This is a genomic window from Tsuneonella sp. CC-YZS046 (assembly GCF_035581365.1).
In the GTDB taxonomy this organism is placed as follows: Bacteria; Pseudomonadota; Alphaproteobacteria; order Sphingomonadales; family Sphingomonadaceae; genus JAWKXU01.
The window spans coordinates 3,280,752-3,335,858 of the sequence record NZ_CP141590.1 but is presented as its reverse complement, the minus strand read 5'-3'; the positions used below and the strand labels follow the sequence as shown (position 1 = coordinate 3,335,858).

The 55,107-nt window shown below is 65.7% G+C and carries 58 protein-coding genes (2 of these 58 running past the window's edge); 26 read left to right on the top strand and 32 right to left on the bottom strand.

The features are described from left to right. On the bottom strand, positions 1-598 hold the start of the coding sequence (locus U8326_RS16280; protein ID WP_324741571.1) for a L,D-transpeptidase family protein. It extends 806 nt beyond the left edge of the window; 598 of the gene's 1,404 nt are visible here — the first part of the coding sequence; it begins with the start codon at positions 596-598; its stop codon lies beyond the left edge, outside the window. A gap of 123 nt (positions 599-721) precedes the next feature. Here U8326_RS16280 and U8326_RS16275 point away from each other — a divergent pair, with 123 nt between their 5' ends. The 3 genes from U8326_RS16275 (at position 722) to U8326_RS16265 (ending at position 5,649) form a co-directional block, all read left to right on the top strand. Next, positions 722-1,645, top strand: a complete 924-nt coding sequence (locus U8326_RS16275; RefSeq protein WP_324741570.1) for a DMT family transporter — start codon at positions 722-724, stop codon at positions 1,643-1,645. A gap of 213 nt (positions 1,646-1,858) precedes the next feature. Continuing rightward, a complete protein-coding gene (gene acnA, locus U8326_RS16270) occupies positions 1,859-4,534 on the top strand; it encodes an aconitate hydratase AcnA (protein ID WP_324741568.1) in 2,676 nt (891 codons plus the stop codon). Positions 4,535-4,725: 191 nt separating this feature from the next. Next, positions 4,726-5,649, top strand: a complete 924-nt coding sequence (locus tag U8326_RS16265) for a hypothetical protein (RefSeq protein ID WP_324741567.1) — start codon at positions 4,726-4,728, stop codon at positions 5,647-5,649. Between the two features lie 463 nt (positions 5,650-6,112). On the opposite strand, the gene ruvB is transcribed toward U8326_RS16265, so the two are convergent. Both ruvB and ruvA read right to left on the bottom strand, forming a co-directional pair. Continuing rightward, positions 6,113-7,141: a Holliday junction branch migration DNA helicase RuvB gene (ruvB, locus tag U8326_RS16260; protein WP_324741566.1), complete on the bottom strand. Its 1,029-nt coding sequence runs from the start codon at positions 7,139-7,141 to the stop codon at positions 6,113-6,115. Continuing rightward, positions 7,138-7,740, bottom strand: coding sequence for a Holliday junction branch migration protein RuvA (gene ruvA, locus U8326_RS16255; RefSeq protein ID WP_324741565.1), 603 nt, complete (start codon positions 7,738-7,740; stop codon positions 7,138-7,140). The genes ruvB and ruvA overlap by 4 nt, the downstream gene beginning before the upstream one ends. Positions 7,741-7,938: 198 nt before the next feature. On the opposite strand from ruvA, the gene aroC reads away from it, so the two are divergent. The 3 genes from aroC to ahpF all read left to right on the top strand — a co-directional run bounded on the left by aroC (position 7,939) and on the right by ahpF (position 11,449). After that, positions 7,939-9,024 carry a chorismate synthase gene (gene aroC, locus U8326_RS16250; RefSeq protein WP_324741564.1) on the top strand — a complete coding sequence of 362 codons (1,086 nt, stop codon included), beginning with the start codon at positions 7,939-7,941 and terminating at the stop codon, positions 9,022-9,024. 183 nt (positions 9,025-9,207) lie between these two features. Further along, positions 9,208-9,771 (top strand): alkyl hydroperoxide reductase subunit C, encoded by a 564-nt coding sequence (ahpC, locus tag U8326_RS16245; protein ID WP_324741563.1) that lies wholly within the window; start codon positions 9,208-9,210, stop codon positions 9,769-9,771. An 88-nt stretch (positions 9,772-9,859) separates the two neighbouring features. Continuing rightward, positions 9,860-11,449, top strand: coding sequence for an alkyl hydroperoxide reductase subunit F (ahpF, locus tag U8326_RS16240; protein ID WP_324741562.1), 1,590 nt, complete (start codon positions 9,860-9,862; stop codon positions 11,447-11,449). A gap of 169 nt (positions 11,450-11,618) precedes the next feature. Here ahpF and U8326_RS16235 read toward each other — a convergent pair whose 3' ends face one another. From U8326_RS16235 to U8326_RS16225, 3 genes are read right to left on the bottom strand one after another with little or no spacing between them, the layout of a single operon-like run. Beyond that, positions 11,619-12,200 carry a Smr/MutS family protein gene (locus tag U8326_RS16235; RefSeq protein WP_324741561.1) on the bottom strand — a complete coding sequence of 194 codons (582 nt, stop codon included), beginning with the start codon at positions 12,198-12,200 and terminating at the stop codon, positions 11,619-11,621. Next, on the bottom strand, positions 12,197-13,420 hold the full coding sequence (locus U8326_RS16230) for a murein transglycosylase A (protein ID WP_324741560.1): 1,224 nt from the start codon (positions 13,418-13,420) through the stop codon (positions 12,197-12,199). The genes U8326_RS16235 and U8326_RS16230 overlap by 4 nt, the downstream gene beginning before the upstream one ends. A 19-nt stretch (positions 13,421-13,439) precedes the next feature. After that, the gene (locus U8326_RS16225; RefSeq protein WP_416385496.1) at positions 13,440-14,114 is read right to left on the bottom strand and encodes a Tim44/TimA family putative adaptor protein; all 675 of its coding nucleotides are present in this window, start codon (positions 14,112-14,114) and stop codon (positions 13,440-13,442) included. Between the two features lie 209 nt (positions 14,115-14,323). Between U8326_RS16225 and secB the strand changes: the two genes are divergently transcribed. The 4 genes from secB (at position 14,324) to U8326_RS16205 (ending at position 18,613) form a co-directional block, all read left to right on the top strand. Beyond that, entirely contained in the window at positions 14,324-14,854 is a 531-nt protein-coding gene (gene secB / locus U8326_RS16220) for a protein-export chaperone SecB (RefSeq protein WP_324741559.1), read from the top strand. 115 nt (positions 14,855-14,969) lie between these two features. Continuing rightward, positions 14,970-16,562 (top strand): murein biosynthesis integral membrane protein MurJ, encoded by a 1,593-nt coding sequence (gene murJ, locus U8326_RS16215; RefSeq protein WP_324741558.1) that lies wholly within the window; start codon positions 14,970-14,972, stop codon positions 16,560-16,562. Between the two features lie 212 nt (positions 16,563-16,774). Further along, the gene (gene trpS / locus U8326_RS16210) at positions 16,775-17,788 is read left to right on the top strand and encodes a tryptophan--tRNA ligase (RefSeq protein WP_324743645.1); all 1,014 of its coding nucleotides are present in this window, start codon (positions 16,775-16,777) and stop codon (positions 17,786-17,788) included. A 174-nt stretch (positions 17,789-17,962) separates the two neighbouring features. Further along, a complete protein-coding gene (locus U8326_RS16205) occupies positions 17,963-18,613 on the top strand; it encodes a DUF4136 domain-containing protein (protein WP_324741557.1) in 651 nt (216 codons plus the stop codon). A 70-nt stretch (positions 18,614-18,683) separates the two neighbouring features. Here U8326_RS16205 and dut read toward each other — a convergent pair whose 3' ends face one another. Further along, positions 18,684-19,148: a dUTP diphosphatase gene (gene dut / locus U8326_RS16200; RefSeq protein WP_324741556.1), complete on the bottom strand. Its 465-nt coding sequence runs from the start codon at positions 19,146-19,148 to the stop codon at positions 18,684-18,686. Continuing rightward, complete coding sequence (locus U8326_RS16195) at positions 19,135-20,721, bottom strand: bifunctional phosphopantothenoylcysteine decarboxylase/phosphopantothenate synthase (RefSeq protein WP_324741555.1); 1,587 nt, start codon at positions 20,719-20,721, stop codon at positions 19,135-19,137. The genes dut and U8326_RS16195 overlap by 14 nt, the downstream gene beginning before the upstream one ends. A 96-nt stretch (positions 20,722-20,817) precedes the next feature. On the opposite strand from U8326_RS16195, the gene U8326_RS16190 reads away from it, so the two are divergent. Further along, on the top strand, positions 20,818-21,216 hold the full coding sequence (locus tag U8326_RS16190) for a DUF4345 family protein (RefSeq protein WP_324741554.1): 399 nt from the start codon (positions 20,818-20,820) through the stop codon (positions 21,214-21,216). Positions 21,217-21,248: 32 nt separating this feature from the next. On the opposite strand, the gene ubiB is transcribed toward U8326_RS16190, so the two are convergent. Next, entirely contained in the window at positions 21,249-22,787 is a 1,539-nt protein-coding gene (gene ubiB, locus U8326_RS16185) for a 2-polyprenylphenol 6-hydroxylase (RefSeq protein ID WP_416385495.1), read from the bottom strand. Between the two features lie 19 nt (positions 22,788-22,806). Beyond that, complete coding sequence (locus tag U8326_RS16180; RefSeq protein WP_324741552.1) at positions 22,807-23,538, bottom strand: class I SAM-dependent methyltransferase; 732 nt, start codon at positions 23,536-23,538, stop codon at positions 22,807-22,809. 139 nt (positions 23,539-23,677) lie between these two features. On the opposite strand from U8326_RS16180, the gene mutM reads away from it, so the two are divergent. The 4 genes from mutM (at position 23,678) to U8326_RS16160 (ending at position 27,839) form a co-directional block, all read left to right on the top strand. Continuing rightward, positions 23,678-24,490, top strand: coding sequence for a bifunctional DNA-formamidopyrimidine glycosylase/DNA-(apurinic or apyrimidinic site) lyase (mutM, locus tag U8326_RS16175; RefSeq protein WP_324741551.1), 813 nt, complete (start codon positions 23,678-23,680; stop codon positions 24,488-24,490). A gap of 172 nt (positions 24,491-24,662) precedes the next feature. Beyond that, entirely contained in the window at positions 24,663-24,923 is a 261-nt protein-coding gene (gene rpsT, locus U8326_RS16170; protein ID WP_324741550.1) for a 30S ribosomal protein S20, read from the top strand. A 443-nt stretch (positions 24,924-25,366) separates the two neighbouring features. After that, complete coding sequence (gene dnaA, locus U8326_RS16165) at positions 25,367-26,863, top strand: chromosomal replication initiator protein DnaA (protein WP_324741549.1); 1,497 nt, start codon at positions 25,367-25,369, stop codon at positions 26,861-26,863. 208 nt (positions 26,864-27,071) lie between these two features. Continuing rightward, the gene (locus U8326_RS16160) at positions 27,072-27,839 is read left to right on the top strand and encodes a HesA/MoeB/ThiF family protein (protein WP_324741548.1); all 768 of its coding nucleotides are present in this window, start codon (positions 27,072-27,074) and stop codon (positions 27,837-27,839) included. Here U8326_RS16160 and U8326_RS16155 read toward each other — a convergent pair. After that, positions 27,828-28,529 carry an NAD-dependent deacylase gene (locus tag U8326_RS16155; RefSeq protein ID WP_324741547.1) on the bottom strand — a complete coding sequence of 234 codons (702 nt, stop codon included), beginning with the start codon at positions 28,527-28,529 and terminating at the stop codon, positions 27,828-27,830. The two genes, U8326_RS16160 and U8326_RS16155, sit on opposite strands and share 12 nt — an antisense overlap. A 35-nt stretch (positions 28,530-28,564) precedes the next feature. Between U8326_RS16155 and dapB the strand changes: the two genes are divergently transcribed. From dapB to U8326_RS16140, 3 genes are read left to right on the top strand one after another with little or no spacing between them, the layout of a single operon-like run. Continuing rightward, complete coding sequence (gene dapB / locus U8326_RS16150) at positions 28,565-29,293, top strand: 4-hydroxy-tetrahydrodipicolinate reductase (protein WP_324741546.1); 729 nt, start codon at positions 28,565-28,567, stop codon at positions 29,291-29,293. Positions 29,294-29,305: 12 nt separating this feature from the next. Beyond that, a complete protein-coding gene (gene nth, locus U8326_RS16145) occupies positions 29,306-29,965 on the top strand; it encodes an endonuclease III (protein WP_324741544.1) in 660 nt (219 codons plus the stop codon). 49 nt (positions 29,966-30,014) lie between these two features. Further along, complete coding sequence (locus tag U8326_RS16140) at positions 30,015-30,416, top strand: hypothetical protein (RefSeq protein ID WP_324741543.1); 402 nt, start codon at positions 30,015-30,017, stop codon at positions 30,414-30,416. On the opposite strand, the gene U8326_RS16135 is transcribed toward U8326_RS16140, so the two are convergent. From U8326_RS16135 to U8326_RS16125, 3 genes are read right to left on the bottom strand one after another with little or no spacing between them, the layout of a single operon-like run. Continuing rightward, a complete protein-coding gene (locus U8326_RS16135) occupies positions 30,413-31,717 on the bottom strand; it encodes a dicarboxylate/amino acid:cation symporter (protein ID WP_324741542.1) in 1,305 nt (434 codons plus the stop codon). The genes U8326_RS16140 and U8326_RS16135 overlap by 4 nt on opposite strands. Positions 31,718-31,754: 37 nt before the next feature. Then, positions 31,755-32,891, bottom strand: a complete 1,137-nt coding sequence (dapE, locus tag U8326_RS16130) for a succinyl-diaminopimelate desuccinylase (protein ID WP_324741541.1) — start codon at positions 32,889-32,891, stop codon at positions 31,755-31,757. Then, positions 32,888-33,556, bottom strand: coding sequence for a glutathione S-transferase family protein (locus U8326_RS16125; RefSeq protein WP_324741540.1), 669 nt, complete (start codon positions 33,554-33,556; stop codon positions 32,888-32,890). Before U8326_RS16125 ends, dapE begins: the two co-directional genes overlap by 4 nt. Before the next feature lie 240 nt (positions 33,557-33,796). Between U8326_RS16125 and U8326_RS16120 the strand changes: the two genes are divergently transcribed. Beyond that, positions 33,797-34,246: a globin domain-containing protein gene (locus U8326_RS16120; RefSeq protein ID WP_324741539.1), complete on the top strand. Its 450-nt coding sequence runs from the start codon at positions 33,797-33,799 to the stop codon at positions 34,244-34,246. A 75-nt stretch (positions 34,247-34,321) separates the two neighbouring features. On the opposite strand, the gene U8326_RS16115 is transcribed toward U8326_RS16120, so the two are convergent. The 7 genes from U8326_RS16115 to U8326_RS16085 form a co-directional block, all read right to left on the bottom strand. Further along, positions 34,322-34,492: a CsbD family protein gene (locus U8326_RS16115; protein ID WP_324741538.1), complete on the bottom strand. Its 171-nt coding sequence runs from the start codon at positions 34,490-34,492 to the stop codon at positions 34,322-34,324. A 129-nt stretch (positions 34,493-34,621) separates the two neighbouring features. After that, positions 34,622-35,263 (bottom strand): ribosome biogenesis GTP-binding protein YihA/YsxC, encoded by a 642-nt coding sequence (gene yihA / locus U8326_RS16110; protein ID WP_324741537.1) that lies wholly within the window; start codon positions 35,261-35,263, stop codon positions 34,622-34,624. Between the two features lie 10 nt (positions 35,264-35,273). After that, complete coding sequence (gene yidC / locus U8326_RS16105; RefSeq protein WP_324741536.1) at positions 35,274-37,058, bottom strand: membrane protein insertase YidC; 1,785 nt, start codon at positions 37,056-37,058, stop codon at positions 35,274-35,276. Positions 37,059-37,096: 38 nt separating this feature from the next. Then, on the bottom strand, positions 37,097-37,306 hold the full coding sequence (gene yidD / locus U8326_RS16100) for a membrane protein insertion efficiency factor YidD (RefSeq protein ID WP_324741535.1): 210 nt from the start codon (positions 37,304-37,306) through the stop codon (positions 37,097-37,099). Beyond that, on the bottom strand, positions 37,303-37,689 hold the full coding sequence (rnpA, locus tag U8326_RS16095) for a ribonuclease P protein component (RefSeq protein ID WP_324741534.1): 387 nt from the start codon (positions 37,687-37,689) through the stop codon (positions 37,303-37,305). The genes yidD and rnpA overlap by 4 nt, the downstream gene beginning before the upstream one ends. Before the next feature lie 166 nt (positions 37,690-37,855). Then, complete coding sequence (gene rpmH, locus U8326_RS16090) at positions 37,856-37,990, bottom strand: 50S ribosomal protein L34 (RefSeq protein ID WP_324741533.1); 135 nt, start codon at positions 37,988-37,990, stop codon at positions 37,856-37,858. A gap of 100 nt (positions 37,991-38,090) precedes the next feature. Then, positions 38,091-38,786, bottom strand: a complete 696-nt coding sequence (locus U8326_RS16085) for an alpha/beta hydrolase (RefSeq protein ID WP_324741532.1) — start codon at positions 38,784-38,786, stop codon at positions 38,091-38,093. 211 nt (positions 38,787-38,997) lie between these two features. Between U8326_RS16085 and U8326_RS16080 the strand changes: the two genes are divergently transcribed. After that, positions 38,998-40,506 carry a YifB family Mg chelatase-like AAA ATPase gene (locus tag U8326_RS16080; RefSeq protein WP_324741531.1) on the top strand — a complete coding sequence of 503 codons (1,509 nt, stop codon included), beginning with the start codon at positions 38,998-39,000 and terminating at the stop codon, positions 40,504-40,506. Positions 40,507-40,515: 9 nt separating this feature from the next. Here U8326_RS16080 and U8326_RS16075 read toward each other — a convergent pair whose 3' ends face one another. The 4 genes from U8326_RS16075 to galE form a co-directional block, all read right to left on the bottom strand. Next, positions 40,516-40,923, bottom strand: coding sequence for a UrcA family protein (locus U8326_RS16075; protein ID WP_324741530.1), 408 nt, complete (start codon positions 40,921-40,923; stop codon positions 40,516-40,518). Positions 40,924-41,080: 157 nt separating this feature from the next. Then, positions 41,081-41,686: an HAD-IA family hydrolase gene (locus U8326_RS16070; RefSeq protein ID WP_324743644.1), complete on the bottom strand. Its 606-nt coding sequence runs from the start codon at positions 41,684-41,686 to the stop codon at positions 41,081-41,083. 141 nt (positions 41,687-41,827) lie between these two features. After that, the gene (gene ykgO / locus U8326_RS16065; protein WP_003046794.1) at positions 41,828-41,953 is read right to left on the bottom strand and encodes a type B 50S ribosomal protein L36; all 126 of its coding nucleotides are present in this window, start codon (positions 41,951-41,953) and stop codon (positions 41,828-41,830) included. 126 nt (positions 41,954-42,079) lie between these two features. Next, positions 42,080-43,102 (bottom strand): UDP-glucose 4-epimerase GalE, encoded by a 1,023-nt coding sequence (gene galE, locus U8326_RS16060; RefSeq protein WP_324741528.1) that lies wholly within the window; start codon positions 43,100-43,102, stop codon positions 42,080-42,082. Between the two features lie 107 nt (positions 43,103-43,209). Here galE and U8326_RS16055 point away from each other — a divergent pair, with 107 nt between their 5' ends. The 3 genes from U8326_RS16055 to U8326_RS16045 all read left to right on the top strand — a co-directional run bounded on the left by U8326_RS16055 (position 43,210) and on the right by U8326_RS16045 (position 46,822). Beyond that, the gene (locus U8326_RS16055) at positions 43,210-43,803 is read left to right on the top strand and encodes a DUF4136 domain-containing protein (protein ID WP_324741527.1); all 594 of its coding nucleotides are present in this window, start codon (positions 43,210-43,212) and stop codon (positions 43,801-43,803) included. Next, entirely contained in the window at positions 43,800-44,942 is a 1,143-nt protein-coding gene (locus U8326_RS16050) for a M14 family metallopeptidase (protein ID WP_324741526.1), read from the top strand. The genes U8326_RS16055 and U8326_RS16050 overlap by 4 nt, the downstream gene beginning before the upstream one ends. 665 nt (positions 44,943-45,607) lie before the next feature. Further along, positions 45,608-46,822, top strand: coding sequence for a serpin family protein (locus tag U8326_RS16045; protein ID WP_324741525.1), 1,215 nt, complete (start codon positions 45,608-45,610; stop codon positions 46,820-46,822). A gap of 101 nt (positions 46,823-46,923) precedes the next feature. On the opposite strand, the gene U8326_RS16040 is transcribed toward U8326_RS16045, so the two are convergent. From U8326_RS16040 to U8326_RS16025, 4 genes are all read right to left on the bottom strand, one after another. Continuing rightward, positions 46,924-47,934: an NADP-dependent oxidoreductase gene (locus tag U8326_RS16040; RefSeq protein ID WP_324741524.1), complete on the bottom strand. Its 1,011-nt coding sequence runs from the start codon at positions 47,932-47,934 to the stop codon at positions 46,924-46,926. Positions 47,935-47,960: 26 nt separating this feature from the next. Beyond that, positions 47,961-48,395 (bottom strand): cytidine deaminase, encoded by a 435-nt coding sequence (locus U8326_RS16035; protein ID WP_324741523.1) that lies wholly within the window; start codon positions 48,393-48,395, stop codon positions 47,961-47,963. Continuing rightward, entirely contained in the window at positions 48,392-49,090 is a 699-nt protein-coding gene (locus U8326_RS16030) for a glycoside hydrolase family 25 protein (RefSeq protein ID WP_324741522.1), read from the bottom strand. Before U8326_RS16030 ends, U8326_RS16035 begins: the two co-directional genes overlap by 4 nt. Positions 49,091-49,228: 138 nt before the next feature. Further along, positions 49,229-49,711, bottom strand: a complete 483-nt coding sequence (locus U8326_RS16025) for a UPF0262 family protein (RefSeq protein ID WP_324741521.1) — start codon at positions 49,709-49,711, stop codon at positions 49,229-49,231. Between the two features lie 124 nt (positions 49,712-49,835). Here U8326_RS16025 and U8326_RS16020 point away from each other — a divergent pair, with 124 nt between their 5' ends. Beyond that, positions 49,836-51,344, top strand: a complete 1,509-nt coding sequence (locus tag U8326_RS16020) for a replicative DNA helicase (RefSeq protein WP_324741519.1) — start codon at positions 49,836-49,838, stop codon at positions 51,342-51,344. A 24-nt stretch (positions 51,345-51,368) separates the two neighbouring features. Here the strand turns inward: U8326_RS16020 and U8326_RS16015 are convergent, their stop codons facing one another. Both U8326_RS16015 and U8326_RS16010 read right to left on the bottom strand, forming a co-directional pair. Continuing rightward, the gene (locus U8326_RS16015; RefSeq protein WP_324741518.1) at positions 51,369-52,556 is read right to left on the bottom strand and encodes a phosphatidylserine/phosphatidylglycerophosphate/cardiolipin synthase family protein; all 1,188 of its coding nucleotides are present in this window, start codon (positions 52,554-52,556) and stop codon (positions 51,369-51,371) included. An 83-nt stretch (positions 52,557-52,639) separates the two neighbouring features. Beyond that, positions 52,640-53,404: a TorF family putative porin gene (locus tag U8326_RS16010; protein ID WP_324741516.1), complete on the bottom strand. Its 765-nt coding sequence runs from the start codon at positions 53,402-53,404 to the stop codon at positions 52,640-52,642. Between the two features lie 156 nt (positions 53,405-53,560). Between U8326_RS16010 and rpoZ the strand changes: the two genes are divergently transcribed. Beyond that, complete coding sequence (gene rpoZ, locus U8326_RS16005; protein ID WP_324741514.1) at positions 53,561-53,905, top strand: DNA-directed RNA polymerase subunit omega; 345 nt, start codon at positions 53,561-53,563, stop codon at positions 53,903-53,905. Between the two features lie 149 nt (positions 53,906-54,054). Next, positions 54,055-54,792, top strand: a complete 738-nt coding sequence (locus U8326_RS16000) for a ParA family protein (RefSeq protein ID WP_324741512.1) — start codon at positions 54,055-54,057, stop codon at positions 54,790-54,792. A gap of 57 nt (positions 54,793-54,849) precedes the next feature. Here U8326_RS16000 and ftsH read toward each other — a convergent pair whose 3' ends face one another. Continuing rightward, positions 54,850-55,107, bottom strand: partial view of an ATP-dependent zinc metalloprotease FtsH gene (gene ftsH, locus U8326_RS15995; RefSeq protein ID WP_324741510.1) — the 3' end only. Its footprint extends 1,686 nt past the window's final position; the window shows 258 of its 1,944 coding nt (coding positions 1,687-1,944); the start codon falls outside the window, past its right edge; the stop codon is at positions 54,850-54,852.

Below are 55,107 nucleotides of genomic sequence, written 5' to 3'. Positions count from 1 at the left end.
CGGCAAGCATCCGCTTGAGCACGGCGTAATCGGGATGGGTCGGGGCGAGCGAGGCCAGCACGCCCGGCACGTCGTGAATGGCCAGGGCCCGCTCCAGCAGAGTGGCGGTGGGCATCAATTCCACATCCGGATCGACCACGAACCACTGCTTGCGCGATTCCATAGGAGTGCGGCCATCGCGCAGGTCTTCCGCCAGCCAGGCGAAGCTGCGGCTCGCGGCCCGGTCCAGCTCCGGCCCCTTGCCCTGCTCGATCGCCCTGCGCAGATCGTTCGGCAGATAATCCGCGGGGGCAAGGCCTTCGGCGCCTATGCCCTCGATCGTCTCCAGCAGCGCCCTGGCGTCCTTCACTTCCCATTCCCGCACCGGGATCGGTTCGGGCGCCTCCGTCCCGGGCAAGGGCTGAATCACGGGCGCGACGGCGGGCGAAGCCTGCGGCGCGGGAACCGGCAACACCGGCTGCGGGGCGATGGTGGGAGCGGGGGAAGGCGCGGAGGCGGGAGCCGTATCCTGCGCCTGCAGCGGCGAGACGAACGCCGCCAGGGACCCGATCATGGCCGGAATCGTGGCTTTCAACCGCTGGCGGAGGAAATTCGTCATAACGCTAAACCCTGTTTGCCCACACCGTTAATCTTGCGGGACCCGGAGATGACAGCCCAACGCGACCTGAACGCCGCCGGATCACGAGTTGACCATTCCCTATTGCCTATGACGGCAGGATGAATGGAAGCAAGAGATGACGTAACGTTGCAGGCCGCTTATGCGCAGGAAATGGAACACCGCCTGCTCCCCTTCCTGGCCACGGCGCTGGCGGTCGCCCTGTTTTCGCTGATGGATGCGCTGATGAAGGGCGCCTCGATCCTGATCGGCGCCTACAGCGCCCTGCTGTTCCGCTCGATCATCGGAACGGCGCTGGTATTCCCGATATGGAAGCTGCGCGGCGGGCGCATCCCCTCGCCCCCGAACCTGCGGATGCATGCCCTGCGCGGCGCGGTGAACTGCGGCATGGCGCTGCTGTTCTTTCATGGCCTGATCCGGCTGCCGATCGCGGAGGCCATCGCGCTGTCCTTCATCGCCCCGCTGATCGCGCTCTATCTCGCGGCGATCCTGCTGGGCGAGCGGATCGGGCAGCGGGCGGTGATCGCCTCGATCCTGGGTTTCGCCGGGGTCCTGCTGATAGGCCTTGCCCGGTTCGACCGGGGCGCGTTCGGCCCGGAGGAGGCCGAGGGCGTCGCGGCGGTGCTGGCATCCGCCTGCCTCTATGCCTGGAACCTGGTGCTGCAGCGCCGGATCGCACAGCTTGCCCGGCCCGCCGAAATCGCGCTGGCGCAGCAGATGGTGGTCGCCGCGATCCTGCTGCTGCCCGCGCCCTGGCTCGCGAGCCTGCCCGACTGGCGCATCCTGGCTCCGGTGGCCGGTTCGGCCGTCCTGGCGACCCTGTCGCTGCTGCTGCTGAGCTGGGCCTATGCCCGCGCGGAAACGCAGGCGCTGGTCCCCGTGGAATATACCGGCTTTCTCTGGGCCGCGCTGTTCGGCTGGCTGTTCTTCGCGGAGCGGATCGACCAGGCCACGCTGTCGGGCACGCTGCTTATCGTCGCCGGGTGCTGGATCGCGGCGCCGCGCCGGACGGAACAGACCGCGATCTGAAACCGGCCTTTCCCGCCCCGGCCGATCCGCCGCGCGCCACGCGGCGGCAATGAAGCCGAAAGAACGTCGAGTCCCCGCGAGGCGGTTTTAAGGGCCAGACCCCTTGATTTTCGCGGGCAGAACGCGCAAGCGCCTCGCGGCAATTGGCTCCCCGCGCACCCTGCAGGGTCCGGCGCGAGTCCCTGGGCAATTCTAGGTAAGGTGACGACACATATGACTCAGGTCGGCAAGGACACGCTTGGCACCCGCAGTTCCCTCAAGGTTGGCAATCGCGAGGTGGCTTACTACTCGCTCGCGAAGGCGGCCGAAAGGTTCGGCGATATTTCCCGCCTGCCCTTCTCGATGAAAGTCCTGCTGGAAAACCTGCTCCGCTTCGAAGACGGCGGCTTCACCGTTTCCACCGAAGATGTCCAGGCGATCGTCGACTGGCAGAAGGACCCCAGCTCCAGCCGCGAAATCCAGTATCGCCCGGCCCGCGTGCTGCTGCAGGATTTCACCGGCGTCCCCTGCGTGGTCGATCTGGCCGCGATGCGCGACGCGATCGCCAAGCTCGGCGGCGACACCAGCAAGATCAACCCGCTGGTGCCGGTCCATCTCGTCATCGACCACTCCGTGATGGTGGACGAGTTCGGCCACCCCAAGGCCTTCGAGCAGAATGTGGAGATCGAATATTACCGCAATGGGGAGCGTTACGACTTCCTCAAATGGGGTTCCAAGTCGCTGGCGAACTTCAAGGCCGTTCCTCCGGGCACCGGCATCTGCCACCAGGTGAACCTCGAGCATATCGCGCAGACGGTGTGGACCAGCACCGACCAGAACGGGGTCGAGGTCGCTTATCCCGACACCTGCGTCGGCACCGACAGCCACACCACCATGATAAACGGCCTGGGTGTGCTGGGCTGGGGCGTGGGCGGGATCGAGGCCGAGGCCGCGATGCTGGGCCAGCCGGTTTCCATGCTCATCCCCGAAGTGGTCGGCTTCAAGCTCACCGGCAGGCTGCCGGAAGGCGTCACCGCCACCGATCTCGTGCTGACCTGCACCCAGATGCTGCGCGCGCATGGCGTGGTCGGCCGCTTCGTCGAATATTTCGGCCCGGGCCTCGCCGCCCTCACCCTGGCCGATCGCGCGACTCTGGCCAATATGGCGCCTGAATATGGCGCGACCTGCGGCTTCTTCGGCATCGACGAGAAGACGCTGGACTATCTGCGCCTCACCGGCCGCGACGAAGACCAGATCGCCCTCGTCGAAGCCTATGCCCGGGAACAGGGCTTCTGGCTTGATCCGCATGGCGCGGACCCGATCTTCACCAGCGTGCTCGAACTCGACATGAGCACCGTCCGGCCCTCGCTGGCCGGGCCGAAGCGCCCGCAGGACAAGGTCGTCCTCGAAAATGTCGACGACGTGTTCAACGGCGATCTCGCCAAGGTCTACAAGCACGACAGCTTCAAGCGCGTGCCGGTGGACGGCAAGGATCACGACATCGGCGATGGCGACGTGGTGATCGCGGCCATCACCAGCTGCACCAACACCTCCAATCCGGGCGTGCTGGTCGCTGCCGGGCTGGTCGCCAAGAAGGCGAACGAGAAGGGCCTGAAGCCCAAGCCCTGGGTCAAGACCTCGCTTGCCCCCGGCTCGCAGGTCGTGACCGACTATCTGACCAAGGCCGGCCTGCAGCCCCATCTGGACGCGATCGGCTTCAATCTGGTCGGCTATGGCTGCACCACCTGCATCGGCAATTCCGGCCCGCTGGCCGAACCGATCAGCAAGGCGATCAACGGCAACGACATCGTCGCCGCCTCGGTGCTGTCGGGCAACCGCAACTTCGAGGGCCGCGTATCGCCCGACGTGCGCGCCAACTTCCTGGCCAGCCCGCCGCTGGTGGTCGCCTATGCGCTCAAGGGCACGGTGACGGAAGATTTCACCACCACCCCGATCGGGCAGGACAAGGACGGCAACGACGTCTTCCTGAAGGACATCTGGCCCACCAATGACGAAGTCGCCTCCACCATCGCCGGATGCGTCGACCGCGACATGTTCCGGGCGCGCTATGCCGACGTCTACAAGGGCGATGCGCATTGGCAGGCAATCGACGTGACCGGCTCGGAAACCTACCAGTGGCGCGCCGGTTCGACCTATGTCGCCAACCCGCCCTATTTCGAAGGCATGACCATGACCCCGGCCCCGGTCGGCGACATCGTGGATGCCCGGCCGCTGGCGATCCTGGGCGATTCGATCACCACCGACCACATCTCGCCCGCCGGCTCGATCAAGGAAGACAGCCCGGCCGGCCAGTGGCTGATGGAGCATCAGGTCGCGAAGTCCGATTTCAACAGCTACGGTGCGCGCCGCGGCCACCACGAAGTGATGATGCGCGGCACCTTCGCCAATATCCGCATCCGCAATGAAATGGTGCCCGGCATCGAAGGCGGGATGAGCCGCTATGGCGAGGATGTCGGCGCGATCTACGACGTGGCGATGAAGCACAAGGCCGACGGCACGCCGATGGTGGTCGTCGCCGGCAAGGAATACGGCACCGGCTCCAGCCGCGACTGGGCCGCCAAGGGCACCAACCTGCTCGGCGTGCGCGCGGTGATCGTGGAGAGCTTCGAGCGCATCCACCGCTCCAACCTGGTCGGCATGGGCGTGCTGCCGCTGCAGTTCGTCAATGGCGAAACCCGCGAGACGCTGGGCCTGACCGGGGACGACAGCTTCACCATTCGCGGCATCGCCACGATCCAGCCGCGCCAGACCGTGGATGTGGAAGTCACCCGCAAGGATGGCTCGACCTTCACTTTCCAGACGCTGTGCCGGATCGATACCGCCAACGAGCTGGAATATTACCTCAACGGCGGCATCCTGCACTACGTGCTGCGCAAGCTGGCCGCCTAAGCGCCAGCCCTCCCACATACCGCAACGCGGCCCCGCTCCTCCCTGCCGGGAGGGGCGGGGTTTTTCCTGTGCGCCGTAGCGGGTTTAGCTGAAGCGGCCCGTGGGCCGCCCGGAGAACGGGGCGCAAAGGAAAAGGGCGGCCACGGGGAGGCCGCCCTTCTCGCTACGGGTAGTCTACGGGAAAATTCGCGGTGGTTCAGGCCGCCTTCTTCAACGCCAGCTTGCGCCGGCCGAACACCGCCGCGGCGGCCATGCCGAACAGGATCACCATCGGCGGCGCCGGAACCGGAGTGCCGCTCGTGCTGCTGTTGGTGGTGGTGCCGCTGGTCGAGCTGGAGGACGAGGTCGAACTGCTGCTGCTCGACGAGCTGCTGGAGCTGGAGGAACTCGAACCGCTGCTCGACGAAGAGGTGCTGGTCGTCATGTTGCCGGAAGTGCTGGTGCTGGACGAGCCGCCAGAACTTGAGGAACTGCTGCTGCTCGAGCTGCCCGAGCTGGAAGATCCGCCGCTCGAACCGCCGCAATGCTTCTTGCAGGGATGGCCGCCGGACGAGCTGCCGCTGCCGCCGCTACTACTCGAACTGGAGCTGCTGCTCGAGCTGGAGGACGAACTGCTGGAGCTGGACGAACTCGAAGACGAGGTGCTGGTCGTCACATTGCCGGAGGTGGTGGTCGTGCTGGTGATCCCGCCGGTGGAGGTGGTGACGCTGCCGGTGGAAGTGGTCACGCCGCCTGTCGATGTCGTCACGCCGCCAGTAGTGGTCGAGGTCGAGCTGGACCCGCCGGTGGTGGTCGAAGTGAATCCGCCGGTGGTGCTGGTGGTGGTCAGCCCGCCGGTCGACGTGGAAGTCGAACCGCCCGTGGAGGTGAACCCGCCGGTGGAGGTGGAGGTCGAGCCACCGGTGGAAGTGAAGCCGCCGGTCGAGCTGGAGGTCGAGCCGCCCGACGAGGTCGAGGTGATGACGATATTGCCGCCGCCGCCGGAGCTGCCCCCGAAGAAACCGCCGAAGAAGCCGCCGCCGAAGCCCCAGCCGCCGACCGGCCCCCCGCCGATCACGACCGGGCCGCCACCGCCGCCGCCGCTCACGGGCTGGGGCGGCAAGGGCGGCAGGTAAGGCACCGGCACCATCGCCATTTCATACTGCTCCTCGCAGCATTCCGGTTTCTCGATGACGCGGCGGATGCGCTTCACCTGGCGCGGCTTCGGCTGCTGCTTGACCAGCTTGACGCGCTTGTCCTGCTTCACCGACTTGATCGACTTGAACTGCAGCTGATCGGTCGATTGCGGCTCGGCGACATGCACCGCGCCACCGACAAGCGCTCCGCCCGCTGCGATCGCGGACAATTTCGCCAAGGCCATACGAACCGACATGGGCAACTCTCTTTCCTGTTCGAAAGTACCGCCCGCTGTTTCGGACCTGGCACTTCCCCCACCGCCAAGAACGCAGAGTGCCGTGCGCACGGCAATCGCGTTAACCGTATTTGAAAGGGGCGATTGCCACTTTTTGGGAGAGAAAGCCTCTGCTCTGATCAAGCTGTCCCGATATGGAACCGAACGCGAAATGATTCCGAATGAAATCAGCCTTCGGCCCCGAACAATCCGCCCTGCGGGCCGGCCGGGGGACTCAGGCCGAGGTGCGCCCAGCCCCGCTCGTTGAGGCAGCGCCCGCGCGCGGTGCGGGCCAGCAGACCGAGCTGGATGAGGTAGGGTTCCACCACTTCCTCTATGGTGTCGCGCGGCTCCGCGAGGCCCGCCGCCAGCGTTTCCACGCCCACCGGGCCGCCCTTGTAGATGTCGGCGATCATGCTGAGATAGCGCCGGTCCATCGCATCCAGCCCGAGCGAATCGACCTCCAGCCGCGTCAGCGCCTCATCCGCGATCCGCGCGTTAACCACGTCCGCCCCGGCCACATGCGCGAAATCCCGCACCCGCCGCAGCAGCCGCCCGGCCACGCGCGGCGTGCCCCGCGCCCTGCGCGCGATCTCGCGCCCACCGGCCGGGTCCATCGCCATGCCCAATAGCCGCGCCCCGCGCGCAACCACGCTTTCCAGCTCCTCCACCATATAGAAATTGAGCCGCACGGGGATGCCGAAGCGGTCGCGCAGCGGCGTGGTCAGCAGCCCCTGCCGCGTGGTCGCCCCGATCAGGGTGAAGGGCGGCAGGTCGATTCGCACCGACCGCGCCGACGGCCCTTCCCCGATGATCAGGTCGAGCGCCCGATCCTCCATCGCGGGATAGAGCACCTCCTCGACCACCGGATTGAGGCGATGGATCTCGTCGATGAACAGCACGTCGTGCGGCTCGAGATTGGTGAGCAGCGCGGCCAGATCGCCCGCCTTGGCGATCACCGGGCCGGAAGTGGCGCGAAAGCCGACGCCCAGCTCCTTCGCCACGATCTGCGCCAGCGTGGTCTTGCCGAGGCCGGGCGGGCCGAAGAACAGCACATGGTCCATCGCCTCCCCGCGCGAGCGCGCGCTTTCGATGAACACGCGCAGATTCTCCCGCGCGGCCTTCTGCCCCACGAATTCCGTGAGGGACTGGGGCCGCAGCGCCGCATCCTGATCTTCCGGCTGCCGCCGGGCCGAGAGCGTGGGGTTGTCGCTCACCCCGCCGCCCTTTTCAGCGCCACGCGGACCAGATCATTCAGCCCGGCCTCCTCGCCCAGTTCGGCCTGGGCATGGGCGACGGCGGCGGCGGCGACGCCCGGCTTGAAGCCGAGGTTCTCCAGCGCCGAGACGGCATCGGCGCTGGCCGAACCGGCCTGATGGACCACGGCCGCCCCGGCCCCGGGCACGCCCGGCAAGCCGCCAGCCTTGTCCTTCAATTCGTTGACGATCCGGCTGGCCAGCTTGGGGCCGACCCCGTTGGCCCGCGCCACCATCGCGGCGTCGCCCTTGGCACACGCCGCCTGCAATTCCTGCGCGGAGAGCGCCGAAAGGATCGCCAGCGCGACTTTGCTGCCCACGCCCTGCACCTGCGTCAGCAGGCGGAACCAGTCCCGCTCCGCCGAAGTGGCGAAGCCGAGCAGGCGCAAGTCGTTCTCGCTGACCTGCAGGTCGGTGAACACCGTCACCGCTTCCCCCACCTCGCCCAGCGCGGAAAGCGTCCGCGCGGAACAATGGACGAGATAACCGACGCCGGAAACGTCGATCACCGCCCAGTCGGCGCCAGTCTCGTCGAGCAGCCCTTTCAGCTTGGCAATCATGTTTTGTTCCTGCCCGATGATGCGCGATTTGGCTAGGATAAGTTTCCCATATGGACGGAGCGGCATGCTCTGTTTTATCCCAACAGGACAATTGAAGTGCCCGATATTGCGCAGTGGGGACTGCGCGACACGATAATCTGTCCATATTGGAAAATCGGCGCATGGACAGTTTTGGCGTATTACGCCAATAGCCACCCCATGAGCGTCAACACTTTCGGCCGCGTGCTGCGTTTCACGAGTTGGGGGGAAAGCCACGGGCCAGCCCTGGGCGCGGTGGTGGACGGCTGCCCGCCCGGCCTGGAATTGAGCGAGCGGCAGATCCAGCCTTTCCTCGATGCCCGGCGACCGGGCCAGTCGCGCTTCACCACCCAGCGGCGCGAGCCGGATCAGGTGAAGATCCTGTCCGGCACGTTCGAAGGCAAGACCACGGGCACCCCGATCAGCCTGATGATCGAGAATGTCGATCAGCGCTCCAAGGATTATTCGGACGTCGCCCAGGCCTATCGCCCCGGCCATGCCGATTATGCCTATGACGCGAAATACGGCTTCCGCGATTATCGCGGCGGCGGGCGCAGCAGCGCGCGCGAGACGGCCGCGCGCGTGGCGGCGGGGGCCGTGGCCCGGCTGGTGATCCCGGAAGTGACGATCACCGCCTGGGTCAGCGAAATCGGCGGCGACGAGATCGACCGCGCCGCGTTCGACAAGGAGGAGATCGGCAGGAACCCGTTCTTCTGCCCGGATGCCTGGGCGGCGAAGCGGTGGGAAGACCTGCTGGACGAGGCGCGCAAGGCCGGTTCATCGCTGGGCGCGGTGGTGGAATGCGTGGCGGAAGGCGTGCCCGCGGGCTGGGGCGCCCCGCTCTATGGCAAGCTCGACGCCGATCTCGCCGCCGCCATGATGGGCATCAATGCGGTGAAGGGGGTGGAGATCGGCGACGGTTTCGCCGCAGCCCGGCTGCGCGGCGAGGAGAATGCCGACCGGATGCGGCCCGCCGGGGAAGGAAACGGCGGGAACGGCCAGCCCGAATTCCTCGACAACCATGCCGGCGGGATTGCGGGCGGGATTTCCACCGGCCAGCCGATCGCGATGCGGATCGCCTTCAAGCCCACCAGTTCCATCCTGATCCCGGTCGAAACGGTGACGCGGGAAGGAGCGGCCTCGACCATCGCCACCAAGGGCCGGCACGATCCGTGCGTGGGAATACGCGGCGCGCCGGTGGTGGAGGCGATGATGGCGCTGGTGCTGGCCGATCACAAGATGCTGCACCGCGCCCAATGCGGCTGAGGATTTCACCAGGCGAGTCCTGGACAGGCTAATCGTTGATTCCGATCAAAAAGGGCTGATTGATTTACTCAATCTTCAAAATCGGTTTTATGCGTTTCACCCGAACGCAATTCCACCCTATCTCGCATCTGCGAATTTTCTCGCATTTGCGAAATGAAATTCACCCAACCAACAGGAGCATACATGTCCATTATCGGTAAAGAACTGCAGCCCTTCGTCGCCCAGTCCTTCAAGGACGGCAAGTTCGTGGAAGTTACCGACGGCGACGTGCGCGGCAACTGGGCCGTGTTCTTCTTCTATCCGGCGGATTTCACCTTCGTCTGTCCGACGGAGCTTGAGGATCTGGCCGACCAGTATGCCGAACTCCAGTCGCTGGGCGTCGAAGTCTATGCCGTGTCGACCGACACGCATTTCAGCCACAAGGCCTGGCACGACACCTCGCCGGCCATCGGCAAGATCAAGTATCACATGCTGGGCGACCAGAATCATGTGATCTCCAACAATTTCGGCGTGCTGCGCGAAGGCCAGGGCCTTGCCGACCGCGCGACCTTCGTGGTCGATCCCGATGGCGTGATCCAGATCACCGAGATCACCTGCGAAGGCGTGGGCCGCAATGCCGCCGAACTCGTCCGCAAGATCAAGGCCGCGCAATATGTCCGCGCCCATCCGGGCCAGGTCTGCCCGGCGAAGTGGGAAGAAGGCGCCGAAACGCTGGCTCCTTCGCTCGACCTCGTCGGCAAGATCTGAACTGAACTGCCCGCATGGGCCGATTGCGGCCCGGGGCGGTCCCCCCACCGCCCCGGGCCGTTTTCATGGGAACTATCAGGAATCGAAGATGCTCGACGCCAATCTGAAGCAGCAGCTCCAAACCTATCTCGGCAATCTGCGCGAACCGATCGAACTCGTGGCCTCGCTCGGCGACGATGCGAAGTCGGGCGAGATGCGCGACCTGCTGGGTGAAATCGCGGCGCTATCCGACAAGGTAAGCGCCACATTCGATGGCGAAGATGCCCGCAAGCCTTCCTTCCTTATCCGCCGCGCCGGCAATCCTTCGGTCGCGACCCGCTTCGCCGGCTTGCCGATGGGCCATGAATTCACCTCGCTGGTGCTGGCCCTGCTGTGGGCGGGCGGCCACCCGCCCAAGGTCCCGGACGAGGTGATCTCCCAGATCAAGGCGCTGGAAGGCCCGCTGAATTTCGAGGTCTATTTCTCGCTGTCCTGCCAGAATTGCCCGGATGTGGTGCAGGCGGCCAGCCTGATGGCGATCCTCAATCCCAATATCACGGCCACGTCCATCGACGGCGCGCTGTTCAAGGCCGAAGTCGACGAGCGCAAGGTGATGGCGGTGCCCGCAGTCTATCTCAACGGGGAGCCTTTCGCCAACGGCCGCATGAGCGTGGAGGAAATCCTCGCCAAGGTCGATACCGGCGCGGCCGCCAGGGCCGCCGAGAAGATCAAGGGCAAGAAGCCGTTCGACGTGCTTGTCGTGGGCGGCGGCCCCGCCGGCGCGGCCGCGGCGATCTACACCGCGCGCAAGGGCTTCAACACCGGAATCGCGGCGGAGCGCTTCGGCGGCCAGGTGCTGGACACCATGGGGATCGAGAACTTCATTTCCGTGCCCCATACCGAAGGCCCCAGGCTGGCGGCGCAGCTGGAACAGCATGTCGGGGAATACGACATCGACGTGATGAACCTGCAGCACGCCGAGAAGCTCATCCCGGCGAGCAGGAAGGGCGGCTATCACGAAGTGGTGCTGGCCAATGGCGCATCGCTGAAGGCACGGGCGGTGATCCTGTCCACCGGAGCGCGCTGGCGCAATCTCGGCGTGCCGGGGGAAGCGGAATACAAGAACAAGGGCGTGGCCTATTGCCCGCATTGCGATGGCCCGCTGTTCAAGGGCAAGCGCGTGGCCGTGATCGGCGGCGGCAATTCGGGCGTGGAAGCGGCGATCGACCTCGCCAACATCGTCGCCCATGTGACGCTGATCGAATTCGATCACCAGCTGCGCGCCGATCAGGTGCTGCAGGACAAGCTGCAGAGCATGGACAACGTCCAGATCCTGACCTCGTCCCAGACCATCGCAATCCATGGCAATGGCGAGAAGGTGAACGGGCTGACCTACAAGGACCGCGAGAGCGGCTCCGAACATACGGTCGACCTCGAAGGCGTGTTCGTGCAGATCGGCCTCGTCCCCAATGCTGAATGGCTCAAGGATTCGGGCGTGGAGCTTTCGGCGCGGGGCGAGATCGTGATCGACGAGAAGGCCGCCACTTCTCTGCCCGGCATCTTCGCGGCGGGCGACGTCACCACGGTGCCCTACAAGCAGATCGTGATCGCCATGGGCGAAGGCTCCAAGGCGGCGCTTTCCGCCTTCGACTATATCATCCGCAATGCCCCGGCGGAGGATGTGGCCGAGGCGGCCTGAAGCGCTGGCTTACCGGACAAAGGGCGGGCGGGGGTCGAAAGGCTTCCGCCCGTTTCGTTTGACGCCCGTTCGTTGGGCGCTCTTCAGGCATGTCTGGAATGGGATCGCTCCTCGTCATTTCCGCGGAAGCAGGAACCCAGCAGCGAGGTAAAACAGACGAACGGTTTGCCTACCGCGCGCGCCTCAGCACGATATAGAGCGCGCCCGCGCCGCCATGCCGCCGATGCGCGGGCCGGATCGCGGCAATCACCCCGGAATGCGGGCCTGCCGCCAGCCAGTCGAGAATCTTCGCGCGGATCACCCCGCGCGAACCGGCCCGGTCCGCGGCCTCGGTGGGGCGGGGCTTGCCCGTAATCACCAGCACCAGCCGCGCGCCCATCGCGCGGGCCTGCGCCAAACCATGATCGAGCCGCGAATGCGCGGCGTCGAGCGATGCGCCATGCAGATCCAGCGTGAAGTCCGGCGCGACGGCGGCCCGCCCAAGTTTGCGCTCCCATGAGGAATTGAGCGTCTGCCGGTCCAGCGGGGGCGGAGCGGGCTTGCGCACCGGCGCATGATCGGGCTGTGGCCGAAGCGGTGTTGCAGTGGGGTTCGCGAGGGCCTTGGACAGGCTGGCGTCCGAAGCCTTGGGAGGCGTTGCGATGGGCCGGGCGGCGGCAGGAGCCTTGCGTCCGGCCAGCGGCGTCACCGTTCGCGCCACGCGCGCCCAGAGTTCCGCTTCGTCGGCGCTCAGCCCCCGTGGGGGCTTCATTCCACGCCTAGGCGCGACAAGGTTCCGCGCGGCAGGAAGAGCAGCGCCTGCCCGCGTCCGCTCATTCCGCCGGCGACCTCCCTTGCATCGGCGCCCGCGCCCCAGAACGTGTCAAAGCGGTTGGCGCCCTTGATCGCCCCGCCGGTATCCTGCGCAATCCACAGACCACTGGCTTGGGTCCGATCCAGCTCCAGCCAGACCGGCGCGCCGAGCGGCACGAAGGCGGGATCGGCCGCGACTGAGGATTCGCGCCGCACCGGAACGCCCAGCGCCCCCAGCGGCCCATCGCCCGGCACCTCGCGGAAGAACACCCAGCTCTTGTTGAGCCGCATCATTTCGCGGCCTTCCTCGGGATGCTCGCGCAGATATTGCATGATGCCCTGCATCGAGCCGGAATACTGCCCCGACCCGCTGCCGATCAGCCCGCGTTCGCGCATGACCGAGCCGACCCCGACATATTCGCGGCCGTTCTGGCCCGCATAGCCGATCCGCATGATCGAGCCATCCGGGCCGCGCAGCCTGCCGGAGCCTTGAATCTGCAGGAAGAAGAATTCGACCGGGTCCCTTGCCCAGGCGATTTCCAGCCCCTTGCCCGCCAGCGCGCCATTCTCGATCTCGGCGCGGTCGTAATAGAGCACGAACCTGCCGCTGTCGTCATAACGGCCGAGCGGCTGCCTGCCGGTCCGTTCCTTCTCCGGCATGTCGTCGGGCCAGCCGCGCACCAGATCGTCGGGCATCCTGTAGACGGGGACGTCATAGCCCGGAATACGGGTGCGGCTGCCTTCGATTTCCGGTTCGTAATAGCCGGTGGCGAAGGCGCTGCCGTCGCCGACCCGGGCCGCCTCGAAATGGGTCTCGAAGAAGGCGGGCGCATTGTCGTAGCGCCAAGTGGTGGCCGCGACGCAAGCCGGCCGCCAATCCTCCGTCCGGGTCAGGCCGCTCTGGTCGTTTCGCGCCAGCAGCTTCGGGCAGCTTTCGATGAAAGAGGACAGCGCCGCCCCGGCCCGGGATTGGCCCAGCTTGAGGGACGACAGCTTCGGGCCGGGCTTGATGCCCGCCAGCAGGGCATTGCCCGGCGTGCTGACCGCGGGCGGCGGTGCGGTGGGCGGAACCTGGGTTTGGGTCTGGGGTATCAGCCGAACGCAGCCGGCCAGCATGACCAGCGCCGCGACAGCGATAAACGAGCGTATCGAGCCGTAAGCCAAAGGCCTGCCCCTCATCCGTCAGGCGCCCTCGCCGTCAAGCCACGTCGGTTTCTTCGAGCACCCAATCCGGCCCGGCGGAGCCCACGTCGCGCGAGAAGGTCCAGATGTCGCGGCTTTCGATCGCATCGTCGAGCGAGCCGGCGATCACATTGCCGTCACGGTCGCGCGTGACCGCGGCGATATCGGCCGTGAACTGCACGGCGATCCGGGCCGTGCGCCGGTCAAGCGCGGCCGCATGGATCACGGCTTCCTCGATTCGGACGAGACGATTGTCGAGCTGCTCCCCGGCCTGCTCGCGCGCGTCGATCGCACCGGCGAAGCTGGCATAGACTTCCGGCGAGCACAGCGTCTTCAGCTCGTCGCGGTCCCCGCGCCAGAACGCCTCGAGAATCATCGCATAGGCAGCCTTCGCCCCATCGAGGAAGGCGGACAGATTGAAGCTGCGGTCGGCGGCGGAGATTTCCTGCAATCCGCGCTCGGTCGCGGGGCTGGCTCCCGCCAGCTCGCGCGGACGGAACGGCACGGGCGATGGCTGCACCGGCTGGGGCGCGCGGGCCGCGCCGGAGGCATTGCCGCTTTTCTCGAAACGAGTCGGCACAGGCTCTTCCTCGTGCTCGGCGCGGCGGCCGAGAACGGAATAAAGACGCAAGCCCAGGAAAGCTGCGATCATAGCCAGAATGACGATTTCGACGATCACGACATTATCCATTGCAGTTCTCGGCGGCAAAATGCCACACCGCTTTCCCTAACCTGCCTCAAATAGGCACGGATTACAAATGAACAACCCGTGCATGGCCCAGATCATCCATATCCAGCCTGCATTCCACGGCGTTGCGATGCCCGTCGGGGGATGCTAGGCGCGCGGCTGATGCAAGGACGGCGACCTGCCGCCCCACCTGACAGAAAGCGCATTCCGTTATGGCCGAAGAAGGCGACATCCTGACCGATCTCGACACCGAAAACACCGGCAATGGCGCGGACAACGGCCCCGCGGCGGGCCTGATCTCGCAATATGTGAAGGATCTTTCGGTAGAAAATCCCAACGCCCCCGCCTGCTTCCAATGGCAGGAACAGCCCAATCTCGACATCCAGTTCAATATCGGCGCAACCGCGGTGAACGAGGAGATTCACGAGGTCGAGCTGAAGATCACGGCGACCAACAAGGTCGACAGCGGCACCGTATATGTGGTCGATCTCGCCTATTGCGGCCTGGTCGGCATGCGCAACCTGCCCGACGAGCAGGCCCATGCCTTTCTTTACGCGGAAGCGCCGCGCATCCTGTTCCCCTTCGCCCGCCGGGTGATCGCGGATGCGGTGCGCGACGCCGGTTTCCCGCCGCTGCTGCTGGACCCGATCGACTTCAACGGCCTGTATGTGCAGCAGCTGCAGCAGCGCTATGCCGAGCAGCAGGAAACCGAAGCCGCGCTTCCGCCTGGCGGCGACGCCTGACGAAAAGAGCGGCGCAAGCCGTGCGCGATTTGCCTGCCTGCCCTGAGCTTGCCGAAGGGAGGGTGATAGTTTCCGTCATGCTTCGATACGCAGGGCACGAACGGAGCGCGGAATCGTGAGCCTGGTTCGCAATGTCGGGACGATCGGCGGCCTGACCGCGATCAGCCGGGTGTTCGGCTTCGCGCGCGACATGCTGATGGCGCGGGTGCTCGGCGCGGGGATGGCGGCGGACGCGTTCCAGCTCGCCTTCATCCTGCCCAACACGTTCCGGCGGCTGTTCGCGGAAGGCGCATTCTCCGTCGCCTTCGTCCCGCTCTACAGCCGGGCGTTGCACGGAGACGGCGGGGAGGAAGCGGCCGCGCGCTTCGCCAATGACGTGCTGGCGGTGTTCGTCTGGGTGCTGCTGGGTTTCAGCGCCCTGGCGATGATCGCGATGCCGGGCATCGTCTGGCTCCTGGCCAGCGATTTCCAGCAGGTTCCGGGCAAGTTCGAGCTGTCCGTGCTGCTCAGCCGGATCACCTTCCCCTATCTGATGCTGGTGAGCCTCGTGGCGATGCTTTCCGGCCTGCTCAACGCCCGCTCCCGATTCGGGCCGGGCGCCTTCGCGCCGGTCCTGCTCAATATCGTGCTGATCAGCGGCATCATTGCCGGCTGGCATCTGCGCGGCGATAGCGGGGATGACCGGATCGTCGCGCTGGCGCTCGCCATTTCCGTCGCTCTCGCCGGAGTCGCCCAGCTCGGCTATCTGTGGTGGGCCGCGCGCGAAACCGGCGTCCGCCTGCATCTCCGGATGCCGCGCCTCACCCCGGAAGTGAAACGCCTCGGCCTGCTGATCCTGCCGGCGACATTCGGCGCGGGCATCTACCAGATCAGCCAGTTCGTCGACACTTTCTTCGCCACCTCCCTGCCCCAGGGATCGCTGACGCTGCTCAAATATGCCGACCGGCTGAACCAGATGCCGCTGGGTATCGTCGGCATCGCGCTGGGCACCGCCATACTGCCGATGCTCGCCCGCCATATCCAGACCGACAATAACGCCGAGGCGCACCGGCTGCAGACCAATGCGGTGGAGATGGCGCTGCTGCTGACCCTGCCCGCCGCCGCCGCGCTGGCGGTCTGCGCCCCGGCCTTCGTCACGGCCTTCTTCGTCGGCGGCAAGATGACCCATGCGGATGGCGCGATCATGTCCAACATCGTGATCGCTCTCGTCGCGGGCCTGCCTTCCTATGTGCTGGTGAAGGTATTCCAGCCCGCTTTCTTCAGCCGCGAAGACACGCGCACCCCGGTCTGGGTCGCCGCCTTCGCGCTGATCGTGAATATCGGCATCAATTTCATCGTGGTGCCGCGCTTCGGCATCGTCGGGCTTGCGGGCGCCACGGCCTTCACCGCGACGCTGAACGTGCTGCTGCTCTACAGCCTGCTCCACTGGCGCGGCTGGTATCACGCGACAGGCAAGCTGGGTGGCCGCGTTCTGCGGCAAATCATTGCAACCGGGGCCATGGCCGGCGCGCTCGCGCTCGTGATGCCGCTGATGACGCCCTATTACGGCAGCCATGTGATCCACCGCATCTGGTCGCTCGGCGCGCTGGTTGCGACCGGGCTTGTCACCTTCTTCGCAGTGGCCTGGATGATTGGGGCGCTCGACAAGGATCTGATCGCCCAGCTTCGCCGCCGCCGCAATGCCAGGCCGGCCGGCACGGCCGAGTAAGGCTTCCACGCGGCGCGATTTATGGTATGCGCCCGCCATGGAACGCTCGTCACTCCATATCGGCTTTCCGAACCGCCCCTGCCGGTGCGCCCATGGCGGCACCTGGCGATGGCGCGCGGCATCGCGCCTCGCGCGCTGATCTTTTCCGCCATGTCCGGGCGTGACGGACATCCATAGACATAGACATCGCTCTCATCATGAAGGTTCAATCCATGCGCGTCGTTTCCGGCATCCAGCCCACGGGCAATCTCCACCTCGGCAATTATCTGGGGGCGATCCGCAACTGGGCTCGGATGCAGGACGATATGGCCGGTGACGGGCAGTGCCTGTTCTTCCTGGCCGACCTGCACGCCATTTCCATGCCGCATGTGCCGGCCGAGCTGCATGCCGCCACGCTGGAGATGGCGGGGGCGCTGGTCGCCTGCGGGATCGACCCGGATCGGTCGATCCTGTTCAACCAGGCGCAGGTTCCCGCCCATGCCGAACTGCAATGGCTGCTCAACGGCACCGCGCGGCTCGGCTGGCTGAACCGGATGACCCAGTTCAAGGACAAGTCCGGCAAGAACCGCGAAGGCGCCAGCGCCGCGCTTTACACCTATCCGGTGCTGCAGGCGGCCGACGTGCTGCTGTATCAGGCGACCCATGTGCCGGTCGGCGAGGACCAGAAGCAGCACCTCGAGCTGGCGCGCGACATCGCGCAGAAATTCAACAATGATTTCGGCGCCGGGGAGGAGATATTCACCCTGCCCGATCCGATCACTCCGCCAGAGGCGGCGCGCATCATGAGCCTGCGCGACGGAACGGCGAAGATGAGCAAGTCCGATCCATCGGACATGAGCCGCATCAACCTGACCGACGATGCCGATGAGATCATGAAGAAGGTCAAGAAGGCGAAGACCGACCCCGAACCGCTGCCTTCCGAAAAGGCGGGGCTGGAAGGCAGGCCGGAAGCGCTCAACCTCGTGACGATCTATGCCGCTGTCGCCGGCAGCGCGGTAGACGATGTGCTGGCCGAATTCGGCGGGCAGGGTTTCGGCTCCTTCAAGCCCGCGCTTGGCGAATTGCTGGTCGAAACGCTTGGACCGATTTCCGCCCGCTTCCGGGAACTGAAGGATGATCGGGAGGAACTGGGCGCGATTCTTGCGCGCGGCGCCGCAAAAGCGCGCGAAATCGCTTCGCCGACCCTGGCCGAAGCCTATCGCGCATTGGGCTTGGTTCGCGGATAGGCAATTGACTTGAAATGGTTTTTTATCGAACCTCGTTCAAGCTCTATTCAGCCGGTCTTGTTTATTGCACTCTTCGACCATGGCGATATTGCGCCTTGTTTCAGGCGAAAGGCCATGCTTGATGTTCGTTCGGAGATTGCCATGACTACAAGATACAAGAGGCCGGTTCGCCGCATGGCAATGGCAGCGGTCCCTCTGCTGCTTGCCAGCCTCGCCGCGGCCTGCACCACTCCGTTCAAGGCGGATGTATCGCGCTTCGAAAGCCAGTTGCCTGCCCCGCAAGGGCAGACCTTCGCGGTGGTCGCCGATGATCCGGCGCTGGCCGGTGGGCTGGAATTTTCCCAATATGCAGAGTTGGTGGACCAGCAGTTGCTTCGGCTCGGATACACGGAAACCACGCCCGACAAGGCGAGCTTGCTGGTGCGCTTCGACTATGGCGTCGATAACGGCCGCGAAAAGGTGCAGAGCACCGGCTTCTATCGTGATCCGTTCTACTCGCCCTGGTATGGCTATCGTTCCTATGGCTACTGGCCGGGCTATTATTCCCGCCCGTGGGGATACGGCTTTCATGATCCCTGGTTCGGCGGTTCCGATGTGCGCAGCTACACCGTCTACACCAGCGGAATCGACCTGAAGATCGACCGCGCGGCGGACGGCAAGCGCCTGTTCGAAGGCAAGGCCCAGGCGCTCTCGACCTCGAACCGGCTTCAGTATCTGGTGCCGAATCTGGTCGAGGCGATGTTCACCGACTTCCCCGGCAATTCCGGCGAGACGGTGCGCATCAGCATCGCTCCGGAAAAGACCACGGTGAAGCGGGTGAACTGATCCCGCGATAATTCCACGGATCGGGGCGGGGCCGGCAACGGCTCCGCCCTCTTGCATTGCGGGCTGGGAATTACAGCTTCTCGTGCCCGCCGGTGGAACCGAACCCGCCCGCGCCGCGCGCGGTTTGGTCGAGATCCTCGACCTCCAGCCAGCCCGCCCGCACCACCGGCGCCAGAACGAGCTGGGCGATCCGGTCGCCCCGGCGGATCGCGAATTCTTCCGCGCCGTGGTTGATCATGATGATCTTCAATTCGCCGCGATAATCGGAATCGATAGTGCCGGGGGTATTGGGCAAGCTGATCCCGTGCTTCAGGGCGAGGCCGGAACGGGGCCGCACCTGGATCTCGAATCCGTCGGGAATGGCCACGGCAATCCCCGTGGCGACCGCGTGCCGTCCGCCGGAAGGCAGGGTCACATCCTCCGCCGCCAGCACGTCCATTCCCGCCGCGCCATCGGTGGCATAACCGGGCAATGCCAGCCCCTCCCCATGCGGAAGCCGGCGCAGCTTGACCGGGACAGGATCAGGCCAGCGCATCGGCGATCCTCTCCACCAGCTTGCGCGCCACATCTTCCTTGGGCAGGTCGTCCCAGCTTTCGACATCATGCTCGGTGACGATATGCACCCGGTTGCGCGTTCCGCCCATCACATCTCCCGACACATCGTTGGCGACGATCCAATCCGCCCCCTTGCGCTTGCGCTTGGATTTGGCGTTCTCGATCACATCGTCGGTTTCGGCGGCAAACCCCACGACCAGCTTCGGCCGTTTCATGGCGGTGGCGACATTGGCGAGAATATCCGGATTCTCCGTCAGCCGCAGCGCGGGCGGGGCCGATTCCCGCTTCTTCATCTTGGTCTGCGATATTTCCATCGTCCGCCAGTCCGCCACCGCGGCGACCATGACCGCCACGTCCGCCGGCAAGCTGCGCTTCACGGCATCGGCCATTTCACGGGCGGTTTCGACGTCCACCCGGTCCACGCCGGGCGGGGTCGGCAGAATTACCGGACCCGACACCAGCGTGACGCGCGCGCCGGCCGCCGCTGCGGCCTCGGCGATGGCGAAACCCTGCCTGCCGGAAGAACGATTCGCTATGTAGCGCACCGGATCGATCGGCTCGTGGGTCGGGCCAGCCGTAACCAGCACATGCTTGCCGAACAGCGGGCGATGCTCCGGCTCTGTGATGAAATCGGGCTGCCCGTCCAGCGGATCGGGGAGCGGGGGCGCGGCATCGCCTTCCACGATCTCCGGCGCGGCCCGATCTGGGTCGATCTCATGACCGATCGCCTGCGGATCTGTCGGAGGAGCGGCCTTGGCGGCCCCCTTCTGCGCCAGCAATGGCGCGGATGGCGCATCCTGCGGGAGCAGGGGCGGCAGTTCCTCCGGGCCTTCGGGCCACGGCGGCATCGGCGCAAATTCTTCCGCCGCATCCACCACCCGGGGCGGCGCGCGGCGCGGAATGATCGAGGCCAGCAGGCTGCCGAGGCCAAACCTTCCTTCGCTCCGAGGTTCGTCCTCCCCTGCTTCAAGCGATTCAATCGCGGCAGGCCCGCCGGAGATCACAGCCCCGCCCAGCCTCAGCATGTCCCGGATCGCATTCCACACCGCATCCGGCTCGGGCAAGCGGCCCGGGCCGAATTCGCCACAGGCCATGGGGCCGACATCGGGCTGCATCACGGCCACCCCGGCACGGCGCAGCCGGGCGACATTCCGTTCGGTCGCCTCGTGCTGCCACATGCGGACATTCATCGCCGGCACAGCGAAGACCGGCTTGTCGGTGGCCAGCAGCAATGTCGTCGCCAGATCGTCGGCGATGCCGCTCGCCATCTTGGCCAGCAGATCCGCCGTGGCCGGGCACACGACCACCAGATCGGCCTGGCGGCTCAGCTGGATATGGCCCATCTCGACCTCGTTCTTGAGATCCCACAAGGTGGTGTAGACCGGGTTTTCGCTGAGCGCCGCGAGGGTCATGGGGGTGACGAACTGCGTGCCCGCTTCGGTCAGAACGCAGGTGACGACGCCCCCGTCCCTGCGGATGGTGCGGATCAGTTCGCACGTCTTGTAGGCGGCGATGCCGCCGCCAACGACGAGAAGGATACGTGGCGTTGCCATGGCGGGTTTTTGCAGTGGCGCGTCCATTCACGCAACCGCTTTACTTAACATAGTTAAAAGCCGAGTATTTTTCTTCAACCAGGAGGGGTTCTCACCATGCGACTTGTGCTGACCGCGTTGATTTTTGCCAGCGGATTGTTCTTCATCCTGTTCGGCCTGGGCTTCCTGCTGCAACCGGTTGAAACCGCCGCCACCCTCGGCCTTGCCGCCGCGAATCCTCTCGGCAGCGCGACATTGCGCGCCGATCTGCTGTCCTTCTTCGCCATCGCCGGAATCTGCATGATGTGGGGCGCCTGGAAGCGCAGCGGGGATATTCTGCTGGTTCCCGCGATCATGATGGGGCTGGCGATCATCGGCAGGCTCGTCAGCGCGGCGACAGACGGCGCCTTCCTGGGATTCTATCGCCCGATCCTGGTCGAAGCGGCGATTTTCATCCTGCTGATGGTCGCCCGCAACCTGCTGCCGCATCACCGCGTGCAGGACGTTGGGGAATAGGCTTCATCCTGCCTGCGGCAGGCGGACGGATCTCAAAGCCATCCCATATGGCCGGCCAGCGCGGCAGCCCCCGCGCCTGCCAGTGCCGAAAGCAGATAGCCTGCCCAGGCCGCGCCCTTGCGCGCGCGCGATTCCCACATCAGCGGAACATGCGGCAAGGGGGGGGGATCGGGCGCGCCGCCCCGGGGCGGGAACTTCTCCTCCAGACGACGGATGAGATCGGGAATCCGCAGCAGGGTCCGGGTGTCTTCGCGCAGGCGATCGGCAAGCGCCGCCTCCGGGCCAAGCTCGTCACGAATCCATGCCCGCACATAGGGGGCGGACACGTCCCACATATTGATCCGGGGATCGAGCTGGGTCGCGATGCCCTCCACCATCACCATGGTCTTCTGCAGCAACAGCAGATGGGGCTGGGTCTGCATGTCGAAATCGCGGGTGATGGCGAACAGCCCGTCCAGCATCTGGCCGACCGACAATTCGCTGACCGGCTTGCCGCGCATCGGTTCCCCCACCGCGCGCAACGCGGTCGCGAATTCGTCGACCGAATGATAGGCCGGCACATATTGCGCTTCGAAGTGGATTTCCGCGACGCGCCGGTAATCGCCCGTGGTGAGGCCATAGAGGATTTCCGCCAGCCATTGCCGCGCGCGCTTGTCGATCCGGCCCATGATGCCGAAATCGATGGCCACGATCGTGCCGTCGGGGCGCACGAACAGATTGCCCTGATGCATGTCGGCATGGAAGAAACCGGCGCTGATCGCCTGGGTCAGGAAGGCCAGGACAAGGCGGCTCGCCAATATGGGCAGGTCATGCCCCGCCGCCTTCAGCGCTTCCGTATCGCTGATCTTGATGCCGTCGATCCATTCGATCGTCATCACCCGGCCATTGGTGCGATCCCAGTCGATCGAAGGAATGGCATATCCCTCGAACCCCTGCATCGCCCCGGCCAGTTCGCTGGCCGATGCCGCTTCCCGGCGCAGGTCTAGTTCCCGGTTGGTCCAGCGCTTGAAATTCGCGATGGTGAGGCGGGGCCGCAGCCGTTGCGCTTCTCCGCCCAGCGCCTCGAGATGCGCGGCCGCCCATTCATAGGTGGTGATGTCGCGGGCGAACCGTTCCCTTATGCCGGGCCGCAGCACCTTCACGGCCACGTCCCTGCCCTCGCTGGTGACGGCGCGATGGACCTGCGCGATCGAAGCGGCGCCGACCGGGTCCGGATCGATCGAGAGGAACATATCCTCCAGCGGGCGCCCGAAGCTGCGTTCGATTTCCTGCCGGATTGCCGCGAACGGCACCGGCGGCAGGCTGTCCTGCAATGAAAGCAGGTTCTGGGCGGCTTCGTCACCCACCAGATCGGGCCTTGTCGCCAATGTCTGGCCCAGCTTGATCGCCGCCGGGCCGATATCCTGGAACGCGCCGGCATAATCCGGAACGGCGGGCTGGAACGTCCCAAGCCGGGCGATCCGCGCCAGCCGGCGGACCTGCGGCGGGGTATTGGGATCGCGCTCTATCCCGCGCAGCGCCCCGTGCCTGGCGAGCGTGCGCCCCCATTTCAGAAGGCGCAGGATATGCATGGCCGGACCTGTCACTTCCTCAAATCTTCCAGCCCGAATGAATCGCCACCAGCCCGCCCATGATCGGCTCGACACGGGTCCGCCCGAAGCCGGCCCGCGCGATCATCGCCTCGAATTGCGGCATGGTCGGAAAGCGCCGGATGGATTCTATCAGATAGCGGTAGGAATCCGCATCCCCCGCGATCGCCTGGCCGATGCGGGGCACCAGCCGATGCGAATAGAGGTCGTAGGCTTCCTTGAAGCCCGGCCATTCGGTGGTCGAAAACTCCAGGCAGAAGAAGCGGCCGCCATGGCGCAGAACGCGGAAGGCCTCGGCCAGCGCCTGTTCGATATGGGTGACGTTCCTGATGCCAAAGGCGATGGTATAGGCATCGAAGAAACGGTCCGGGAACGACAGTTTCTCCGCGTTCTGGCGGGACCAGACAAGGCTGTCGAGCCCGCGATCCACCGCGCGTTCGATGCCCACGTCCAGCATGTCCTGATTGATGTCCGCCACCGTCACGATGGCCCCGCGCGCCGCCAGGCGAAAGGCGATATCGCCGGTCCCGCCCGCCATATCGAGGATCTGCTCACCCGGCCGGGGCTTCACCCGGCGCACGAAACGGTCCTTCCAGAGCCGATGCATCCCGCCCGACATCGCATCGTTCATGATGTCGTATTTGCGGGCAACGCTGGAGAAGACCTCGCCCACCCGGGCGGTCTTTTCCTGGGGGCTAACCTCTTCGTAGCCGAAGGAAACACTGTCGGTCATGAGGGCGCTTTAGGGGCAATTGCGCGCCGGGCAAAGCTCTAGCTTGATGAACCATAAAGGGGCCTGAACGGGACAGAACGGCACCGACCGCGCGCAGACGCATGATGACACCGCTCCCACCCCGGGATAGGAGGCACCCATGCCAGAGCTGCCAGAAGTCGAAACCACAGTCCGGGGTCTCTCGCGCATCCTGGCCGGCGAGCGGCTGGCGAGCGTGCGCGTCAATCGCCCCGACCTGCGCCGCCCCTTTCCGCCCGGGCTGGTCCAGGCGCTGACCGGGGCGACCGTCACCGGCCTGGGCCGGCGCGCGAAATACGGCCTGATCCACACCGACCGGGACAGCACGGCGATCTTCCACCTCGGGATGAGCGGGCGCTGGCGGGTCGATCCCGAACAACTGGACAAGCACGATCATTTGCTGCTCGAAACGGCATCCGGCCATCTGCTGGCCTTGAACGACCCCCGCCGGTTCGGCTCGGTCGATCTGGTCGACACGGCGGCGCTCGACAGCTTCCAGCCATTCGCCGCGCTGGGGCCGGAACCGCTGGGGGAGGAATTCACCGCCGTCTATCTGCACCGCGCGCTGGCGGGCCGCGAATCCGCCATCAAGCTGCTGCTGCTGGACCAGCGGATCGTGGCCGGGCTGGGCAATATCTATGTCTGTGAAGCGCTCAACCGCGCCGGGATCAGGCCCGACAAGCCGGGCCGCTGGGCAAGCCGGCCCGCGCTGAAGCGGCTGGTGCCCGCCATCAAGGCGGTGCTGGCCGAGGCGATCGCGGCGGGCGGCTCCACCATTCGCGACTATGCGCAGCCCGATGGCGAACTGGGCTATTTCGCGAAGGACTGGCGGGTCTATGGCCGGGAAGGACAGCCCTGCCCCTGCGGAGGCGTGGTGGAACGCTTCGCCCAGGGCGGGCGGAGCACCTGGTGGTGCCGCCGCTGCCAGCGGTAGGGCCGGGCGCGCGCGGGCAGGACGCGCGGATTCGACACGGAACTTGACGATTCGGGAGGCGCTGGCTAAGGGCCGCGCTTCGATGCGGGGCGGCATGGCCGGACTCCGCCGTTTTGCAGACTTTTTCGTGAGACAGCGCGCCGCGCGCAAGCGGCGCAGGTGAAGGACAGACATGGCCAATACGCCGCAAGCCCGCAAGCGCATCCGCCGCAACGACCGCCGCGCAGAAATCAATGGCGCCCGCATCAGCCGCATCCGCAGCTTCGTGAAGAAGGTGGAAACCGCGATCGCCGGTGGCGACAAGGCCGCCGCTCAGGAAGCGCTTCATGCCGCCCAGCCGGAACTCGCCCGTGGCGTCGCCCGGGGCGTGCTCCACAAGAATACGGTCGCGCGCAAGATGTCCCGCCTCAGCAAGCGCGTCGCCGCTCTCTGATTCGCATCTTTTGCCCCTCGCGGGCAGGAACCAAATAGGAACGGGGCCGGCGCTGCAAAGCGTCGGCCCTGTTCGCGTTTGCAAAGCGTTCTCCTGCATCCGCGAGACATAAAAGCGACTTCTCTTTGCAACATGAGGAATTACCGCGATTCGCTAGGGTCGATGTGGAAAAGCGAATTTAAATAACGGGTTATATGCAATTCCTGCCCTTGCCGCGAGTCAACCGAATTATTTCAGTTTTTTTTCGGGGCAGGTCTTGCTCCGATGGAAAAGTACTTCATAAATCCTTCTGCACCCGGGACGGCTAGTCAGGGTGTCCACAGGATTGAATCGGGTTGTCTGGGCTGGAAGCCTCACGGTTTCCAGGGTGGTCCGGTGTGCCCGAATTCGGACGACGTGCGGTGACCGAGGGTGGCTGAATAAGGATGGGGGCTTAATATCGAATGGCGAGGACAGGCTCCAAAGGGGATCGAGTGACGGTCGAGCGGCGCAAGGCGGCGGAAGGTAACAAGGTGGAAGACCAGGAAGCCGTAAATCTGGCCGCCGATTGGGCGGACATCAGCCAGGGCTTGCGCAAGGATCTCGGGCACCAATTGCACAGCCAATGGATCAAGCCGATCCAGCTCGGCACCTTCTGTAATGAAACCGGCACACTCGATCTGTTCCTGCCGACGGAATTTTCGGCCAACTGGGTGGCGGATCGCTTCGCCGACCGGCTTTCGCTGGCGTGGAAGATCGCCCGCTCGGAAGTGAAGCATGTCCGAATCGCCGTGCACCCCGGGCGCCGTCAGATGCAGGAGCTGCGGCTGCGGGGCGACGGGGGCATGGACATGGGCCGCCATCCCGCCAATGACGGGACGGAAGCCAGCGCGATCGCGCTGGCGGCCGATACGATCGGCGCGCAAGGCTTCACCTCCTCGGTCGGCCTCGACCCCTCGCTGACCTTCCAGGCCTTCATCACCGGCAAGTCGAACGTGCTGGCCTTCAACGCGGCCGAGCGCATGGCGAAGCTGGAAACGCCGCAATTCTCGCCGCTCTATCTCAAGGCGTCGACCGGCCAGGGCAAGACCCACCTGCTGCATGCGATCGGCCATTCCTATCTTTCCAATCATCCCCGGGCCCGGATCTTCTACTGCTCGGCCGAGCGGTTCATGGTCGAATTCGTCCAGGCCCTGCGCCAGAACCAGATGATCGAGTTCAAGGCCCGGCTGCGCGGCTTCGACCTGCTGCTGGTGGACGACATCCAGTTCATCATCGGCAAGGCCAGCGCGCAGGAAGAGCTGCTCTACACGATCGACGCGCTGCTGGCCGAGGGCAAGCGCCTGGTCTTCGCCGCCGATCGCGCCCCGCAAGCGCTGGACGGCGTGGAACAACGCCTGCTCTCCCGCCTTTCGATGGGCCTGGTCGCGGATATCCAGCCCGCCGACATCGAGCTGCGCCGTTCCATCCTGGAAAGCAAGCTGGGCAGGTTCGCCCCGCTCGAAGTGCCCTCCGATGTCATCGAATTCCTGGCGCGCACGATCAATCGCAATGTCCGCGAGCTGATCGGCGGCCTCAACAAGCTGATCGCCTATGCCCAGCTGACCGGGCAGGAAGTTTCCCTGCAGCTGGCCGAGGAGCAGCTGACCGATATTCTTTCGGCCAATCGCCGCCGGATCACCATCGACGAGATCCAGCGCACCGTTTGCCAGTTCTACCGGGTGGATCGCGCGGAAATGTCCAGCAAGCGGCGCGCCCGCGCCGTCGTCCGCCCCCGGCAGGTGGCGATGTATCTCGCCAAGGTGCTCACTCCGCGCAGCTATCCGGAAATCGGCCGGAAGTTCGGCGGACGCGATCATTCGACCGTGATCCACGCGGTCCGCCTGATCGAAGATTTGCGCAAGCGCGATGCCGATATGGACGGCGATGTGCGCAGCCTACTGCGGCAGCTGGAAAGCTGATCGCTTCTCCACAGCCCGCCCTCTTTCAGCCAACCGATCATGCCGGGTTTGTCCCGGCGTGATGTACAGGCTTTTACACAGGCGGTGGCAAGGCCAGACTTGTTCCGGTTCTGGTTGAACTGGAACGAGCCTGGAATTTACCTGTTTTCCGTGATTTCCGAGTCAGCAAGTGATTCCACTTGCTTCGAAATCACTCTAGAGAACGGGCATGCTTTCCCCCGACCGCGTCGAACGCTTTGCCCGCCATATCGTGATCCCGGAGATCGGCGGGGCCGGGCAAGTGGCCTTGTCCCGCGCCCATGCCGTGCTGGTAGGCGCGGGGGGGATCGGCAGCCCGGCGCTGCAATATCTGGCAGGGGCGGGGATCGGCCGCCTGACCGTGATCGACGACGATCGCGTCGAACCGTCAAACCTGCAGCGGCAGACCGTTTTCGCCAGCAGCGATGTCGGGCGGCTCAAGGCGGAAGCGGCGGCCGAATGGATCGCCGGTTTCGACCCCTCGCTCGCCTGCACGCCCGTCATCGAGAGAATCGGCCCCGGCAATGCCGCGCGAATCCTCGCGGATGCCGATGCGGTGCTGGACGGCTGCGACAATTTCGCGACGCGGCTCGCCGTATCCGATGCCTGCGTGGCCGCTGGCATTCCGCTCATCAGCGCGGCGGTGGGCCGCTTCCAGGGCCAGGTCGCGGCCTATGCCGGCCATTTGCCCGGCCAGCCCTGCTATCGCTGCTATGTCGGCGACGCCTTCGACACCGACGATTGCGACAGCTGCGCGGAAGACGGGATGCTGGGCGCGATGGCGGGCTGGGTCGGCAGCTTTGCCGCGCTGCATACCATCCGGGTGCTGCTGGCCGGCGTCAGCACGCTGGGCGATCCCCAATGGGGCCGCCTGCACCTGCTCGACGGGCTGCAGCCCGGCATGCGCACGCTCCGGATCGCGAAGGACCCGGCGTGCCGCGCATGTTCAGCCGGATAGGATTTCGTCCACCCAATGCGGCACGATCTCGGTCGCCGCGCCCAGCCTGCTTTCGTGGAACCAGGCCGAGCCCTGGCTCGGCTCGAGATTGAGTTCCAGCGTCCTCAGGCCAAGCTCGCGGGCGTCGCGGACGAATCCGGCGGCGGGATAGACCGCGCCGGACGTGCCGATGGAAACGAACAGATCCGCCTCGCGCAGCGCATCGTAGATCTCGTCCATGCGATAGGGCATTTCGCCGAACCAGACGATGTCCGGGCGCAGCGCGCGCTCGCCGCAGGCAGGGCATTCGGGGCGATCGACCAGCGGCCCGCGCCAGGGCGAGCGGCTGTCGCAAGCCAGGCACCAGGCGTTGAGATGCTCCCCATGCATATGCAGCACGCGGCGCGCGCCCGCCCGTTCGTGCAGGTCGTCGACATTCTGGGTCACGATCAGCAGATCCCCGCCCCATTCCCGGTCCAGCCGGGCCAGCGCTTCATGTGCGGCATTGGGCCGCTTCTGCTGAATCGCCTCGCGCCGCATGTCATAGAAGCGCAGGACCAGTTCCGGATCGCGGGCGAACGCCTCGGGAGTGGCGACATCCTCGACCCGGTGATTCTCCCACAATCCGCCCGCCCCGCGAAAGGTGTCGATCCCGCTTTCCGCGCTGATCCCGGCCCCGGTCAGTATCACGATATTGCGGATATTGCTCATCGCGGCCATGAAGCACGCCATCAAGGGGAATGGCAATGGCGCGTATCGGTATCATCGGCAGTGAAGGACGGATGGGGAAGGCTCTGGCCGAGGCAGTGGCCGCGGCGGGCGAGGAACTGTCCGGCGGCATAGACAAGGGCGGCGATACGGCCGCGCTGGCGCAGGCAAGCGACGCGCTGGTCGATTTCTCCTCGCCCCACGCGCTGGAAGCCAATCTCGATGCCGCTGTCGCCGCCCACATTCCGATCCTCGTCGGCACCACCGGCCTCGAAGAACGGCACCACTGGCTGGTCGATAATGCCGCGCAATCGATCCCGATCCTGCAAACGGGCAACACTTCGCTCGGCGTCACGCTGCTGGCCCATCTGGTGCGCGAGGCGGCCAGCCGCCTCGGCGATGAGTGGGATATCGAGATCGTCGAGACTCACCACCGGATGAAGGTGGATGCGCCTTCCGGCACGGCCCTGCTGCTGGGCGAGGCGGCCGCGGGCGGGCGCGGGATCAGCCTCGCGGACCATAGCGAGCGCGGGCGCGACGGGATCACCGGCGCCCGCCAAGCCGGCGCGATCGGCTTCGCCTCGCTGCGCGGCGGCTCGGTCGCGGGCGACCACAGCGTGCATTTCCTGGCCGATAACGAGCGACTGACGCTTTCCCATCTGGCCGAGAACCGCCTGATCTTCGCGCGCGGGGCGGTGAAGGGCGCGCAATGGCTGATCGGCAGGCCGGCGGGGCGCTACACCATGCCCCAGGTGCTCGGTCTCTGACCGGCTCCAGCCTTGAAGAAGGACGCCATCTTCGAATTTTTCCGGATTCTGGCCGAGGACAATCCCTCGCCGGAAACCGAGCTGGAATTCGGCAATATCTATCAATTGCTGGTCGCCGTCGTGCTCTCCGCCCAGGCGACCGACGCCGGGGTCAACAAGGCGACCAGGGCGCTGTTCGCCAGGGTCCAGACGCCCCGGCAAATGGTGGAATTGGGCGAGGAAGACCTGAAGCAATACATCAAGACCATCGGCCTGTTCAATTCCAAGGCGAAGAATGTCATCGCCCTGTCGGAGCAATTGATCGCCCACCATGGCGGGGAAGTTCCTGCGGATCGGGACGCGCTCGTCACCTTGCCGGGGGTCGGCCGCAAGACCGCCAATGTGGTGATGAACTGCGCCTTCGGCGAGGAGACATTCGCTGTCGACACGCATGTGTTCCGGGTCTGCAACCGCACCGGCCTGGCCCCGGGCAAGACCCCGGATAAGGTCGAGGCGCTGCTGGAGAAGCGGGTGCCGCAGCCCTTTCGCCAGCACGCCCATCACTGGCTGATCCTGCTGGGCCGTTATACCTGCAAGGCCCGCACCCCGGAATGCTGGCGCTGCCTGGTGGTGGCGCAATGCGGGTTCCGCGAAAAGAGATTGGAACCTCCCCCCGGAAAGGGAGTAGGATGAAACGAGGGGCAGGCGGATTTTCACGACTCGCCCCCGAATGGAGAGCGAGATGATGAAAAGAGCGCTTTTGCTTGCCCCCATCGCCGCCTTGAGCCTCACCGCCTGCAGCGGCGAAGTCGACAGCGCCAACCGGCCAAGCCGCGTCCCCGCCGCAACCGTGGTCGGCGATGCGCAAAGTTGCATTCCGATTTCGCAGATCCGCGGAAGCCGGGTGCATGACAATTACACCATCGACTTCAACACGGGCAGCAAGACCTATCGCAACATCCTGCCCCACAGCTGCCCCGGGCTGGGCAGCGAGCAGGCCTTCACCTACGAGACTTCGCTCAGCCAGCTCTGCAACACGGACATCATCTACGTGCTGCGCCGGATCGGCGGCGATTACCAGCGCGGCGCCGGTTGCGGACTGGGCAGCTTCGTGCCGGTGGAACTGGAGAAGAAGGCGGGCTAGCTCTTCCCGCTCCTCGCCGAGATCACGGTCGCCGCGACCAGATCGCCGATCACGTTGAGCGTGGTGCGGCACATGTCGAGGAAGCGGTCGACGCCGAGGATCAGGCCGATCCCCTCGGGCGGAACGCCGACCCCGCCGAGGATCAGCGCGATCACCGGCAGCGAGCCGGCCGGCACGCCAGCCGTGCCGATCCCCGCCAGGATGCACACCAGCATGACGAACAGCTGGTCGGCCAGCGACAGGTCCACGCCGAAGAACTGCGCCAGGAACAGCACCGTCACCCCTTCGAACATCGCCGTGCCGTTCTGGTTGGCGGTGGCGCCGATGGTCAGCACGAAGCGCGAGATGCGCGGCGGCAGCTTCAGCTCCGTCTCGGCCACGCGCAGCGCCGTCGGCAAGGTGGCGTTCGAGGACGCCGTGGAGAAGGCCATCAGGCTGGCCTCGCGGGTTTCGCGGAAGAAGGCGACGGGGTTCTTCCGGGCGAGGAACGCCAGCAGCGCGGGAAACACGCCGAACATCTGGATGGCCAGCGCCAGCAGCACCACTCCGACATAGGCGGCCAGCTTGAACAGCAGGTCCCAGCCGAACTGCGCGGCGAGGTTGAACATGAAGCAGAAGATCGCGAAGGGCGCGAGCAGGATGACGATGCCGATCAGCCGCATCGAAACCTCGAACACGCCCTCCACCGCATCCTTCAGCGTCCGGGTGCGCTGGGTCCGCACCAGCAGCAGGCCGATCCCGAAGAACAGCGCGAAGAACATCACCGCGAGGATGTCGTTGTCGCTCATCGCGCCGACGATGTTGGACGGCACGATGCCGACCACCGCGTCCACCCCGGTCTTGGCCTCGGCCGTCCGTTCGATGATTCCCGCCGCGCCTTCTCCGCCCTGTGCCAGCAATTCGCGGGCGGCGACCGGATCGACCCCGGCGCCGGGGCGGGCGATATTCACCACCGCCAGGCTGACCGCCACCGCAATCGAGGAAACCGCCACCGTATAGACCAGCGTGCGGATGCCCACCGCCTTGAGCGTGCGGATCTCGCCCATTTCGGCGATGCCCACCACCAGCGCGGAGAACAGCAGCGGAATCACCAGCATGAACAGCAGCCGCAGGAATATCTGGCCGAGCGGATTGGTCACATAGGTGATGACGGCGCCGACCCAGGCCGCGTCGCGCGCGAATGTATAGGCCAGCAGGCCCGCAACCAAGCCAAGCAGAAACCCCGCGAAAATGCCCCATTGCAGCCTGCCGTGGCCGGCCGGGGCAGCTTCCCGCGCGATTTCCGCCGCTTCGCCGCTCATCCTGTGCTCATCCTGTGCTCATCTCAGGCCGCCATCCTCATCCGCCCGCCAGCGCCCGTTCGGTGATCCGCCGGTAGATCCGCGCCAGCATCTCCAGATCGGGCAAGGCCACCGCCTCGTCCCGCTTGTGCATGGTGGCGTTGCACAGGCCGAATTCGATGACCGGGCAGAAATCCTTGAGGAAGCGGGCATCGGACGTGCCGCCGCTGGTCGAGGCTTCGGGCACGACGCCGGTTTCCGCCTCCACCGCCTCGGCGATCAGCTTGGAGAAATCGCCGGGCCTGGTCAGGAAAGGCTCGCCCGAGATCGTTCCCTTCGCCGTCCCGCCGTGCCGGGCGGCGATCGCGCCGATCATCTCCACCAGCCCCGCCCCGGTATGCAGATCGTTGAAGCGGATGGAAATGCGGGCGCTGGCCTTGGCCGGGATGACGTTGCCGGCCGGATTGCCGACCACGATCTCCGTGATCTCGAGATTGGAAGGCTGGAACCAGTCCGTCCCCTCATCCAGCACCAGCGCATCGAGTTCGGCCAGCAGCGCCACCAGCCTGGGGCAGGGATTGTCCGCCAGATGGGGATAGGCGACGTGGCCTTGCACGCCCGGCACTTCGAGCCAGATATTGACCGAACCGCGCCGCCCGATCTTCATCATGTCGCCCAGCCGGTTGACGCTGGTGGGTTCGCCGACAAGGCAGAGGTCGGGGATAGATCCCAGTTCGCGCATCCGTTCCATCAGGGCGATGGTGCCATAGCGAGCGGCGCCCTCCTCGTCCCCGGTGACGATGAAGCTGATGGTGCCCGCGTCGGCCGGAATATCCCGCACGGCCGCGATCATCGCGGCGATCGCGCCCTTCATGTCGACCGCGCCGCGCCCGTAGAGCAGCTCCCCTCGCCGCTCCGGCGCGAATGGCGCGCTGGTCCAGCCCTCGCCCGGCGGGACCACATCGACATGCCCGGCAAAGGCGAAATGCGGCTTGCCTTGCGGCCCGGCCCGGATGGCGAACAAATTCTCCACCGGCCCGTCCGGCGGTTCCCCCGCATCGAACCGATGCACCGCAAAGCCGAGAGGAGCGAGCATCCGTTCCAGGCAATCGAACACCAGCCCCGCAGCCGGGGTCACGCTGGGGCAGGCGATCAGCGCCTCGGCCAGTTCCGCTGTGTCACGCAAATCCGTCATGCCCGCTGCGGCTGCTCCCATTGCTCGATGACCCATTCCTCGTCCTCGGCCGCCTTGATCCAGGCCTGCATCCATTCATGCTCCCACATCGCCTGCATATAGGCCTGCGCGAAGCCGGGAACGCCGACGCCGTAGCTCAGGAAGCGGCTGACGATCGGGGCATAGATGATGTCGGCCGCGCTGAAGGTGCCGAACAGGAACGGGCCGCCCCCGCCAAACCGCGCTCGCGCTTCCGCCCACAGGCTGAGAATGCGCACGATGTTGACCCGCGCCTCATCGCTGATCTCGAGGCCTTCGAAGCGGCGGCGGACATTCATCGGCATTTCCCGGCGCAACGGCAGGTAGGACGAATGCATCTCGGCCACCATGGATCGCGCCATGCCCCGCGCGGCCTCATCCTTGGGCCAGAAGCGATCGCGCCCCACCTTGTCGGCGAGATATTCGATGATCGCCAGGCTGTCCCAGATCACCACATCGCCATCCCACAGGATCGGCACCTTGCCGGATGAGGGCTGGATGTCGCCCCATTCCCGCTTGGCCTCCTCCCAGTCCTCGCCGGAGATGTTCACCGTGATCTCCTCGAAGGACAGGCCGGATTGCTTGGCTGCGAGCCAGCCCCGCAGGGACCAGCTGGAATAATTCTTGTTGCCGATAATCAGCTTCATCAATCGCCCCGTCTTGTCACGCCCCTGCCCTACGCATTCAGCGTTGCGCTGTCGAGAATGAACAGGGTTTCCCGCCCTGCTGCCGACAACGATCAGGCAAGGCAATCGGCTCCGGGGCGCCTCAGCCGAAAGCGGAGCATCCGGTGAATTGCATTCAACCTTCCGTGCGAAAAAAGCACTTGCGCAAATCAGGCATAATTAATACCGGCATTTTAAATACAACATTTAGAAGGTTCAGATATGCGCACCATTTCCGCCGAGGCAATGCAGATCGTCAAGGCCACCGCTCCCGCCATCGAAAAGCATGGGCTGGCGATCACCACGGCCATGTATGCCCGGCTCTTCAGGAATCCTGAAATCGAGGCGATGTTCGACCGGGCCGCGCAGGAAAGCGGCGAGCAACCCCGCAGGCTGGCGGGCGCGATCCTTGCCTATGCCAAGAACATCGACAAATTGCAGAACCTCGGTTCCGCCGTGCAGCGCATGGTGAGCCGCCATATCGAAACCGGCGTGAAGCCGGAGCATTACCCGCATGTCGCCGAGGCCCTGCTTCCCGCCATTCGCGAAGTGCTGGGCGAGGACCTGGCCACGGACGAAGTGCTCGCCGCTTGGGGCGAGGCCTACTGGATGCTCGCCGATATTCTGATCGCGGCCGAAGCGCAGGCCTACGAGACTGCCTCGGCCGCCTGATCCGGGAATCACGTAAAACGGGCAAATTCCAAACTCGTTCCGGTTAACCAGAACCGGAACGAGTCTGAGCCGTATTCAGATGTTGTCGCCCAGCTTGCCCTTGACTTCGCCCTTGAGTTGCTGGGCCTTGCCCTTCAATTCCTGGTCCCGCCCTTCCTGCCGGGTCGCGGGATTGCCGCTCTGCTGCTTCACCTTGCCGATCGCTTCGTTGACATTGCCTTTGATCTTGTCGGTGAGTTCGCCCATCGATCATCTCCTGTCTTGAACGAGCATCAGCGCCCGCACACCGGATCAACGCCCGGTGGCGGGTTTTCGATCCGGCATCCGGCGCGGTTCCAATGCGTTTGATCGTGCTGGGGAATCAGCCGGGGCGGATCAGATCTCGGCGTCCGCCAGCACCGCGGCGCGCAGTTCCTCTATGCCCCGCTTCACTTCCGACGAAGTGACATGGATGACCGGAAAGGCCGCCGGGTGCTTGCGCGCCTCGGCCTGGGTTTCGGCCAGAACCTTGCCCAATTCGCTTTCCTTGACCTTGTCCGCCTTGGTGAGGACGATGCGATAGCCCACCGCCGCCTCATCCAGCATCTGCATCATGTCCGCATCCACCGGCTTGATGCCATGGCGGGCGTCGACGAGCAGGAGAGTGCGTTTCAGCGGCACCCGCCCGCGCAGGAAATCGCGCACCAGCCGCCGCCATGCCTCCACGACCTTCGGGGGGGCCTTCGCGAAGCCGTAGCCGGGCATGTCCACCAGGCGGAACTGCGTAGGCTCGCCCACTTCGAAGAAATTCAGCTCCTGCGTCCGCCCCGGCGTCACCGATGTGCGGGCAATGGCCCGGCGCCCGGTCAAGGCATTGAGCAGCGAGCTTTTGCCCACATTGGAACGGCCGCAAAAGGCGATCTCCGGGAAATCCGGATCGGGCAGGAACTTGAGCGCGGGCGCGGACTTGAGGAACTCCACACGCCCGGAAAACAGGCGGCGGGCGCGTTCGGCAAGATCCTCGTCAGACTGGTCCATCCCTGTCGCGTCAGGCCCCGGCCTTGTCGCGCTCCCTCTTTCGCGCCGCATCCACCCTGTCCTTCTCCGCCTGTTCCTTCAACTGCGGGTGCTGGCGATAGAGATACCATTGCTGGGCGATGGTCAGGATGTTGGAGGTGTTCCAGTAGATCAGCAGGCCGGCCGCGAACGGGGCCATCACGAACATCAGCACCCAGGGCATGATCGCGAACATTTGCTGCTGGACCGGGTCCAGCGCCGCCGGATTGAGGCGGAACTGGAGCCACATGGTGATGCCCAGCAACAGCGCCAGAATGCCGATGCCGAGGAAGCTGGGCGGATCGAACGGCAGCAGGCCGAACAGGTTGAGGATCTTGGCCGGATCGGGCGCCGACAGATCCTTGATCCACAGCACGAAGGGCTGGTGGCGCATTTCGATGGTCAGGATCAGGGTCTTGTAGAGAGCGAAGAAGATCGGGATCTGGATGATGAGCGGCAGGCAGCCCGCCAGCGGATTGACCTTCTCCTTCTTGTAGAGGGCCATCGTTTCCTGCTGGAGCTTGGGCTTGTCGTCCTTGTAGCGTTCCTGCAGCGCCTTGAGCTTGGGCTGCAGCGCCCGCATCGCCGCCATGCTGGCGAATTGCCGCTGGGCGATGGGGAACATCAGGCCGCGGATGATGAGGGTGAGCAGGATGATCGCCACGCCGAAATTGCCGGTCAGGCTGAACAGCTTGTCCAGCAGCAGGAAGATCGGCCGCTCGAACCAGCGGAACCAGCCCCAGTCGATCGCAAGGCCGAATTTGGCGACGCCGGCATTTTCATAAGCGTCCAGCACCCGGCTTTCCTTGGCGCCCGCGAAAAGCTGCGTGGTGCGGGTCACGACCTTACCGGCCGGAACCGTGACCGGCTGATAGAACAGGTCCGCCAGATAGATGCCCTTGCCCAGGGCGCGGAAATCGCTGGATGCGGCGCTGCCCGGGGTGGGGATCAGGGCCGTCATCCAGTAGATGTCGGTAAAGCCGAGCCAGTTCACGCTGCCGGCATTGTCGATCTTGCCCGCTTGCGCGACGTCCTTGTAATTCGGGCTGAACGACACGGCCTGGTCGAATGCGCCGAACGGGCCGGAATGGACATTCCAGGTATCCGCGCTCGCGGTCCGCTCGGTCCGGTTGAGCTGCGCAACCGGCCGCAGGACGATGGGCGAGGCCCCGCGATTGGTCACGCTCTGGGTGGCCGTAATCATGTAATTGTCGTCGATCGCATAGCGGATCGAGAAGGTCTGGCCGGCGCCATTGGCCCAGACCAGCGTCACCGGGGTTTTCGGCGTCAGCCGGTCGCCCTCGACCTGCCAGCGGGTGGCGCGGCCGGGCAGATCCACCCCTTCGCCCGCGCCCGCCCAGCCGAACTGGGCGAAATATTGGGCGGGCGTCCCGGCCGGGGAGAACAGCCTCGCCGGGCCGCTGTCCTTTTCGACATGGGCGCGGTGGCGCGTGATGGTGAGATCGTCGATCATCGCGCCGGTCAGGTTGATCGAGCCGGACAGGCCGGGCGCCGTTATCGGCACACGGGCGGGCGATTTCAGCTCGGTGGCAAGGTCGCGCTCCTCTTCCGCAATATCGGCTGCATCGGTCAGCCCGCCTTCACGCGTGTGCTTGGCCTGCCCTGCCGCAGTGCCGGAAGCCTGGCTGGCCTCCACCTGCTCGGTCCGGACAGGCTGAGCCGGCTGGGGGTAGAACCAGCGCATGGCAAAGTCCCAGCCCAGCAGCAGAAGCCCTGACAGCACCACTGCCACCACGATATTGCGCTGATTGCTCACTTGGGATCCCTATCCGAGTCTCGTCGCTCTCCCGGCCGTCAAGGCACCGGGTCGTAACCGTGCCCCCCCCAGGGGTGGCAGCGCAATAGACGCTTGAGGGCAAGCCAGCCACCCTTAATCGCACCATGCTTCTCGATCGCCTGGATCGCATATTCGGAGCAGGACGGAGCATAGCGGCAGGTGGGCGGCAGAATGCGCGAGGGGCCAAGCTGCCAGGCCCGCGCGATGAGGATGAGAACCCGCTTCACCGGCGCGGCCGCCTGCGCCCGCCGCCGGGCTTGCGCGGCGGATCGCCCTTACCCGCCGTCGCGCGGGCCAGCGCGGCCGACAATTCCTCGCGCAGCTTGGCGAAGTCACGCTCCACCCCGCCCTCGCGCCCGATCAGCACATGATCGTGATCGGCCAGCCCTTCCCGTGGCAGCGCATCCCGCAGCAAGGCGCGGAAACGCCGCTTCATCCGGTTGCGGACCACCGCATTGCCGATTCGCTTGGTGACGGTGATGCCGAAGCGGCTGCCATGCCCGTCATTGGGCCGCACCAGCAGCACGAATCCCGGACGCGCCACCCGCAGCCCCTTGTTGGCCGCCAGGAAATCGGCGCGGCGCGTCAGCGTGGTGAGTTGCGGCGACATGGTGTGTCGTTAAAGGAAATGCTTCCGTCCCGGAAGCGGAACCGGCCCTTTCCTGCTCCCGGCGCCCGGATCATATCGACCACGAAAGCGCTGGAAGCAGAAAAAGGCCGGAACCAAGCGCGAGGGCGGCGTGTTCACGCCACCCGCTTCGACGCTTTCAAAATCCTCAGGCGGACAGCTTGCCGCGGCCGCGCGCACGGCGGGCGCGAAGCACCTTGCGGCCGCCGACAGTGGCCATACGCGCGCGGAAACCGTGACGCCGCTTGCGCACGAGATTGCTGGGCTGGAAAGTGCGCTTCATCGCTTACCTCTAGTAAATTTCCTGCACCGGCCCCGCCAAGAGCAAGGACAGCGCGAACAAAAAGGGCCGCCACGCGGGCGACCGCCATCGGTGGGCGCGGTTAATGGAGCACGGGCTCCGAGTCAAGATGCGCAAGCGCGGCTTCGCCTGATACAGGCTGTTCCGGCTTGCGTTCCATCGCATAATCCGCGCGCCCTTCGATCACCCATTGCCGCATTTCGGCGGCGCCGAACCAGCGCGCCCGCTCGAACGGCACCGAATTGGTCATGGCATAGAATGCCTCGGCTCGCTGCGGAGCCATGCCCATCTCCCGGTAATAGGCAAGATATTTGGAGTTTTCCTGCGCATCGGCGGGATAGTCGCTGGCTTCCAGTCCATCCTCGTCGGCCCAGGCATGAACCGCGAATTCCGCGCCATCGTCGATCCGCAGCGCGGTGCCCGCAAACACCAGCTCGACCGCTCCGGATCGCACCGATCCGCCCGCAGGCACATGAATGGCGAGCCCAGCCGCCCGGATCATGCGGCCCAACTGGAGATTGGCGCGATCGTCATAGGTGCCCGGACATTCCACCAGCGCCAGCGTGGAAAGCGCCGGGAAATCCCGAAGCATGGCGGCAAACTGGGCGGGCGAATCCTCGTCCGTCACCGCCGTCAGGATCGCCGTGCGCGGATCGAGCACCGTGAAGGGGCCATAGCTGGCGACCCCGTGCCGCTGGGAGGCGCCGGCGGCGGCATCGCGCCCCGCCGCCATCTCCGCATGAAGCGGCGAGGCAAGGGCGGCCAGCATGGCCACCATGATCGCCGTCAGGAAAGGCCGGAGGTTCGGAATCGCAAGCCGTGGCATGATGCGATTGTCGCCCGCCGCGCGTAACACAAACCCCAATCAATGCGGTTGGCATCGCCCTAACGGGAAGCGTTAACGCCTTGCTCCAATCCGGGCCAACTCGCCCTCGACAGCGCCGGCGGAAGCTCTATCTTCATGATGAATCAGGGGGTTGGGGAGCAGCGTGGTCGCATTGGTTTCAACGGTGGCCTATCTCGGGCTGGAAGCGCGCGCGGTGGAAGTGCAATGCCAGGTCGCGGCGGGCCTGCCGCGTTTCGCCATCGTCGGCCTGCCGGACAAGGCGGTGGGGGAAAGCCGGGAACGGGTTCAGGCGGCGCTGGCGGCCATGGGGCTTGCCCTTCCGCCCAAGCGCATCACCATCAACCTCTCTCCGGCGGACCTGCCCAAGGAAGGATCGCATTACGACTTGCCGATCGCGCTGGCCCTGCTGGCCGCCATGGGCGTGACCGATGCGGAGCAATTGACCGACTGGATCGCGGTGGGCGAGCTTTCGCTGGATGGGCGGATCGTCGCCTCGCCCGGCGTATTGCTCGCGGCGATTCATGCCAGCGAGGCCGAGAAGGGGCTGATCTGCCCCTCGGCGCAAGGGGCGGAAGCGTGCTGGGCCAGCGGGATCGCGGTCTGCGCGGCGCCCAACCTCGTCTCGCTGCTCAATCACCTCAAGGGCACGCAGAGCCTGCCGGCGCCGCAACCGGGGCAAGTGCGGCCCACAGTGCCGGGGCCGGACCTGCGGCAGGTGAAGGGGCAGGAAACCGCCAGGCGCGCCTTGGAAATCGCGGCGGCAGGCGGGCACAATCTGCTGATGGTCGGCCCGCCCGGCGCGGGCAAATCGCTGCTGGCAAGCTGCCTGCCGGGCATCCTGCCGGAACTGACCCCTTCCGAAGCGCTGGAAGTGTCCATGATCGCCTCGGTGGCCGGCAACCTCGATGACGGCTGGATCAGCCGCAGCCGGCCCTATCGCGCGCCGCATCATTCCGCCTCGATGGCCGCGCTGACCGGCGGCGGCTTGCGGGTGCGGCCCGGCGAAGTCAGCCTTGCCCATCTGGGCGTCCTCTTCCTCGACGAGCTGCCCGAGTTCCAGCGGGCTGTGCTGGATTCGCTGCGCCAGCCGCTGGAGAGCGGCGAAGTCAGCGTCGCCCGCGCCAATGCGCATGTAACCTATCCCGCCCGGGTCCAGCTTGTCGCCGCGATGAATCCCTGCCGCTGCGGCCATCTCGGCGATCCGGCGCTGGCCTGCAGCCGCGCGCCGCGCTGCGCCGCCGATTATCAGGGCAAGGTATCCGGCCCGCTGCTCGACCGGATCGACCTGCATGTGGAGGTGGAGCCGGTCAGCGCCGCCGATCTTGCCCTGCCTCCGCCGGCGGAAGGCTCCGCCGAAGTGGCGGCGCGGGTGGCAGCCGCCCGGTCCATCCAGACCGCGCGGCTGGAAGGCACCGCGATGCGCTCCAACGCGGAGCTGGCAGGCGATGCCCTGGACATTCATGCCACCCCGGACGAGCCGGGCCGCCAGTTGCTGATGCAGGCGGCGGAAGCGATGCGGCTATCGGCTCGCGGCTACACCCGCATCCTGCGCGTGGCCCGCACCATCGCCGATCTGGCCGGCTCCGCGCAGGTCACGCGGATTCATGTGGCCGAAGCGCTGAGTTACCGGAGACAGGCCCCGAGAGCGTGATCGCGCCGGTCAGCGGGCAGCGGCGGCGATCGCCTTCTCCACCTGGGGCTTCGCATCCGCAACTGCTCTTCTCTCGCAATCCGGGTCGGGATCGAGGGGGTAGAGCCGGTCAAGATATTTGCAGGCGTCGCGCGCGACCGAATGGATGCGGACCATCAGCCGCTCCGCATCGTCCGGCTTGGCAAGGTCGAGATCGGAATATTGCGCGACCATCTTGAGCGAGATCACCGCCTCCTTGCGCCCGCCCGGGACGTTCTCCGATGTCTCGGTCGTGATCGGCCTTGGCGCGATAATCACGATCTCCTGCGCTTCGGCTTCTTCTTCCTCACTTTGCGCAAGGGCCGGGCCGGATGCGGAAAGGCACGCACAGGCGGCCAGCATGGGCGCGGCAGTGAATTTCATCCATTTCGCTTTCATCACCGAATATCCTCCCCGGCACGGTTGCTCCGGCCAAAAGGCAGCTTCGCGCCGGTCCGGTCATTGATCGAACGCAAACGCACAGGCTTGCTGCCAGATAATGCCGGACGGCCGGAACGGCAATGAGACTCGGCGCGCGGCCGGGTCCGCCCGCCGGTCAATCCAGCAATCCGCGCGCGATCAATTCCCGCTCCAGCGCGGCGGCATCCGTGAACTGCCATGCCTGCCAGCCGCAATTCCCGGCCGCCGCGACATTGGCCGCATTGTCGTCGATGAAGAACAATTCCCCCGGGGCATGGCCGAAGCGGCGTTCGGCGAGGCGGAAGATCGCCGGATCGGGCTTGGCCAGCTTCTCCGTGCCCGACACCACGATGTCGCGGAAATGATCGAACACCGAATGCAGCGGGCGGAATTCCCGCCAGAAGCGGTCGGCGAAATTGGTCACGGCGAATAAGGGCACGCCGGCTGCCGCCAGCCGCTCGACCAGAACGGCCGTGCCCGCGACCGGGCCGGGAATGGTATCATTGAAGCGGGTGGCATAGGCCTGGATCAGATGGGCGTGATCGGGGAATTGCCCGATCCGTTCCGCCACCATCTCTTCCAAGTCGCGGCCTTCGTCATGCTGGTGGTGCCATCGCTCGCTGACCACATGGGTCACGAACCATTCCACTTGCGCCGGATCGTCGATCAACTGCCGGTAAAGGCAGCGCAGGTCCCAATCGAACAGAACCCGCCCGACATCGAAGACGACCGCGACCGGAATTTGCCTGTTCTCCGTGATTTCCGGGTCGGCAAGTGATTCCACCTGCTTCGAAATCACTCTAGCGGACATAACAAAAGCCCCCGCTTTCGCAGGGGCCTCGTGCTTCATCGCCACCGCGAACGAATCGCGGCATGGCGGGCTTCAACCCTGGCGCGCCTTGAAGCGGCGGTTGGTCTTGTTGATCACATAGGTCCGGCCACGGCGGCGAATCACGCGGTTGTCCCGGTGGCGGTCCTTGAGCGACTTGAGGCTGTTGCGGATCTTCATCGTTTCAGTCCAGATCATTGAGCCACGGGGAAACTCCCGAAGCGGAAATAACAAGCCCGGCCCGTTACGGGCGAGGCCCGGCGAAGTCAACCGGAAAGCCCAGGGGGCGCCGCAAAACCGGCAATATCATGGGGAGAGCGGTGCTTCGGCGGCCCGGATTTCCGTCAGCTTCCGTTCCCAGGCCAGCGCATGGCCGATGATCCGGTCGAGATCGGCATGTTGCGGCTGCCACGGCAGGGTCTGCCTGATCCGCCGGTTGTCCGAAATCAGCGAATCGGGATCGCCCGCGCGGCGCGGCCCCATCACCCGCTCCAGCTTGCGATTCGTCACCCGGTCCACCGCATCGAGAACCTCCAGCACCGAGAAGCCGCGCCCATAGCCGCAATTCATGGTGAGCGACTGGCCGGGCTGTGCGATCAGGGCCTCCAGCGCCAGCACATGCGCGGCGGCCAGATCGGAGACATGGATGTAATCACGCACCCCGGTGCCGTCGGGCGTGTCGTAATCGGTGCCGAACACGGCGACGTTATCCCGCTTGCCCAGCGCCGCTTCCACCGCGACCTTTATCAGATGGGTCGCCCCGGCGGTGGACTGGCCCGAGCGGGCCTGCGGATCGGCCCCGGCCACGTTGAAATAGCGCAGCGCGCAGAAATTCAGGTCATGGGCCTTCGCCGTGTCGGCCAGCATGATCTCGGTCATCAGCTTCGACATGCCATAGGGATTGATCGGCTGCTTCGGGCTGTCCTCGCTGACCGGCGATACTTCCGGGATGCCATAGGTCGCGGCGGTGGAGCTGAAGATGACATGCCTTACCCCGCCCCGCACCGCCGCCTCGATCAGCGCGCGGCTCTTGGCGGTGTTGTTGTGATAATATTTGAGCGGGTTCTCCACCGATTCCGGCACGATGATGGACCCGGCGAAATGCATGATCGCCCCGATGCCCTGCTCCGCGAAGATGCGGGCCAGCAAGGCCGAATCCTCTATATCGCCTTCATACAGCGGCACCCCCTCGGGCACGGCGAAGCGGAAGCCGGTCGACAGATTGTCGACGACCGCGACCGGCCAGCCGGCATCGGCAAGGGCGAGGACCGCGTGGCTGCCGATATAGCCGGCGCCACCGGTGACGAGGACGGGGAGTTTCTGGATCATGGATGGAGCCGATAACATCAAAGAAAGACCGTTTTGTAAATGACATGGCGGCGCTTGCAACGCATCGGCTTGCGCTCCACCTTAGGCGGGAAGAGGAGTCGCCCGCCATGAAACGTTCCGTCCTTGTCACACTGCTGGCCCCGGCCATGCTCGCGGGCTGCGTCGCCCCGGTCGGCCCGGTCGAAGTCAACCGATTCCACGATGCGGCCATGCTGGACCGGCTCGGCAAGGGCACCATCGCGGTGGAACCGGCGGCGGGGATGGACCCGGCCTCGCTGGAGCAGCGCAGCTACCAGACCGCGGTCGCGCGCCAGCTCGAAGCGCTGGGCTACACCGAAACCGCATCGGGCGGCGGCGGCCAGGTGGCGCTGGTGCGGGTTCAACGCAACGCCTTCCGGCCGGGGCGGGACGGCAGCCCGGTCAGCGTCGGCGTCGGCGGCTCGACCGGGGGATACGGCTCGGGCGTCGGCATGGGAATCGGCATCGACCTGTCCGGCCCGCCGCCGGAGCAGGTGACGACCGAACTGGGCGTGCAGATCCGCGACCGCGCGAGCGGGCGGACGATCTGGGAAGGCCGGGCCAATTTCACCGTCAAGGCATCCTCGCCGCTGGCCGGAACCCAGCTCGGCGCGGCGAAGATGGCGGAAGCCCTGTTTTCCGGCTTCCCCGGCAATTCGGGTGAGACCATCGAAGTCAAATGAGCGACATCGCCATCCATGCCGCGTTCGACAGCGGCAATATCGAAATCCTGTCCATCGGCGGCGCCCGGGCCAGCCTCGCCATCCGCAAGGACAACCAGTCCGACTTCTTCCAGTGGTTCCATTTCCGGGTCAGCGGCGCGGCGGGCCGGGAACTGGAACTCAAGATCACCGGGCTTGCCGATTCCGCCTATCCGCTGGGCTGGCCGGGCTACCGCGCCCGGGTTTCCGAAGATCGGGACTATTGGGGGCAGGCGGACTGCACCTATGACAAGGCCGAAAGCGGCGGCACGCTGACCATCCGGCACCGGCCGGCGGGTGACATCGCGTGGTTCGCCTATTTCGCGCCCTATTCGATGGAACGGCATCACGATCTGGTGGCCCAGGCCGCCACGCGTGCAGGCGTTTCGCATCGCTGCCTCGGCACCAGCCTGGACGGCCAGCCGATCGACTGCCTGGAAATGGGCGAAGGAACGGTGCAGGTCTGGCTCTATGCCCGCCAGCATCCGGGGGAAACCATGGCCGAATGGTGGATGGAAGGGGCGCTCGATTGCCTGACCGATCCGGCCAATCCCGTCGGCCGGGTGCTGCGCCGGAAATGCCGCCTGCATCTGGTGCCCAATTGCAATCCGGACGGTTCGCGCCGGGGGCATCTGCGCACCAATGCGGCGGGGGTGAACCTCAACCGCGAATGGCACGAGCCGAGCGCGGAACGCTCGCCGGAAGTGCTGGCGATCCGCGATGCGATGGACGAAACCGGGGTCGATTTCGCGATGGACGTGCATGGGGACGAGGCGATCCCCGCCGTTTTCCTGGCCGGCTTCGAGGGCATTCCGTCGTGGCAGGACGAGCAGGGCGAGGGCTTCTATCGCTACCAGCGGATATTGAAGCGGCGCACCGCCGATTTCCAGACGGAGCTGGGCTATCCCCGGGCGCCCGCGGGCAAGGCCAATCTCACCATGTCGACCAACCAGCTGGCGGAACGCTTCGGCTGCGTCGCCATGACGCTGGAAATGCCGTTCAAGGACAATCGCGACCTGCCGGACCCGGCCCAGGGCTGGAGCGCGGAACGCTCGGCCTTGCTGGGGCGCGATTGCCTCGCCGCCCTGGCGGAGTGGCTGGAGGGGCGGGAAGCGAGCTGAATGGACATACATCCTTTCGTCATTCCCGCCCTTCGACTGGCTCAGGATAAACTGCCCTTCGGGCAAGCGGGAATCCAGGGCAAGGTTGTAGCTGGCTCCCCGTTTGCACGAGGATGACGATAAATGTGAAGCAGCGCGCGTCGGTTGACGCAGAACGCCGGAAATGTGCATTGCGATTGGGCGGCCCGCACCCCCGCATCCGCGCGACAAACCGCCCTCCCATAGCCAATCGCATGCATGTTTCAGTGTGACCTTTCGCCGGGGCGCTTCCCTGCCGCCGCGGATCGCCATCTGTCCATTCTTCGTCATGCCAGCCCTTCGGCAGGCCAGCTGCTCAGATAAACTGCCCTTTCGGGGCAAGCTGGCCTCTCAGGCGGCTGGTTGGTGCGCTGCCCACAACGATCCCAGCCTTCGCTGGGATGACGAATGGGGCCAGGATGGCGGAAAGAGCGACGAATGAGGATGCGGGATGCTCTGTGCGCCATCCATCAGGATAAGCCAGATTTCAGCCATGTAGGAAAGGTGGAACGCTGCCGTTAGTGGACGGCTGGTGTCTGCAACAGGGTGGTTTGCCGTCATGGACATGTCCCGCTTAACCTGCACAATACGGCGGTGGGTCACGATAATATGTGGCGAACCACTTGCTATCGGGAGCTGCTGCAAACATGAGACCCCGTCTTGTCCTCCTGTTGCCGCTTGCTATCGCTGCATGCGCACCGGCTCCGGAAGCGGGCGATCCGGTCAGGGGCGAACCGCCTGCTGCCGTCGCTCCGGGTAAGCACGGCGCGCTCGCGCTTTTCCCGATGCTCGATGCCGAGGCCGGGCGGGACGAGAACATCGTCTATTCGCCGGCCAGCGTGTCGCAGGCGTTCGGTCTTCTCGCGCTGGGTGCCGGCGGCGAAACCCTTGCACAATTAGAGGCGGTGCTGCCCTCGCCGGCGGACGCTCATGCGCTCGAAAGCAACGAACGCGACGTCGAGGTCAGCCTCGCCAACGCATTGTGGCTGTCGAAGGACTTCCGCTTCCGCGACAGCTACCTCGCCGCCGCGCGCAATCGCTACGACGCGACGGCAGAGCGCATCGACATGTTGCAACCTGCCGCCTCGGCAGATCGGATCAATGCCTGGTCGAACAAGGAAACGAAGGGCCTGATCCCAAGCTTCATCAGTCCCGATGGCATTACCCCGGATCTGGTCGCAGTACTGACCAACGCAATCTACTTTGAAGGAAAGTGGCAGCAGAAGTTCACCGGCGGCGGCAAGGAACCGTTCCTGTTCGGCGACGGCCACGAGGAGCCGTTCCACTTGATGAGTCAGGAGATGCAGCGGGCCTCGGCAGAAAAGGGCGGCTGGCGCGTCCTCCGGCTGCCCTATAGCAATCCGCGCTATGCGATGGACGTGATTATGCCGGCCCAGCGCAAGGTGATGGAAACGGCGCCGCCGCTCGACCGGATCGACATGCTGTCCAGAGCGGTCGAGAAAGCGGAACCCCGCCCGACGCGCGTCCGCTTGCCGCGGTTCGAGATCGCCTGGGAGGATGGGCTGATCCCATCGCTCAAGGCGCTTGGGCTCACGCTGCCTTTTCAGCGCGGCAAGGCCGATCTGTCGCGCATGGTCGAGCCGGGGCAAGCCCCGGCATACGTCTCGGCGGTTCGGCAACTGGCAAAGCTGCAAATGTTCGATGAGGGCACCAAGGCGGCGGCTGTGACCGGGATTTCCATCGTTGTAACGAGCGCACCGATCCAGCCGCCCGACTTACTGGAGTTCACAGTCGACCGGCCGTTCCTCATCGTGCTGCGGGACCTCGAGCGAGACGTTGTGCTGTTCATAGGCCGTATCGCCGCGCCTGAACCCTATGACATGCCGAAGGATGGGTCGTAGCAGTTTGCGCCCATCCCCGACCGCCGGCGCCCATGGTGGACCGGCCCGGTCTTTGCTTGAGTGATCCCGATGTCAGCAATGTTGTCGTCAGAGGACATCCCTCACAGCTTCACCATGGTCTTGCCCTGATTGGTGCCGTCGAACAGCCGCAGGAAGGTGGGCACGACCTGCTCCAGCCCCTCGGCCACTTCCTCGCGATAGCGCAGGCGGCCATCCGCTATCCATGCGGAAAGAGCGGCCACCGCCTCGTCATACCGCCCCGCGAATTGCGTCAGCAGGAAGCCCTCCAGCCGAAGCGAGCGGGCGATGATGAAGAACAGGTTCTCCATCTCTGGCGGAGCGCTGCCGTCATATTGCGATATCATGCCGCACAGGGCGGCCCGTCCGCCGGAATTCATGCAGGGCAGCGCCGCATCCAGTATCCGCCCGCCCACATTGTCGAAGAAGACATCGACTCCGTCCGGGCAAGCCCCGGCAATGGCGGCGGACAGCTCGGCCCTGCCCTTGCCCCTGTAGTCCACCGCCGCGTCGAACCCGAACTCCTCGATCAGGCGGCGGCGCTTTTCCTCGCCCCCGGCGATGCCGACCGCGCGGCAGCCCTTGATCCGGGCGATCTGCCCGACCAGCGAACCGACACCGCCCGCCGCGCCGGACACCAGCACGGTTTCGCCCGGCTGCGGGCGGCCCACTTCCAGCAGGCCGAAATAGGCGGTCCGCCCGGTATTGCCGAGCACGCCCAGCGCGCTCGACAGGCTCGGCGCCCGGTCGGGATCGACCTTCCAGCACAGCGGGCCGGGCACGATCACGCTATGCTCGCCCAGCGTGCCCCGGCCGATCAGCAGATCGTCCCTGCGGAAATCGGGATGCCGCGAATCCAGCACGACGCCCAGCACCGAGCCTGACATCGGCGCGCCGATGGGGATCGGCGGGAGATAGCCTTCCTGCGCGCCGAGCAAATTGCGCACGCCGGGGTCGATCGACAGATAGAGGTTGCGGATCAGGACCTGGCCAGCCTCGGGCTCCGGCACCGGGCCGGAGAGTATCTCGAAATCATCGGCCGAAACCTTGCCCGCAGGCCGCGATTTCAGGACCACGAAACGGTTGGCGCTCATCGGTTTTCCTTCCTTCCCGTCGGCTCTCAGGCCTCATCCGGATCGCCCGGCAGATCGCCCGGCCCGAAGGCATGGGGCAGCAATTGCGAAAGGCGCAGCTCGAGCACGGATTCTCCGTCCGCGCACCAGACCAGCGGATCGGCATGGTCGAGCGCGGCCAGTTCGCTGATGACCTGGCGGCAACGCCCGCAGGGCGTGACCGGGCGCGCGCCGGAACCGGCCACGGCGACCGCCACCAGCCCGCCCCGGCGGCCCTGCGCCAGGGCCTTCGCCACCGCCAGCGTCTCCGCGCAGAGCGAAAGGCCGTAGCTCGCATTCTCCACATTCGCCGCGCTCACTACGCCGCCGTCCGCGAACCGGAGCGCCGCCCCGACCGGGAATCGCGAATAGGGCGCGTAGGCGTTCTCGGCGGCCTTGCGGGCCAGTGCGAGCAATTCGTCCCTCGCATCGTCTCCGCTCAAGGCTGCACCACCACCCAGCGCACCGGGCCGGAGCCAGCTTCCGTGCGCAATTGGGAATTGGCGGTCCACAAGGTCCATGGCCGACCGGCATAATCCGGCTGGAAACGGTCGCGGACAAGCCAGAGATTGCGTTCCAGCCGGCTCGCCAGATGATACCGCTTCTCGAAATTCCGCGAGATCCTGAGCAGCGCCGCCTTGCCGACGTGGCCCTCGATCTGGTTGAGGAAGGTGGTCAACTCGCTCTCCACCGCCGCGTCGCTGACCCGCTCCGGGCAATCGTCGCCGACCCGGCCGAGCGACACCGCGGGCGGCAGCAGGCTGGGGTCGCGCGGCACGATGGTCACGAAATTGGCCGCCTGCCTTTCGGCCGGGACGCAGGGATCGAATTCATGCACCGCGCCGATCTGGAGATGCGCCTCGCCGGCCGCGGCGAAGTTGCGGGCGAAGGAGCGGTCCCGCGCCGAGCCGCCCCGGCTCGCTTCCAGATATACGAAATCGGCCCCGACCATCCTGTAGGCGCGGAAATCGACGGCCCCGTCCTCCGCGCCCACCAGAATCCCCTGGATCGGATAGGCCTCGCGCGGCGGGGTCCAGTGGATGAAATCCCACCAGGCATAGACTGCCGCGCACAACGCCAGCAGCAGCGCCGCCGCCGCTATGCGCCCTCGCGCTGACAGTGATCGTCTCCGCCGCATCCGGCCCCCGCAGCCCCCTTGAGTGATTTCGCGGCAGGCGGAACGCCCGCCGCTTCGGAAATCACGGAAAACAAGCAAATTCCCAAATAGCCGCGCGATCCTCCGCGCAAGCCCCCCAAGCCCGGCCTCCTAGCACACCTAGCCCTTGATATGCAGGACGCAAATCAGCGTGAACAGGCGCCGGGCGGTCTGGAAATCGGTTTCCGCCTTGCCTTCCAGCCGTTCCAGCAGAAGCTGCGCCGCATCGTCGTGAATCGCGCGGCGCGCCATGTCGATCGTTTCGATCTCCTGCGCCGTGGCCTTGCGGATGGCCTGGTAATAGCTGTCGCAGATCGCGAAATATTCGCGAATCGGGCGGCGGAACCGGGCGAGGCCGAGCAGCAGCGTTTCCGCCGGCTCTCCGGCCTGCGTGCTGATCGCCAGGCTGAGCCGCCCATCCTCCACCGACAGGCGCAGGTGCCACGGCCCTTCCAGCCCCGCTTCCGAGGCGCGCACCGGCTTGAAGCTGTTCTCCTCGATCAGGTCGAAGATCGCCACGCGCCTTTCCTGCTCGACATCGGCATTGCGCCACAGGATCGTGGCGTCATCCAGTTCGATGTGAGAGATGCGATGGTCTGGCATGGGCCGCGTGCTTTCGCAGATGGGGGGCCTGTGGGGCAAGAGAAGATCGTCCTTCCCCGATATCCACAAGGCGGAAAGTTGGCGGGTGCCTTGCGCGCCAAGGCAGCCGGGCGCATGAGGCGGCATGGCCGATCAAGATCTCCTGATCCGTAATGCTGACGCGCAATCCCGCGCCCTTCCCGCCAATCTGGAGGCGGAAGCGGCGTTCCTCGGCGCGGTGCTGATCGACAATCGGGTGATCGAGGAATTGCGCACGCCGTTGCGGCCGGATCATTTCTTCGAACCGCTCCATGCCCGCATCTACGAGCGAATCGTGACCCTGATCGACCGTCAGGCGGTGGTCACTCCGGTCACTCTCAAGCCCTATTTCGATTCGGACCCGGCGCTGAAGGAACTGGGCGGGATCACCTATCTGGCCCGCCTAACCGCCGATGGGCAGGGGCTGCTCGCCGCCCGCGAGCTGGCCGAGCAGATCTACGACCTCGCCCTGCTGCGCGAACTGGCCTCGGTCGGGCGCAATCTGGTCGAAGGCGCGCTCGACACTTCGCAGGAAGTCGCGCCCATGCAGCAGATCGAGCGCGCGGAAGCGGCGCTCTATGCGGTGGCCGAAGGCGCGACCAGCAATGGCGATGCCGAAAGTTTCGGCCTGGCGACCCACAAGGCGCTGGGCATGATCGAGCAGGCGATCAATTCCGGCGGCCATGTTTCCGGCACCACGACCGGGCTGGTCAGCCTGAACGAGAAAACCGGCGGGCTGCACAATTCCGACCTCATCATCCTGGCCGGCCGGCCCGGCATGGGCAAGACCTCGCTGGCGACGAACATCGCCTTCAACGCCGCCGACCGGCTGCTGAGGGATCGCCAGGACGGCATCGCCGAGGAAAAATCCGTGGGCGCCGCCGTCGCCTTCTTCAGCCTCGAAATGAGCGCCGACCAGCTGGCCACCCGTATCCTGGCCGAGCAGGCGGGCATCAGCAGCGAATTGCTGCGCATGGGCAAGATCAGCCGCGACGATTTCCACCAGCTGTCGCGCGCGAGCCAGCGGCTGGCGGAGCTGCCGCTCTATATCGACGATACGCCCGCGCTTTCGATCGCGGCCTTGCGGGCGCGGGCGCGGCGGCTGAAGCGGCGGCACGAGATCGGCCTGATCGTGGTCGACTATCTCCAGCTGCTGCAGGGCACCCAGCGCGCGCAGGACAATCGCGTCAACGAGATTTCCGAGATCAGCCGCGGCCTCAAGACCCTGGCCAAGGAGCTGGAGGTGCCGGTCATCGCGCTGTCGCAGCTCAGCCGCGCGGTGGAGCAGCGCGAGGACAAGCGCCCGCAATTGTCGGATCTGCGCGAATCCGGCTCGATCGAGCAGGACGCCGACATGGTCTGGTTCGTCTATCGCGAGGATTATTACGTCGCCGCCCGCGAGCCGAAGCGGCCGGTGGAAAGCGACGATGCGAAAACCCATGACGCCCATGCCGCATGGGCCGCCGAGATGGAGCGGGTCTATGGCCTGGCCGAGCTGATCGTGGCCAAGCAGCGCCACGGCGCGACCGGCAAGGTGCGGCTGCGCTTCGAACCCAAGGTCACGCGCTTCAGCGATCTGGCCGACGATGCGCTTTCCGCCCATGCCTACGACTGACACAGGGGCGGAAGAGGCGAAAGCTCACAGGCCGAGATTGAGCTTTCGCGACACGGTGTAGTCCACCACCGTCACCAGATACCAGCTCAGGGTCCAGCGGATGCGGTTGAAGATGGTCCGCCTCCGGCGATGCAACTCCGGGGTGATTTCCAGCGACGCCGGAACATGCGCGGCTACGAATTCCCGCATCCGCGCGGCCAGGGCCGCATCCTCGATCCTCACCATCATTTCGAGATTGATATAGAGGCTGCGCACATCGAAATTGGCGCTGCCGATGTAGACCGCGTCGTCGAGCACGATCAGCTTGGTGTGCAGCCTGGCCGGGCGGAACTCCCAGATGCGGGCGCCGCAGCGCAGAAGCTTCTCGTAGAGCGAGCGCGACGCGCCGATGGTCGCGCCATTGTCCGATCTGGCGGGGAAGACAAGCCGGGCCTGCCCCCGGGCGGCAATCCGCTCGATACAGTGGAACAATCTGCCGACCGGGGAGAAATACGCCATTATCATGTCCAGCCGACGGCCCCTGGCGAGATCCTCGGTGACGCAGCGCGCCCAGGAACTCAGCCCCCGGGTCGGCCCGCCCATCAGCAGCCGCACCGGCCCGCTGCCGGAGTCCCACTCCCGCACCATCCGCCGGATCGTGCGGAACTGCTTGCGGGGATGGGCGGTCCATGCCGCCAGCCCGTCGAACCATTGGGCCAGGCGCTCGGTCGCCGGTCCGCGCAGGACGATGCCCAGATCCTGCCAGCCGTCATGCTGCGGCGGAACGAAATAGCTGTCCTCGATATTGAAGCCGCCGATCATGGCGCTCTGCCGGTCGGCGATCACCATCTTCTGGTGGTTGCGGATCAGGTAGCGCCGGGTGAGGCGCGGCATGAAGCGATGGAAGCTGCCGCCCGCTTCGACGAAGGGCTGGAAAAAGCCATCCCGGGCATCGGCGCCGAAGCTGTCCACGATCAGCGCCACCGCGACCCCGCGCCGCGCCGCGCGCGTCAAGGCATCGCGCAACCGCCGCCCGCATTCGTCCTCCGCGTAGATATAGAAGCACAGTTGCAGCGAATGCCGCGCGCCGTCGATCAGGCCGATCAGCGCTTCCCAGCGGTCGCCGCCGGAAGGGTAGAAGTCCAGCGTATGACCGGCGGCCTCGCAGCGAAACGGTTCGGTGTCCTGCCAACCTGACGCATCCTCGGGCACTGGCGCTTCTGTCGATTGCATGAATTGTTCCTGGGACCGAACGCAGCGTCCGGCAAGAGGGGGGAAGCGCCAGTGTGATTTCGAAGCGAGGGGAACCCTCGCCGCTAGAACTGCACGGCCAGCCCGACCATCACGGTGTCATCCGTGTAGTCGTCCAGTTTCGGCCCGCTCATCCCGATATAGTCGATGCCGAGATGCACGCCCGATCCCGCATCGAACATCAGGCCGGCCGACCAGTCGAACGTCTTGCGGCCGCTGGCGAGCGAATAGGCCCCCCGCGTGTAGCCCCCGTGCAGTTTGACCGAGAGCGGGGTTTTCGGAATACCGGCCACCACGTCCGAAAAGAGATAGAGATTGTCCCTGCCGCCCAGCGGCTCCTGTTCCCAGGCATACCAGATGCCCACCGTCGGCTGGACCGGCCCGACGTTTCCCGAGAACTGCGCCGCCGCCTCGAAGGAATGCGGCCTGGGCGAAATGCTGGCACTGGCGTCCGGGTAGTAATAATAGAGCAGCGTCAGATCGGCGGCGATCCCCGGCGCGACGGTGCCCGCCCAGCCGGCGAACAGATCCACTTCCACGGCGCCGTAATAATCGTGGTTGCCCAGCGAGCTGGCGAAAATCCCGCCGTAGAAGCCGCTCTCGTGCACCAGCGAAACCATTCCCTGCGCCACCGGGCTGCCATGGGAATAGGACACTCCGCGAAAGCGGTAATCGGACAGCAGCATGGCTTCGGCGACGATCTGGAACTCGTCCGACACTTCGCTGGCATGGTCGCCGGTTTCCGCAGGGCTTGCATGCACCATGTCCAGCGGCACGAAAGCCGCCGCAGCCCAGGCGATGCCGGCCGGGCAATGCCGCAGAAAGCGCATCTATAATTCTCCCCCCTGTTCTTTTGGGGCCTACCTTGACCGTAATCCCGCGCCGCGCAAGCCCGGTCTGCGCGGCGCGGCTGCAATTCATTGACTCTTGCGCCCGGCGGGACTAATTGCTGCGCTTTCCCAACACGCTTGATTACCGGAGTGCCCATGGCGCGCGTTACTGTCGAAGATTGTGTCGACAAGGTTCCGAACCGTTTCGATCTGGTGCTGCTTGCGGCGCAGCGCGCCCGCGAGATTTCCGGCGGGGCCGAACTGACGGTCGACCGCGATCGCGACAAGAACCCGGTCGTGGCCTTGCGCGAGATCGCCGAGCAGACCGTGAAGCCCAAGCAGCTCAAGGAAAGCCTCGTGCAATCGCTCCAGCGTGTCCTCCCGGATGACGAGGATGAAGCGGACGAAATCGGTTCGCTGGCGCAAAGCGCGGAAGCGCTGCGGATCACCGCGGCCGCTCCTGCCCGCAGCAATTCGATCGGCGCGGATTTCGAAGGCTGAGGCTTTACCGGAACGGGGCCGAACCCGGTCCTGTCCGGTTCTGATACGCCCTGCACCGCCTGGCTGCCTTGCCCCTGTGTCGCTTGTTTGCGATGTAGGGGGCCGAATCCTGCATCTTTTTCCGCCACGCGCGGGCGGGGAGTCAGACAATGGCAGTCATCGCGGTCTATAGTGTCAAGGGCGGGGTCGGGAAAACCACGATCGCCGCGAATCTCTCATGGTGCGCGGCCGCGCTGTCCAAAAGGCAAACCCTGCTGTGGGATCTGGACGCTGCCGGCGGCGCGGGCTTCCTGTTCGGGGTGGACCCGCGCAAGAAGGATCAGGCGCTCTCGATCTTCTCCCAGAAATCGCAACCCGACGAACTCGTCTGGGCCAGCGGGGTCGACAATCTCGACATCCTGCCGGCGGACGAAAGCCTGCGCAGCCTGGATTCGTTTCTGGTGACGCTGGGCAAGCGCAAGCGGATCGACAAGCTCGCGCAGGCGCTCTCGAAAGATTATGACCGCATCATTCTGGATTGCCCGCCGGTCCTGAACGAATTGAGCGCGCAGACGATCCGCGCCAGCGATCTCATCATCGTCCCGCTCCCGCCCTCGCCGCTATCGAGCCGGGCCTTCGATACGGTCGTTCGCGAACTCAGGACCAACCACAAGCAGCATCCGCCGATCCTGCCCGTGCTGTCCATGTTCGACAGCCGCCGGAAGATCCACAAGGAAGTCCGCGATGCGTCGCCGGACTGGCCCATCATCCCGATGGCCAGCGTGGTGGAGCAGATGGGGGTCCGCCGCGAGCCGCTGGGATGCTACGCCCCCAACAGCCCCGCGGGGCAGGCCTTCGCGAAACTGTGGGCCGCAATCGAACGAAAGCTCGCCAAAGCCGGGGGCTAAACTCGATCCGGTTGCGGTTGGACCGGATCGAGCCTGGAATTTACCTGTTCTCCGCGCTTACGCGCCCTGCGGCGCGGCGCCTCCGCTTTCCCCATAGCGCCGCCCCGCCTTGGGAATGGCGGAACCATGGGCGGGCCTGGGAACGGACGGGCCGCGCGGCGCATCGGGCCGGTCGATCTTGCCGTCCTCGAGCAATTGCTTGATCTCGTCGCCGGCCAGCGTTTCATATTCCAGCAGGGCCTGGGCCAGCAGGTGCAGCTGGTCCTCATTCTCCTTCAACACGCTGTGCGCCCGGGCATGCGCGCCTTCCACCAG

Coding starts and splice junctions, on each gene's coding strand:
- U8326_RS16140 (WP_324741543.1), top strand. CDS start 30,015: ATGATGAAAAGAGCGCTTTTGCTTGCCCCCATCGCCGCCTTGAGCCTC.
- U8326_RS16205 (WP_324741557.1), top strand. CDS start 17,963: ATGGCAATGGCAGCGGTCCCTCTGCTGCTTGCCAGCCTCGCCGCGGCC.
- ahpC (WP_324741563.1), top strand. CDS start 9,208: ATGTCCATTATCGGTAAAGAACTGCAGCCCTTCGTCGCCCAGTCCTTC.
- U8326_RS16050 (WP_324741526.1), top strand. CDS start 43,800: ATGAGCGACATCGCCATCCATGCCGCGTTCGACAGCGGCAATATCGAA.
- U8326_RS16075 (WP_324741530.1), bottom strand. CDS start 40,923: ATGAAAGCGAAATGGATGAAATTCACTGCCGCGCCCATGCTGGCCGCC.
- U8326_RS16115 (WP_324741538.1), bottom strand. CDS start 34,492: ATGGGCGAACTCACCGACAAGATCAAAGGCAATGTCAACGAAGCGATC.
- U8326_RS16020 (WP_324741519.1), top strand. CDS start 49,836: ATGGCCGATCAAGATCTCCTGATCCGTAATGCTGACGCGCAATCCCGC.
- dapB (WP_324741546.1), top strand. CDS start 28,565: ATGGCGCGTATCGGTATCATCGGCAGTGAAGGACGGATGGGGAAGGCT.
- U8326_RS16160 (WP_324741548.1), top strand. CDS start 27,072: ATGCTTTCCCCCGACCGCGTCGAACGCTTTGCCCGCCATATCGTGATC.
- U8326_RS16085 (WP_324741532.1), bottom strand. CDS start 38,786: ATGGTGGCCATGCTGGCCGCCCTTGCCTCGCCGCTTCATGCGGAGATG.
- ruvA (WP_324741565.1), bottom strand. CDS start 7,740: ATGATTGCCAAGCTGAAAGGGCTGCTCGACGAGACTGGCGCCGACTGG.
- U8326_RS16120 (WP_324741539.1), top strand. CDS start 33,797: ATGCGCACCATTTCCGCCGAGGCAATGCAGATCGTCAAGGCCACCGCT.
- U8326_RS16190 (WP_324741554.1), top strand. CDS start 20,818: ATGCGACTTGTGCTGACCGCGTTGATTTTTGCCAGCGGATTGTTCTTC.
- U8326_RS16235 (WP_324741561.1), bottom strand. CDS start 12,200: ATGAAGCCCCCACGGGGGCTGAGCGCCGACGAAGCGGAACTCTGGGCG.
- U8326_RS16135 (WP_324741542.1), bottom strand. CDS start 31,717: ATGAGCGGCGAAGCGGCGGAAATCGCGCGGGAAGCTGCCCCGGCCGGC.
- U8326_RS16025 (WP_324741521.1), bottom strand. CDS start 49,711: ATGCCAGACCATCGCATCTCTCACATCGAACTGGATGACGCCACGATC.
- yihA (WP_324741537.1), bottom strand. CDS start 35,263: ATGGACCAGTCTGACGAGGATCTTGCCGAACGCGCCCGCCGCCTGTTT.
- dut (WP_324741556.1), bottom strand. CDS start 19,148: ATGCGCTGGCCTGATCCTGTCCCGGTCAAGCTGCGCCGGCTTCCGCAT.
- U8326_RS16010 (WP_324741516.1), bottom strand. CDS start 53,404: ATGCGCTTTCTGCGGCATTGCCCGGCCGGCATCGCCTGGGCTGCGGCG.
- dapE (WP_324741541.1), bottom strand. CDS start 32,891: ATGACGGATTTGCGTGACACAGCGGAACTGGCCGAGGCGCTGATCGCC.
- rpoZ (WP_324741514.1), top strand. CDS start 53,561: ATGGCGCGCGTTACTGTCGAAGATTGTGTCGACAAGGTTCCGAACCGT.
- acnA (WP_324741568.1), top strand. CDS start 1,859: ATGACTCAGGTCGGCAAGGACACGCTTGGCACCCGCAGTTCCCTCAAG.
- ahpF (WP_324741562.1), top strand. CDS start 9,860: ATGCTCGACGCCAATCTGAAGCAGCAGCTCCAAACCTATCTCGGCAAT.
- U8326_RS16225 (WP_416385496.1), bottom strand. CDS start 14,114: ATGGATAATGTCGTGATCGTCGAAATCGTCATTCTGGCTATGATCGCA.
- rnpA (WP_324741534.1), bottom strand. CDS start 37,689: ATGTCGCCGCAACTCACCACGCTGACGCGCCGCGCCGATTTCCTGGCG.
- U8326_RS16195 (WP_324741555.1), bottom strand. CDS start 20,721: ATGGCAACGCCACGTATCCTTCTCGTCGTTGGCGGCGGCATCGCCGCC.
- mutM (WP_324741551.1), top strand. CDS start 23,678: ATGCCAGAGCTGCCAGAAGTCGAAACCACAGTCCGGGGTCTCTCGCGC.
- U8326_RS16155 (WP_324741547.1), bottom strand. CDS start 28,529: ATGAGCAATATCCGCAATATCGTGATACTGACCGGGGCCGGGATCAGC.
- dnaA (WP_324741549.1), top strand. CDS start 25,367: ATGGCGAGGACAGGCTCCAAAGGGGATCGAGTGACGGTCGAGCGGCGC.
- U8326_RS16230 (WP_324741560.1), bottom strand. CDS start 13,420: ATGAGGGGCAGGCCTTTGGCTTACGGCTCGATACGCTCGTTTATCGCT.
- secB (WP_324741559.1), top strand. CDS start 14,324: ATGGCCGAAGAAGGCGACATCCTGACCGATCTCGACACCGAAAACACC.
- aroC (WP_324741564.1), top strand. CDS start 7,939: ATGAGCGTCAACACTTTCGGCCGCGTGCTGCGTTTCACGAGTTGGGGG.
- U8326_RS16030 (WP_324741522.1), bottom strand. CDS start 49,090: ATGCGGCGGAGACGATCACTGTCAGCGCGAGGGCGCATAGCGGCGGCG.
- U8326_RS16125 (WP_324741540.1), bottom strand. CDS start 33,556: ATGAAGCTGATTATCGGCAACAAGAATTATTCCAGCTGGTCCCTGCGG.
- U8326_RS16055 (WP_324741527.1), top strand. CDS start 43,210: ATGAAACGTTCCGTCCTTGTCACACTGCTGGCCCCGGCCATGCTCGCG.
- U8326_RS16040 (WP_324741524.1), bottom strand. CDS start 47,934: ATGAGCGCCAACCGTTTCGTGGTCCTGAAATCGCGGCCTGCGGGCAAG.
- trpS (WP_324743645.1), top strand. CDS start 16,775: ATGCGCGTCGTTTCCGGCATCCAGCCCACGGGCAATCTCCACCTCGGC.
- U8326_RS16000 (WP_324741512.1), top strand. CDS start 54,055: ATGGCAGTCATCGCGGTCTATAGTGTCAAGGGCGGGGTCGGGAAAACC.
- U8326_RS16015 (WP_324741518.1), bottom strand. CDS start 52,556: ATGCAATCGACAGAAGCGCCAGTGCCCGAGGATGCGTCAGGTTGGCAG.
- U8326_RS16275 (WP_324741570.1), top strand. CDS start 722: ATGGAAGCAAGAGATGACGTAACGTTGCAGGCCGCTTATGCGCAGGAA.
- galE (WP_324741528.1), bottom strand. CDS start 43,102: ATGATCCAGAAACTCCCCGTCCTCGTCACCGGTGGCGCCGGCTATATC.
- U8326_RS16045 (WP_324741525.1), top strand. CDS start 45,608: ATGAGACCCCGTCTTGTCCTCCTGTTGCCGCTTGCTATCGCTGCATGC.
- ubiB (WP_416385495.1), bottom strand. CDS start 22,787: ATGCATATCCTGCGCCTTCTGAAATGGGGGCGCACGCTCGCCAGGCAC.
- U8326_RS16180 (WP_324741552.1), bottom strand. CDS start 23,538: ATGACCGACAGTGTTTCCTTCGGCTACGAAGAGGTTAGCCCCCAGGAA.
- ykgO (WP_003046794.1), bottom strand. CDS start 41,953: ATGAAGATCCGCAACAGCCTCAAGTCGCTCAAGGACCGCCACCGGGAC.
- rpsT (WP_324741550.1), top strand. CDS start 24,663: ATGGCCAATACGCCGCAAGCCCGCAAGCGCATCCGCCGCAACGACCGC.
- rpmH (WP_324741533.1), bottom strand. CDS start 37,990: ATGAAGCGCACTTTCCAGCCCAGCAATCTCGTGCGCAAGCGGCGTCAC.